Below are 56068 nucleotides of genomic sequence, written 5' to 3'. Positions count from 1 at the left end.
CCTGCCACTGCAGCCGCTGATCGATCAGCGCCTGTAGAGCTTGGCGCTGAATCAGCGGGATGGTTTCCTCGGTCGGCTGGGCCTGGCTTTCCGCGATCAGCGTAAGCATCCGCTGGCGCAAGTCGAAACTGGTGATCGGGTCGTCGTTGACGAGGGCGACGATCCCCTCGGCCAGCTGGAACTCGGGCTCGACCGGCTGGGCCACGCGTGGCGCCTGCTCGGCGGCGGGGTCGACCGGAGCCCCTGCCGGGGGTTGCTCGGCGGGCGTGGGCTGGGCGGTGATCTGGGACACGGCGGGCGAGGCGGCGATCAGGGCCGCCATGGCCACACCCACGGTCGCGATACTCAGTCTGATCAAAGGTCGTCTTCCCTAAGGCCGCGGCGGCGGCGTGAGCGACGAAGCCGGACCTCGCGCACGGGGTCGCGCCCGGCCATCACCGCATGTCGCTAGGCTGATAGCCTGAACCGCCAAAAGTGGCGAGGGTTAGGCGGACGAATATGCCGGTGCGCGGTCCATCGAGATCCAGACGCGTATTGTCCCGCCGATAGCCAATTTCGAACCTAAGGCATTCGTCTTCATAAAGAAGCCCGGCCTCGGCGCGCGTCAGGGTGTCGGTCTCCAGATCGCCGACGGCCCGTCCGACGACGCCCCAGTCGCGCCAGAGAAACTGCTGCCCCGCGACCTGCACGAATTCGTAATTGCGGTTCAGCGGCCCTGGCACAGGATTGGTGCGGTCCAGGATGTAGCTGAGGGAAGCCATGTTGCGGCGCGACCAGGTGGCGTCCACCGTGGCTTCCGCCCTGCGCATCGTACCGCTGTCGTCGATCTGGGCGTGGGCCCAGCCCCGAACCCGCTCGGTAGGGGAAAAGGTGGTCGACACGACCCAGTCCGACGCCGAATCGCGAAGCCCGGTGGGGTCGTACAGCTGGCGCGGCCGGTCCGGCACGACCGCCAGGAAGTCGTCCTCAGGCTCGTCTCGGAAGCTGCGGCCGAGAAAGACCGACAGGTTCCGCCCATTGTCCCAGCGCAGTGTGGCGCGCGTTCCCAGCGTCAGCCTGAGACCACCCTCCATCAGATCCTGGCCGGCGAAGCGATCGACCCGGAACAGGGTCGACTCCTCCAGCTCGATGGCCTGTGCGTCCTCGTTGGGGATGCGTGGATCGTTGTCCGAACGGGTCGAGGCCAGCAGCTGGGCCATCGGCTCGATCACCAGATCGGCGTCGTCGAAACGACGCAGGAGCGGGTAGCTGACGTCCAGCCCGGCCGAGACGCGGCCGCGCGTGACCGTGGCGTCGCCCTCTCCGCCCAGGGTCACGGGCAGGTCGGAGATCGAATAGGCGTCGGCGCGGACATCGACGAACGGCTCGTAGCGCAGGCCGATGGGCGCGATCAGCACCCGGCGCCACTCCCCCTGGAGGGTCAGGCGACGGCTGTCGACGCCCGGCAGCCCCGGCTCACCGTTCAGCGCGCCCATCAGCTCCGTCCCGGGCCTCAGGATCGGCGCCCCGACATAGTCCTCGCGCGTCAGGGCCACGGAGCTGGCGCGCAGAGCCAGGCGGCCGCCCCAATACTCGCGTTCCGGCGACCAGCGGGCGTCGATCAGGGGCGCCACGATCGGCAGGGTGCCGTCGTCCTCGAACACCCCGCCCGAGAAGCCCGGTGGATTAAGCCTCAGGCTTTGGATGGCCAGGGCGGCGATCGAGACATAGCTGCGTTCGGTCTGACGCTCCGCATAGACCTGCGAGATCAGCCGGCGCGAGTCGCCGAAATACAGCCCGTTGTCCTGGTAGGGGTCGACGATATCGTAGCGGTCGAACAGAGTCTTGTCCGAGGTGCGCTCGGCCGTGAAGCCCCAGCGCCAGGCGCCCTCCGGATCGAACCGGCCCTCGGCCAGCAGATAGCCGCGGTGGTCGGCCCTGCGGTCGCCGTCGGCGATGATGTCGCCGAACGCCTCCTCATAGGTGTAGCCCGCCCGCGCCGTTACGATGCCGTCGCCGAAGTGACGTCTCCAACCCAGGTTCAGGAAAGGGGCGACCTTGGAATTGAATTGGGGACTGATCGTCCAGTCCTCGGACGGCGACACCACGATCAGATAGGGCTGCTCGTAGGAAATGCCGCGCTGATCGTTGAAGTCGATGGTCGGCGTCAAAAAGCCCGAAGCGCGCTCCACGGACGGATCCGGGTGCCAGAAGACCGGCAGATAGAAGACAGGAACGCCCGCGACGCGGAACAGGGCGTTGCGATACAGGATCGCTCGCAGCTCCTGGTCCTGCAACACCTGCTCGGCCTGCACCGAAATGGTCGGCTGTTTGAAATTCCCCTCGTCGTCGCAGATCGGGCAGGGGGTGAAAAGGGCGTAGTTCAGCTCGTTGACGGTTTCCGAGCGACGCACGGCGGTGGCGGCCATCAGCTTGTTGTGCCCACCCGGACGCGCCGCGAAATCAACGGCGACGCCCGCCACGAGATCGCTGTCCAACTCCAGCAGCGAGGCGTAAACCACCGTGCCGTCCGGATTGACCAGTTCGACCTCGCCCTCGCCCGAGGCGGCGCCCGTCTCCAGGTCATAGGCGATGCGTCGTCCGCGCAGCATTCGCCCCTGGAATCGGGCCAGCACGCGCTCGCGCAGGCCCTCGGCGACCAGGGTTTGATCGTCCTCGCCGGCGCGGGTCACGCTGTCTGCGTCCAGATAGACTCCGTCGTCCCCAAGACCGTCGTCGATCGGAGCGGCGTCCTCGGGGGCGGGCAGGGGCGGCGGCGCGGTCTGGATCACCTCGTCGGAGGCCCAGGCGGGAGACGCCACGATCGTCAGCGCGCACCCGGCCAGCAGCGCCGCGCGCGTGGCCAATCGCTGGCCCGATCCCGGGATGGCGCGCGCGCCTCTCAACATGCTCACTCCGCCAGCCATCGGCGCGACGATCCCCCGACGGCGGGGTTAGCCGTCTTCGGTATAGAAGAGCAAGGTGAAGGCGGACAGGCCCATCAGAATGGGCGGCAGCCAGGCGGCCACGATCGGCGGGATGACCTCGGCCGAGCCCATGGCGGCCGCGAACTGGTTGGCGAAGAAGAAGCCGAAGCCCAGCAACACCGCCGCGCCGATCATCTTGGCCATGTCGCCCAGCCGCATGAGGCGCAGCGAGAAGGCCGCCGCCAGGATCGACATGGCCGCCAGCATCAGCGGGGTAGCCAGTAGCTGCTGCAGCTTCAGCCGGTGGGCGGTCGCGGAAAAGCCCGCCTGCTCGATCCGGCCGATTTGGCCCGGCAGGGCCCAGAAGGGCGTCGAGTCCGGGTCGGCCAGGCGGTCGAAGGCTTCGTCGGGCGACAGGGTCGAGGGCAGGTCGAGGGTGGCGTAGGTCCGGCTCTGCTGCGCCGGGCCGCCGCCGACCGCCTCGGTCAGGCGCCAGCTGCCGGAGGCCAGGGTGGCCGTGGCCGCGTCGATGCGCTCGAAGAACTCCAGCGCACCGCCGGGCTGGACCACATAGACGAAGAAGCTGACGTCCTCGAGCCGCCCGGCGGCGCGGTTCTGCCGCGCGGCGCGGATCACGACCTGGCGGTCGTCGGTTCCCTCGCGAAGCCAGACAGCCTCCGCCTCGGCGCGGGTGACATCTCCGGAGATGCGCGCCCGCTGGCGCTCGTAGAGACCGTCGGCGGAGGACGCCAGGGGACTGAATACGGTCGTGGTCAGGGCCCCGATCAGCAGCGCCGCCGCCGCCGCCGGAAACACGAAACGCCAGGCCGAGACGCCCGCCGCCCGCATGGCCACCAGTTCGCTGCGCCGGTTCAGCCCGACAAAGGCCGCCAGCGTCCCGAACAGGAAGACGAACGGCAACAGCTCTACGATCACCGCCGGGCTCTTCAGCAGGGTAAGCCCCAGGATGCGGATGGCCGGCAGGTCGGCGTCCGATCCGACCGACCGCGACACCTCCACGAAGTCGATCAGCAGCACCAGCGACCCGATGATCGCCAGGGCGCCGCCCAACGACGCCAGGGTCTGGCTCAGGACATAGCGTTCGATGCGAAGCAGCCGCCAGCTCATGCCGTCGCCCTCGCCCGCCGCATCCGGCCCAGCTTGGCCGCGATCCGCGCCCGCTTGGAGCGCCTGAGACGACCGCGCAGCACCGGCCGCATGGCCCAGAAGGCCACCCCCAGCGGGATCGCATACTGAAACACCGCCAGCAGTGGGTTCCAGGCGCTGGCCGCGACCACGCCATAGCCGGCGACCCGCGCGATCAGGAAGGCCGTGGCCGCGAAGGCGATGCGCCGGCCATAGCCCGTCCGCTTGAACGGTCCGCCCAGAATGGCGAACAGGGCCAGGGCCACGGCGGTCAGGGCGTAGAGCGGCGAGGACAGCCGCGCATGCGCTTCGGCCAGCAGTTCGTTGCGCGTCCCGGCCCGCTCCAGCTGTTCGGCCGAAGGGTTCAACAATTCCGGAAGCCACAGGTCCGAATCCTTGAACCGCACCGTCTCGTCGGTTTCGGCGAAGGGCGTCAGGTCGAACGGATATTCCTGGAACGCAAAGTGGTTGAGCACGCCTCGGCTGGAATACTGCTGCATCGAGCCGTTCTGCAGGATCAGATAAGGCCGGTCATCGATCCGCGTAAACCGCGCGCGCCCGGCGTTCCAGGTCGCCACCTCGTCGCCGTCGCGCAGATAGACGAACAGGTTGTTGATCAGGCCGTTCTGCTCGATCTGCTGGGCATAGACGGTGATGCCGCCCGGGCCCTGAACGAACCGCCCCTCCTCGACGAGCAGGGCGGCCAGGTCGGTGCGGATTTCGAAGGCGGTGCGCCGCGCCTCGCGCTGGGCGCCGGGCTGGACGAACAGATTGACGAACAGGGCCAGCACCGCGGTGATCACCGCCAGGCGCACCGCCGGAGAGATCAGCGACCAGCGCGTCATGCCGGCGGCCGAGGCGGCGGTCAGCTCGTTCTCACGCTGCAGCCGCGATAGGGCGATCAGCGACCCGACCAACAGGCCGATCGGCAGAATCAGGCTGATCAGTTGCGGCGTCGCCAGCAGGGTCAGCTTGGCCATGGTGAAGGCGGACTGGCCACGCTCGACGATGATCTCGAGCTGATCCAGGCTCTGAGACAAAATGCCGATGCCGATCAAGGCGGCGCACGCCGCCGTCACCGACAGCGCCATTTGGCGGAACAGATATCTCTGGATCAGGCGCATGCGGGTCCATCGGCGCCGGTTGCGGCCCGACGGTTCAAGAGGCATGTAGTCCATCTCGACGGCGCTCCAAAGGCGCCCTGTCCAAAGCCCGAGCCTCAAGGAGGACCGGACCCAAGAAGTCCGGCCACGCATAGCTTCCATGAACATCGAATTCGTCGCCCAGCCGGGCGAGGCGCAGATCCTCGCCGTCCCCGTTCACGAGGGCGATCTTTCCGGCGTCGCCGCGGCCCTTGACCAGGCCGCCGAAGGCGCGGTCAAGCGCGCCATGGCTGCCAGCCGTTTCACCGGCAAGGGCAAGAGCCATCTGGCCATGGGGGCCCCGGGCGGCGTGAAAGCCGCGTCGGTCGTGCTGGTGGGCGCAGGTGAAAGCGGAAAGCTGGATGACCTCGGCGCCGAGGCGATCGGCGCCGTCGCCTATCAGGCTGTCAAGCTGTCGGGGCAGAAGACCATCACCCTGGACCTGACCGACCTGTCGCCGGATCAGGCCGCGCGGGCCGGCTTCGGCGCGCGGCTGGGGGCCTATCACTTCGACAAATACCTGACCAAGCGGAAGCCGGAGAAGGTCCCGTCGATCGAGACGGTGCGGATCGTCACCGCCGACGTGGAAGCGGCCAAGGCGGCCTTCGCGCCGATGTCGGCGGTGGCCGACGCGGTGATCTTCGCCCGCGACCTGGTGTCCGAGCCGGCCAACGTCCTGTATCCCGGCGAGTTCGCCAACCGGGTCAAGGCGCTGGAATCGCTGGGTCTCGAGGTTGAGATCCTGGGCGAGGCCGAACTCGAGAAACTGGGCATGCGCACCCTCCTGGCCGTAGGTATGGGCTCGGAGCGCGAAAGCCACGTCGCCATCATGAAGTGGAACGGCGGAGCCGAGGGCGACCAGCCGATCGCCTTCGTCGGCAAGGGCGTCTGTTTCGACACCGGCGGCATCTCCATCAAGCCCGCCGAGGGCATGGAGGACATGAAGTGGGACATGGGCGGCGCCGCCGCCGTGGCCGGAACCCTGATGGCGCTGGCCGGTCGCAAGGCCAAGGTCAACGCCATCGGCGTGCTGGGTCTGGTCGAGAACATGCCCGACGGCCGCGCCCAGCGCCCGGGCGACGTTGTGGTGTCGATGTCGGGCCAGACGGTTGAGGTGATCAACACCGACGCCGAGGGTCGCCTCGTCCTGGCCGACGCGCTCTGGTACACTCAGGAGCGGTTCAAGCCGAAATTCATGATCGACCTGGCCACGCTGACGGGCGCCATGATCGTCTCGCTGGGCCTGGAGTACGCCGGGATTTTCTCCAATTCCGATGAGGTCTCCGACGCCATTCTGGCGGCCGCGCCCAAGGTTGGCGAGAACTTCTGGCGCATGCCGCTGCCGGACATCTACGAGCGGCACATCGAAAGCCCGATCGCCGACATCAAGAACATGGGTAACGGCCGCGCCGGCGGCTCGATCACCGCGGCCCTATTCCTGAAGCGCTTCGTCAACGACACCCCGTGGGCGCACCTGGACATCGCCCCCACCGCCTGGGCCTCCAAGGCGCATGGCCCGACCGTGCCCGAAGGCGGCGTCGGTTTCGCGGTCCGCACCCTGGATCGCATGGTGGCGGACACGTACGAAAGCTAAGCCCTCATGAGCGACGCGGCGGCCGGCGGGACGGAGATCTGGTTCTACCATCTCGAGCGGTCGTCGCTGTCGGAAGTCCTTCCCGAGTTGCTGGACAAGACCCTGCAGCGCGGCTGGCGGGGGCTGGTGCGCGCCGCTGACGACGGCCTCCTGCGTGAGATGAGTGACCGGCTGTGGACCGCACGGCCGGACAGCTTCCTGGCCCACGGTCGGGACGGGGAGGGGGAGGAGGCGCGCCAACCGATCCTGCTGACCACGAACGCGGAGAACCGGAACGGCGCTCAGGCGCTGTTCATCCTGGACCAGGCCGAATTGGGCGCCACGGAGGACTTTGCGCGATGCTTCATTCTGTTCGACGGTCGGGACGACGCGGCGCTGACGGCGGCGCGCGAGCGATGGCGCGTCCTCAAACAGGCGGGCGCCAATCTGGCCTACTGGAAACAGTCACCAGAGGGACGCTGGGAAAAAGCGGGCTGATCGCGGGCCTGGCCCTGCTCGCCGCCTGTTCCTCGACGCCCGAAGCCGATCCGCCTCAGGCGGCCGCCGCGCCGACCAGCGCGCCCGAGGCCGTCGAGATCGCCGAGGTCACCCAGCCCGTTGGCACCCGCATGCCCTCGGCCCAGCAGGATGTCTGCAAAGCCGGCGAGCTTCAGTGGCTGGTTGGCCGCTCGCGCACCGAAATCCCCGTGCCTGTCGAGGTGGTGAACCGCCGCGTGGTCTGCACCGAATGCCCGATCACCGAGGACTTTTCGCCCTACCGGCTGAACATCTTCTACGACGCCGACACCGGCTTGGTGGAACAGGTTCGCTGTGGCTGAGCGTTTAGGAGCCGGGCTTAACCCAGGAGAGACCCGATGATCCGTCTGTTCGCCGCCGCGGGCGCCGCCGCCCTGATGCTGTCGGCCTGCGCCTCGACCGAGGACGATGCCGCCGCCCCGCCCGCCATGGGCGACGATGGCCCCGCCCAGTGCAAGGCCGACCAGCACCAGGACTGGATTGGCCGCAACCGCTCCGAACTGCCGCCCGCGCCGGCCGGCGAGACGTGGCGCGTCACCTGCACCGAATGCCCGGTGACCATGGACTACAACCCCAACCGCCTGAACGTGTTTTACGATCAGGATACGGGCGTGATCGAGCAAGTCCGCTGCGGCTGATCCTCATGGCGGCAGGCGGCGCCTTGATCGGCGCCGCCTGTTCCGGCGAGGCGCCGGACGGGCCGATTGCTGTTGCGGACGCCACGAAGATCGCCGGTGCTGAAACGGCGGCTCCCGGACCGGCGCCCGGCGTCACCATCGTGGCCGATCCGGCGCCGCCCTTCGCCTATTGGGCGCCCGAGGGCTCGGTGATCCGCAATCACCCGTCGTCACCCGGCATCTGGATCGCCGAGGGTGAGGGCGAGGCCGTCTATTACTTCGGGGACGCCTGCGGAGCCTCCCGCTACCAGATCGACACCGTGGGCACCGACCGGGCGACGATCGAGAACCTGGCGCCCGAGGTGGAGGTTCGTGACTCTGTCCAGGGTGATGTGCTGATCCAGAACCTCGTGCCCACACGGATGAATATCGAGCGCGATGGCCCGGGCGGTCGCATCCTGTCGATCAGCTGCGGCTGAGGCTTCGGGGATAGCCCCCAGGTGTCGAACGGGCCTAGGCTGCCGCCGGAATCACGGAGAGGCGGCCGATGCTGGTCCTGCTGGGTATCGCGGTGGTGGTGGTCGGGTTTCTGGCCCGGATCAATCCGCTGGTGGTCATTCTGACCGCCGCCATCGTGACCGGTCTAACCGGCGGCCTGGGCGCGGTCGAGACCATCTCGGCCTTCGGCGGCGCCTTCAACGACAATCGCTACATTTCCATCGTCTGGCTGGTGCTGCCGGTCATCGGCCTGCTGGAGCGGGCCGGGCTGCAGGAGCAGGCCCGCCGGCTGATCTCCAGCGTGCGCGGCGCCACCACCGGCCGTCTGCTGCTGGCCTATTTCTTCGCGCGCCAGGTCACCGCCGCGCTGGGCCAGACCAAGCTGGGCGGCCACCCCCAGATGGTGCGGCCGCTGATCGCCCCCATGGCCGAGGCGGCGGCAGAGACGCGCCACGGTCCCATCCCCGACGCCACCCGCTTTCGCATCCGCAGCCACGCCGCAGCCGCCGACAACATCGGGCTGTTCTTCGGCGAGGACATCTTCATCGCCATCGCCTCGATCCTGCTGATCAAGGGCTTCCTCGAACAGAACGGCATCATCGTGCAGCCCTTGGAGCTGTCGGTCTGGGCCATTCCGACCGCGATCGTGGCGCTGCTGGTCCATGGGACCCGGCTGGTCCTGTTCGACCGCCGCATCGCCCGCGAGGTTGCGGCGGGGGAGGGCGACGCCAGCGCCCGGTCCACGACCTCGTCGGGGGCCGGCGAATGATCACTCTGGATTTCGTCTATCTGCTGGCTGGTCTGGTGTTCGCCGCCTGGGCGGTGCTGAGCGCCATGGACGCCGCCAATCCCCGGCGCTGGATCAACGCGGGTTTCTGGGGGCTGCTGGCCTTTTCCTTCACTTTCGGCGACCGGCTGACCGACTTCGCCAACGGTCTGCTGGTCATCGCCCTGGTGATCCTCGGTGGCATCGGCCTGGGTCAGGGCCAACCGAAGACGACCACCCCGACCGAGCGCGCCGCCTCGGCCGAGAGGCTCGGCGCCAAGCTGTTCATCCCGGCCCTGATCATTCCGGTCACCGCTCTCCTGGGCACCCTGGTATTGGCCAAGATCGAGATCGGAGGCACGCCTCTGTTCGATCCCGACGATCCGACCTTGATCGCGCTCGGGTTGGGCGTGCTGCTGGCCGTCGGCGTCGGCATGGCGTTGATCCGGCCGCCGCTGATGGCGCCGGTGCAAGAGGGGCGGCGCTTGATGGACGCCGTCGGCTGGGCCGCCATCCTGCCGCAGATGCTGGCGGCGCTCGGCGCCGTCTTCGCCCTGGCCGGAGTGGGCGAGGTGGTCGGCGGCCTGGTGGCCGACACCATCCCGATGAACGGGCCGCTGATCGGGGTGGTGACCTATTGCCTCGGCATGGCGCTGTTCACCATCATCATGGGCAACGCCTTCGCCGCCTTTCCGGTGATGACGGCCGCCATCGCCCTGCCGTTCCTGATCGGTCAGTTCGAGGGCGATGTCGCCATCGTCTGCGCCATCGGCATGCTGGCCGGGTTCTGCGGCACGCTGATGACCCCCATGGCGGCCAACTTCAACGTGGTCCCGGCCAATCTGCTGGAGCTGCCCGACCGCAACCGCATGCTCAACGGCGTCATCCGGGCCCAGATTCCCACCGCCCTGATCATGCTCGTGGCCAATATGGCGCTGATGTATTTCCTGGCCTTCTAGATGACCGAAATGACGCCCGAGATCGCCGACCGCTTCGCCCGCGCCGCCCTCGGTCACGTGGCCCGCGAGTTTCCGCACAAGCTGGACCACGTGATTGCCGGCCCCGAGGACGTGCGGGGGCCCCGCGACCTGCACCCCATCTTCTTCGGAAGTTTCGACTGGCACAGCTGCGTGCACGGCTGGTGGACCCTCTTCAGCCTGGTCAGGCTGTATCCGCAGGCGCCCTTCGCCGCCGATATTCGCGCCCTGGCCGACGCCACCTTCACGCCGGCAAACGGCGAGGCGGAAGCGGCCTATGCGCGCCGCCCCACCAGCCGGGGCTTCGAGCGCCCTTACGGCTGGGGCTGGCTTTTGAAGCTGGCGGCGGAACTGGAGCGCCACGGCGACGAAGCGGCTGCATGGCGAGCATCGCTCGCGCCGCTGGTGGACGCCATCCACGAGCGGTTCGCCGCCTATCTGCCGCTGGCGACCTATCCGGTCAGGGTGGGAACCCACTACAACACCGCCTTCGCCTTCACCCTGGCGCTGGACTGGGCGGCCACGGCCCGGCCCGAATTCGCGGATGAGCTGAAGAGCAAGCTCCGCGACTGGCATGCGGACGACCGCGACTGCCCCGCCTGGGAGCCGTCTCAGGACGAGTTTCTGTCGCCGGCCTTGATGGAAGCGCTTGCCATGAGCCGGGTGCTGCCGAGGGCGGAGTTTGCGGCCTGGTTCGACGCCTTCCTGCCCCGCGCGGGAGAGGGTGTTCCCGCCACCGTGTTCCGGCCCGCCAGCGTCAGTGACCGCTCGGACGGCAAGATCGCCCATCTGGACGGACTGAATCTCAGTCGGGCCTGGTGCTGGCGCGGGATTGCGGCGGCCTTGCCTGCGGATCACCCGGCGGAATCAGCGGCCAAGGAGACCGCGAGCCGGCATCTGGAGGCGGCCTTGCCGCATGTCACCGGTGACTATATGGGCGAACATTGGCTGGCCAGCTTCGCCTTGCTGGCCCTTCAAGCCCCGGGTCAGGCCTGACGCCTCAGCGCCATTCGGCCAGGGCGGTCTCCGACGCCGGGTCTCGGAAGGCCAAACGGTCGAACGTCACCGCCACTAGGCAGCGTGGCCGCACGTCCGGGCTGGCCGCCGAGCAGCTGACCGCTCGGCCATTCGGGAAGCGGGCGATGCGACCCTCAAGAACCAGCCTGTAGCCCTGATTGGGAACCGCGAGCGGCGCGTCGCTCTCTGATCGGATGGTGTGAACGTGCGGCCGGCCCACGGTGCGGCCGGTGCGGGTCGACTGGTCGGTGTACAGTTGCACCAGGCCCAGGGTCTGCGGCGAGGGGGGCGGGGCCAGCGGCGCCACCGCGATGCTCGACGGGGCTGGTTCGTCGGTGGTCTCCCCGGCCTCCTCGGTCTCCGGCCGCTCCAAAGCCTCGCCTCCGCCGGGGGCTGCGGGCGGTCGCTCCAGTCGCAGGGCCGGGCAGGCCTCACGCGTCTGCCAGGGACGGGGGATCCAGAAGCCTGCGGTCGACTCCAATGTTTCGTCGTTCTCGGTCTGCGTCACCGCCGCCAGTTCGGGGGTGTCCGACCAGTCGGCCGCGTTGGCGGTCAGCCTCAGGCTGCGATTGTTGTCGGCCCAACGCCAGCTCGCCAGGCCAGTGGCGGCGTCCTCGCTGGCGGTGCTGGTCGCGGCGCTGGGCGAACCCGGGCAGCCGAAGGGCACGACGACCTGAAATCGCCGGCCGGCCAGACCCGCTTCATCATAGGGTTCGCCGGCCGCGTAGGCGTCGGCCGCGTCCTCGGCGATCTCGATCAGTTCCGCTCGGGCCATCGGGGCGAGCGGTGACGGCGCAGGCACGGGAGACGACGCCGGCTCGCTCGTCGGGGCGGGCTCGGATCTATCCCGATCACACTGGGCGAGCAGGGGAGAGAGAGCGGCGGCGAAGGCGACGACGCGCCACGATGAGTTCATGGAACCGAAACAGCACAGGTCGCGCTTGCGTTCCAGTGCTCCGATGTCCCATGGGGCGCGGACGGGGGGAGAGCCTACACGCATGACATTCGACCAGATCGCCGCCCTGGCCGTGCTTATCGCCGTGGTCGCCGCGCTTATCGACGGTCGGATGCGCGCGGATGTCGTGGCGTTGGTGGGGGCGGCGGTGCTGCTGATGCTGGGCGTGGTCCGACCGGTGGAGGTCCAGGGCGCCTTCGCCAGCCCCGCCGTCATCGCGCTCGCCGGCCTGTTCGTGATCGCCTACGCCATCGAGCTATCGGGCCTGTTGGGCCTGATCATCCGCAAGGCCAAAGGTTTGACGAAGAGGTTTGGCAAGCAGGGCATCTGGATGGTCATCGGGCTGTGCGGGTCCGTCGGCGGCTTTCTGAACAACACTCCGGTGGTGGTTCTGGCCGCGCCGATCATCCGTGACATGGCCAGGTCGGTTGGCCTGTCGCCCAAGCGCTTTCTGATGCCGCTCAGCTACGTCGTCGTCATGGGCGGGCTGATCACCCTGATCGGCACCTCGACCAATCTCTTGGTCAACGACATGGCGTCCAACGCCGGCCAACCGGTGTTCGGCATGTTCGAAATGTTGCCGGCGGGCTTGGCGATCGCCCTGGCCGGCACCGCCTATCTCTACTTCGTCGGCGCCAGACAGCTTGATGGGATCGGTCGGGCCGAAGAGGCGGAGATGGCCGCCGCCGAGGCAGAGAAGCAGGCGAAGCGACAGGCCGCTCGGGCTCAATCGGGCGTCCAGGCCAAGCCGCGGCGCCGCATTTTGCCTTTCGCATTTCCGCGCATGGGTGAGAGCCGGAATCAGACCGACGGCTCGGGCGACGGGGTGCTGGGTGACGTAAAGCTCTTCGAGGAGGATGCCGACCAGCCCTTCCAGCCGCGACGAGCCCTGATCGCGCTCAGCATCTTCATTTTGGTGATCGTCGTCGCGGCGGTCGGCCTCGCGCCGATCGCGGCGAGCGCCTTCGCCGGCGCCGTGGCTTTGATCCTGCTCAAGGTGGTCACTGCGGAGGAGGCTTACGCCGGTCTGCGGCCCGAGATCCTGCTGCTGATCGCGGGTATGGTCGTGATTGGCATGGCGCTCGAGGTCACGGGGCTGGCCAGCACCGGCGCCGAGCAACTGATCATGCTCAGTCAGCCTCTGGGCCCGCTCGGCGCGCTGATCATCCTTTACGGGGTGACCCTGTTCGCCACCGAGCTCCTGTCGAACGCCACCGTGGCGGTGCTCGTCACACCCGTCGCCGTGGCCCTGGCCGAATCGCTCGGCGTCGACCCCCGCCCCTTCCTGATCTGCGTGATGATGGCGGCGTCGGCGGCTTTCGCCACGCCGTTCGGCTATCAGACCAATGTTCTGGTTTATCAGATGGCTGGGTACAGCTACCTCGACTTCGTGCGGGTGGGCATGGCGCTGAACATAATCACCTGGATCGTGGCGATGATCGCGATCCCGATCTTCTATCCCTTCTGACACCCGCCTGGTTCGTCACTCGGCCACATCCTCAAAAACCGCGGCGCAGCTCCTGACCCGACCGGCCGCGTGGCGGCGCATGAACGGTGCGTGGAAATGGTGCGCTGCACACATCTCTTGCCGTCTCGCCACGTTCAGGCCATAAACCTCTGGCTTAAGCCCCGGCTTCGATGGGTTCGCATAACGACGTATCGACTGCCCCGACGGTGTTTTCAGGCTCCCACAGAGGACCGGCCGACGGGTGAATAAGGGGGCGCGCTGGCCCCTGTCGCCGAGAGTTCTCCTGTTGTCCGCTTCCAACGATCCGCGCCCCTCGGCGCGCGTTGTCGGTCTTCCTGTTCGCTTGAAGGCCCCCACGCCCGCCCCCTGGATGTTCGCCGCCGCCTTCGGCGCCCTAATCGGGCTGACCGCTGGCTGCGCCTACCTCGGCGGATCAGTGGCCCGCAGCAGCGAAATTCGCGCCCAGGCCTCGCGGATTGACGGCGTCACCGCCGCCGGCTTCTCGGAAGAGGCTCTGGCCGCCGCGGCCGGCGGCCTGAACGAAAGCGCGCTGTCGATCGCGCGACGCCATGACCCCTATACGGTTGCCGGTGACGCCCAGCGCGATCGCCAGGCCGTCCTGATCGCCGCCCGTCTCGAATCGCTGCGTCGCGACGGCCAGTCCCGGGCTCTGGGTAACGTGGAGGGCGTCAGCCCGTTCCGCCTCGCCTCGGCTCTGGACTCGTCGCGCGATCTCGAATGCCTGACCCAGGCCGTCTATTACGAGGCGCGCGGAGAGGGATCGGACGGCATGAAGGCCGTGGCCCAGGTGGTCCTGAACCGCGCTCGCCACCCGGCCTTCCCCAAGAGCGTTTGCGCCGTGGTGTTCCAGGGCTCCAACCGCCGCACCGGCTGCCAGTTCAGCTTCACCTGCAGCGGCGTCATGAAGGGTCGCGTCAACCAGGCCGCCTGGAGCCGCGCCCGTCGCATCGCCTCCAGCGCCCTGGACGGTTCGGTCTTCAGCGGAGTCGGCGCCGCCACCCACTTCCACACCACCGCCGTGGCGCCCGGTTGGCGCAACAGCCTGGTGCGGGTCAATCAGGTCGGCTCGCATGTCTTCTACCGCTTCGGCGGACGGCGCGGCTCGGCGGCGACCTTCACCTATGCCGCCCAGCCCTCGAGCGCGCCGCGACAACCCGAGATGGTCATGGCCAGCCTCGATCCGACCGACGCCGTCCGACAGGCCGGGCAGGCCGTGGCCTATACGGCCGTGCTGGCCAGGGAAGGGCTGACGTCCGACGACGTCCGCACCCAGACCGAAGCCGCGCCGGCGCGCGCCGTGGCCGCCGCGCCCCTGGCCGAGCCCACGGCCAAGGCTCCGGCGTCGGGGGTCGAAGAGACCCGCTAATCGCAGGTCGGCAGCGCGACGCTCTCTGGCCAACCAGCGATTTTCCTTAAGCTTTCGCTAACCCAACGCCCGCGTCTCAGGCGCGGGCGTTGCACGTCCCGTGACGGCTGTCCCGATTCTGGGCGCCGTCGCCGGACATCTCCCCATGTCTCTGTCTTCCGCCGGGCCCCCGGGGTCTCCTGATCTCGTTGCCAGGGCGCGCGGCGGGGCGCTCGACGCCTTGCGCTTCGCGGCCGCCCTGTTCGTCGTCGTGTTCCACTTCGGCGACGAGGCGCCGGTGGCCCTGCGCGGGCTGCATGGCTTCATGGAGCGCGGCTATCTGGCCACCGACTTCTTCCTGATTCTGTCCGGCTTTGTCTTGGCCAAGGCCTATGGCGCGTCGGTCGCTTCGGGCCGACTGGGCCTCGGCCGATTCTGGTTCAAGCGGTTGGCGCGCTGCTATCCGACCCACCTGATCACGCTGGGGATTCTGGTCGTCATGGTGGTGCTGGGCGGCGCTCTCGGCTTCCATGCGGCCAATGAGGGGCGGTTCGACCTGGCCGATCTGCCAGCGCAGGTCTTTCTGCTGCACGCCTTCGGTCTCGGGGGCGGTGAGTGGAACATTCCCGCCTGGACCATCTCGGCCCTGCTGCTCTGCTACCTGACCTTCCCAACACTGTGGCGTCGGCTCTTTCTCAGAATCAGCTCGCCGTGGTTGGCGGCCCTGCTCGGGCTCGGCGTGCTGTTCGGCGCCGAGGTGCTGAGCCTGCTGTTGCTGGGCCAGGATCAGTTCAGCCTCGGCTTTCAGTGGTGCCTGTTCCGCGCCGCGCCGCTATTTCTGGTCGGGCTCAGCATCGCCCGTATCGTCCAGACCGCCCGTTTTGGGGGCGGCGTGGCGCGCGTGATCGGCCTCGGCTCGGCCGCCGTGCTGCTGGTTAACGCGGTCCTGCTGGGAACCGATCTGATCAATATCCTGGCGATCTGCGGCATCATCGTCGGATGCGGCGCGGCGCCGGTGACCCGATCCCTACCCGGCGCCGAATGGGCCGCCAGGATGAGCTTTTCGCTGTTCATGACCCACACCATCGCCGGGGCGCTGTGGTTCGACCTCATCGCCCGCCTCGCCGCGCCGGTGGCGCATTCGGATCTGGCGATGTGGGGTGTGTGGAGCGGAGCGGTGGTCTTCGCCGTGCTGCTGGCCGGCACCTATCATCAATGGATCGACGACCCGATCCAGCGGGCCATCCAGGCCCGCTTCTTCACCCGGCGGCCATCGCCCGGCGCCGTCATGACGCCGCGTCCAGTCCGACGTCCAGAGCCGGCGCCGAGTGCGTGAGGGCGCCGACCGAGATCACGTCGACACCCGTTTCGGCGATGGCCCTCACAGTCTGGAGGGTAACCCCGCCTGACGCCTCCAGCACGGCGCGCCCGGCCGCCTGATCGACCGCCCGCCGCAGATCCGCGAGACTGAAGTTGTCCAGCATGACCACGTCCGGCTCTTCGGCCAAAGCGTCCTCCAGCTGATCCAGCCGGTCGATCTCCACCTCGATCTTCATCAGGTGGCCCGCCTGCGCTCGGGCGCGGGCCACGGCATGGCGTACCCCGCCGCAGACGGCGATGTGGTTGTCCTTGATCAGGATGGCGTCATCCAGGCCGTACCGGTGGTTCACCCCGCCGCCCATGGCCACAGCGTGTTTCTCCAGCGCGCGCAGCCCCGGCGTGGTCTTCCTCGTGTCGGCGATCCGCGCGCCGGTCCCGGCCACGGCCTCGACATAGGCGCGGGTCAGGGTGGCCACGCCGGACAGGCGACCCAGCAGATTCAGCGCGGTGCGCTCGGCCGACAGCAGGGCGCGCGCGTTGGCGTTGATCCGGGCCAGCACGTCCCCGGCCTCGACAGCGTCACCATCGGCCGCCTCGAAGGTGATCTCGGCGCTTGGATCGAGGGCGCGCACGGCCAGCCGCACGCAGTCGAGGCCGGCGACGACGCCGTTCTTGCGAGCCGCCACCTGGGCCGACCAGCGGGCCTCGGCGGGGATAAGGGCGGCGGTGACGTCGCCGGCCCGGCCAAGGTCTTCGCCCAGCGCCATCCGCACCACCGGCTCGACGATCAGATCGGGCAGGCTCATGCGGCGGTCTTTTTGGGAATGGCGGGCAGGGAGGCGCCCGTTAGCCGGGTGTGGCGGGCCTCGCTGTTCGTGGCGGGGAAATCCGAGCGGGCGTGGCCGCCCCGGCTTTCGCGACGCTCCAGCGCGGCCTCGGCGACCATGCGGGCGGCGGCGAGCGCGGGGGCGCCCGGAGCGTCCGCGTCCAGTCGATCGATCAGGTCGATCAGCCGTCCCAAGCCCGAGGCGTCCCGCTCGACCCCGGCCCAGCGGCTCATCCCCTGGCGGAGTTGAGCCAGGGCCGCGGCCGTCAGCTCGGCTCCGATGTGGGGCGCCAGGCGCGGGCCATTGGCGGCCGCGACCTCGGTGGCGGCGGCGCGGCCGGCGCGACGACCGAAGGCGGCGGCTTCCAGCAAGGAGTTGGAGGCCAGGCGGTTCGCGCCGTGCACGCCGGTCGCGGCGCATTCGCCGACCGCGAACAGGCCGGCGACCGACGTGCGCCCGTCTGTGTCCGCGGCGATCCCGCCCATGTGATAGTGGGCGGCCGGCGCGACGGGCAGGGGCGAGACGCGCGGGTCGATGCCGGCCGACATGGCGGCGGCGAACAGGGCCGGAAAGTCGCGCGCCACCCGGTCGCCGATCGCCCGGCGGGTGTCGAGAAAGGCGCCGCGACCCTCCGTCACCGCCCGGTGCACGGCGCGCGCCACCTGATCGCGCGGGGCCAGATCGGCCTCAGCGTCTGCGCCGAGCAGAAAACCGCCGTCGCGATCGACCAGTCGGGCCCCCTCGCCGCGCAGGGCCTCGGTGGCCAGGGGCGCTGGATCGCGGCCGATATCGAGGGCGGTGGGATGGAATTGCACGAACTCGGGATCGAGAATGTCGGCGCCGGCGGCCTGGGCGATGGCCAGACCCTCGCCTTTCAGCGCCACCGGGGTGGTGGTCACGGCATAGAGCCCACCGATCCCCCCGGTCGCCAGGACAACGGCGGGGGCCAGGATTTCCACGCGCCGGCCGGCGCGCTCGACCACCGCCCCGACGACCCGGTCGCTGTCGGCGCGGATCAGCGCCAGCAGGCGGGCGTCCTCCCAGATGTCCAGGTGTTCGGCGGCCCGCGCGGCCACGACCAGGGCCGACAGGATGGCGCGGCCCGCCCCGTCGCCGCCGACCCGGGCGACCCGCGCCACGGCGTGGGCGGCCTCCCGACTGACGGCGAAACGCCCGTGGGCGTCGCGGTCGAAGGGCGCGCCGAGTCCGGCCAGCCACGCCACCGTCTCGGCCCCGCGATCGGTCAGGGCGCGCGCCGCCGCGCTGTCGACCAGGCCGCCGCCCGCCGCCACGGTGTCGGCGGCATGCAGGGCCGGGGAGTCCGCTTCGGCCAGCGCCGCCGCCATGCCGCCCTGGGCCCAGGCCGACGAACAGGCGTCCAGCAGCGGCGCGGGGGTGATCAGCAGGGCCTTGCGCGGCGCGCACTCCAGAGCCGCCGACAGTCCCGCCAGGCCGCCGCCGACGATCAGCGGGCCGTCCAGGATGAGGCGCTTCATTCGCCAATCCCCAGGAACCGCGCGCCTAACGCCAGCGCGCCGCCCACCGATCCCGTCACCGGCAGCATCACCCCGATCAGCACCGCGACACACAGCGCGGCTGTGCCGAAGAACAGGCCCAGGCTCACCAGGCTCTCGCGCCCGGTCAGCTTGCGCGCCGACGGCCGCCATCCGCGCTGACGCAGATATCCGATCAAAGACAGGCTCAGGAAGATGACCAGGATCAGCCGTCCCGTGGTCACGCCCCACCAGACCACGCCCGCGCCGATCAGCACCAGCCCAACCTTCTCCAGCATCGGATGGACGCGCGCCAGGATCGGGCCCAGGGCCTTGGAGCCGTCCAGTGGCGGCGCGGGCGCCAGGTTGACCAGATTGATCAGGGCGATCAGGGCGGCGGCCAGCACCCAGGTCTGGTCGCCCGTCGCATAGTAGCCGCCCACGAACGGGATGCAGGCCAGCAGACCGAAAGCAGGACCCGCCAGCGAGACCAGGACGCCTTCCCATTCGGTCTTCTCGGCGCGCGCGGGCCAGGCCAGGCCGCCCAGGAACGGGACGATGTGGATGCGCGCCGGCCCCATGCCGAAGCGGTTCATGGCCAGCACATGGCCGTACTCGTGCACCACCACCCCGACCACCGCCGCCAGGGCGAAGATCCATTCGCCGGACAGGAACCAGATCAACCCGGCCAGGGCCGCGCTGGACAGGATCGCCATTACGGGGCTTTGACGCGGGGCCTCACGGGCGGGCGCTTCAGCGGTCTCGGCGGAGGCCGTAGTCCGGTCAGGCTCGAGGTCCCAGGGGCCGCGCGCGCGGGTTTCGGTCATGCTCAGATCAGCTCCACCTGCACGCTGTGGCCGCGCGCTCGAACCAGATCATAGCGCGCGGGAACCGGCGGCGGGGGAAGATCGACCATGCGCTGGACGGCCTGGCGGGCGCGCTCGGCCATGTCCTCAGGAACGGTCACTTCAAATTGCATGTTCAGCAGACAGTCGCGGATGTTGGTCAGGGTGATCCGCTTCATGTGCGGGCACAGGTTGCACGGACCGATGAACTCGACGCCCTCGACATCTCCCGCCACATTCGCAGCCATGGAGCATTCGGTGATCAGTACCACCTGTTGCGGCCGCCGCGTCTCGACATAATCAGCCATGGCGGCGGTCGAACCGGCGAAGTCGGCGGCGTTCAGCACCTCTTCGGGACACTCGGGATGGGCCAGGATTTCCGCGCCCGGATAGGCCTGACGCATCTCGGCGATGTCGGCGGCGTCGAACCGCTCGTGGACCTCGCACCGGCCCTGCCAGGCGATGATCTTCACGTCGGTCTGGGCCGCGACATTGCGCGCGAGGTATTCGTCGGGGATCAGGATGACGCGATCGACACCCCATTCGCGGGCGGCCCATTCGACCACCTGCACGGCGTTGGCCGAGGTGCAGCAGATGTCGGTCTCGGCCTTCACGTCGGCGGTGGTGTTCACATAGGTAACCACCGGCAGGCCCGGATAGCGCTGTTTGATCAGGCGCACGTCCGCGCCCGTGATCGATGCGGCCAGCGAGCAGCCGGCCAGCGGATCGGGGATCAGCACCGTCTTGTCGGGCGACAGAATCTTGGACGTCTCGGCCATGAAGTGCACCCCGGCCTGAACGATGACCCTGGCTTCGGACCGCGCCGCCTCCTTGGCGAGGGCAAGGCTGTCGCCGACGAAGTCGCCCACGCCGTGAAAGATGTCCGGCGTCATGTAGTTGTGGGCCAGGATCACCGCGTCGCGCTGCTTCTTGAGCGCATTGATCTCGGCGATCAGCGGCGCGTGCAGGGCCCATTCCAGAGGCGTGACCCGGCCCTTCACCTTTTCCCAGGCGTCGGCCGTCGACCGGGCGATCGCGTCGTCCAGATCGGGAAATTCGCCATAGGCCATGATCGACCCTCCATCTGTCCTTGCGGCGCAGTTGCCGATTTATGCTAAGTATGAGCATAAGTCCGACCAAAGGTAGGTCTCGCTTCGGGGAATGCAAGCCGTTTCAGTCGGGAATTCGGACCTGAAGGATTCGCGCCAGTTCCGCCGCGGAGTAGGGCTTCTTCAGGAAAGGCCAGGGCGAGGCCGCCAGCGCGGAGTCGACATCATCTCCCGCATAGCCCGAAGCCAGGATGATGCGCATGGCGGGCCAGCGGTCGTGGGCTGCGGCGGCCAGTTCGATCCCCGTCATACCCCCCGGCATAACCACGTCGCTCAGCATGATGTCGAAGCTGTCCGCTTCCAGCCGCTGGATCGCCTGGGGGCCGCTGGCCGCCGTGGTGACGTCCATGCCCATCTCAAGCAACAGGCTTTCGGCCACCTCCGACACGGCCGGATCGTCTTCGACCAGCAACAGGCGGCCTCCATCGGCGGGCGCCGCGCCGCTCGCGTCGGCGGTTTCGACATCGCGCCGCGCGATCCGGCGCAACTGCGGCAGATACAGGGTGATGCGCGTGCCTTCGCCCGGCGCGCTTTCGACCTTGACGCCCCCACCCGTCTGTCGTGCGAAGCCGTACACCTGGCTCAGCCCCAAACCCGTGCCCTTGCCGACGCCCTTGGTGGTGAAGAAGGGCTCGAAAATGCGTTCGATGGTGCCGGCGTCCATGCCCATGCCGTCGTCGATGACGCGCACGCAGACATATCGGCCGGGCGCCACGCCGGCCAGTTCGCCGGCGGCGAGGATGCACCGCTGGGTCTCGATGGTGACGTGCCCGCCGTCCTTGATGGCGTCGCGGGCGTTGACCAGCAGGTTGATCAAGGCGGCCTCGAACTGGCCCGGATCGACCAGAGCCGGCGCGCCCCCCCGACGCAGCTTTAGTTTCAGGGCGATGGTCTCTCCCACCGCCTGGCGCAGCAACGGCTCGCCCTCGCGGATCAGGTGATTGAGGTCGGTTTCCTCGGGCCTGAGGGTCTGGCGGCGCGAGAACGCCAGCAGCTGGTGCGTCAGCCGCTCGCCGCGCCGCGCGGCCGACAGGGCGGCGTCGATCAGCTTGGCGCGCTTGGCCCCGTCCGGCGCACGTTGAACGATGTCGAGCGCGCCGATGACCACCGTCAGCAGATTGTTGAAGTCGTGGGCCACCCCGCCGGTCAGCCGCCCGACCGCCTCCAGCCGCTGGGCGTGCAGCAGGTCCGCCTCCGCCCGAGCCTTTTCCGTCAGGGCCAGGCCGACCCGCTCCTCCAGCAGTTCGTTGATGTTCTTGAGGTCGTCCTCGGCCTTCTTGGAGTCGCTGACATCGAAATTGGCCCCGACATAGCCTTGGAACCGGCCCTCGGCGTCGAAACGCGGCACGCCTTCGCACCGCAGCCAGCGCTCGCCCATCACCGGATGCTGCACACGGATGGTGGCCTCGAACCGGTCTCGAGCGGCAAAGGCGCGTTCGAACACGCGGGTGACGGAATCGCGATCGTTCGGCGCCATCATCGCCCCGCCGGCCCCGATCAGGCCGGTGTCCGAATTCACGCCGAAGAACGCCCGGTAGCGGCGGTTGCCGAAGGTGATCCGGCCGTCCTCGCCGCACATCCAGATGTGCACCGGCGCACTGTCGGCGACCATGCGGAAGCGGGTCTCGGTCTCGGCCAGCCGCGCCGCCGCCTCGCGCGGCTCCGTGACGTCGAAGGCCACGCCCACGAAGCCGGCCACCTCGCCCTCCGGCCCCAATCGCGGTCGCGAGAAAGAGCGAAGCCAGCGCCAGGCCCCGTCACGCCGTCGATAGCGCGCTTCCAGCGCGAACGGCCGGGCCGAGGTCTCGCCGGCGATCGACTCCTGAACGATGCGGTCGTGATCGTCGGGATGCAGGCGCTCGCGCCAGTCGGTGATGAGGGCGCTGTCGTAGTCGTCGGCGGTGAAGTCGACATAGGCCTGGTTGACGAATTCCCGCTGGCGGTCCCGGGCGGTGACCCAGATCATCACCGGGGCGGTGTCGGCGATGTCCCGGAACCGCGCCTCACTTTCCCGCAGCGCCGCCTCTGTCGATTTGGCCTCGGTAATGTCTACGATGACCGCCATCACCCACTCGGGTTTGCCCATCGCGTCCGTGGCGACCCGCGCCGTAGCCAGGCACCAGACCACCGAACCATCGGGTCGGACATAGCGCTTCTCGACCCGCGACTCGCCGGCGTCGGACTGCGCCGCGGCGATGGTTTCGGCCGAGGGCCCGACATCTTCGGGATGAGTGAAGGGGGCGGTCGTGGAGCCGACGACCTCGGCCTCGCTACGGCCGATGATCTCGCAAAACCGGCCATTGGCGCTGACAATTCGCCCATTCAGGTCGCATTTCGCGATTCCGGCGGCGGCCTGGTCGACCATGGCACGGAGTTCGATTTCAGTTTCCGACAGCCGGCCGCGGGCCTGCTCGGCCTCCTCGACCTTGTCGTGCAAGGCGCGAACGCTGGAGCCGAGTGACCCCGCGACCAGGGCCGTGAAGCCGCCCGCGAACAAAAAGGCGACCGTGGCCGGAGCCTGCTCAACCAGTCGGAATCCTTCGGGATCCGGCAACAGCGCGGTGATCCAGCCGGCGGGCACGCACAGCAGCAGCGCCAGTACGCCGGTGGAGCGTCCGCCCCACAGCGCCGCCACGATCACCGCCGGGACGAAGGTCATGAAGGCGGCCGAGTCCCCGAACAGCGGCGCCAGCAGCAGGCGAATGGCGATGGCGGCGGATACGCAGAGCAAGGCGATGACCAGCACGCCTCGCGCGCCGCGCGTCTCGGCAGCGGCGATCCGGCGGATCGTCCGATCGATATCGATCCCGCCCCCAGTCATTCCCGGCGTCTCTCTCCCCGATTAGCGCTCATGCCGTTGAATTCCCCCGAAATCACCAGGCGGTTCAAGGTCCCATGATGGATTGTTTTCGCGCGTCTGGAACTCCGCGTCGAGTTGCAACCTTGGCAATGGCGCCGCCGCATCCCATTTCAGCGGTCAGCGAATTCGAGACTGGAGACATCATCGTGAACGCCTCAACCAAGATCGACACCGGCCTGACCAAGACCGAGCGCAAGGACGTGACCGAGGCCCTGACCCGGGTGCTGTCCGACAGTTTCGCCGTCTATCTGAAGACCCACGGCTATCACTGGAACGTGCGCGGGCCGCAGTTCTTCGGCCTGCACAACCTGCTTGAGCAGCAGTATCGCGAGATCTGGGCCGCGCTGGACGAGATCGCCGAGCGCATCCGCAGCCTGGGCGAGTTGGCGCCGCAGGGCTATGCCGCCTTCGGCAATCTGACCGGCATCAAGGACGGGGACCCGACCAAGGACTCCAACGAAATGCTGCAGGAGTTGATGCGCGACCATGAAACCCTGATCGCCACCTGCCGCTCGGGCGTAGAGGCCGCGGACGAGGCGGGCGACGACGCCACCGCCGACCTGCTGACCCAGCGCCTGGCCGCCCACGAAAAGTTCGCCTGGATGCTGCGCTCGACGCTCGGCGGCCAGTGACCGCAATTACCGGACGGTAAGCACTGACCATCAAACCGCCGGAAACGCCGGCTAACACCGTTGCATGGAAGCTCTCCGTCGGAAGGGGGCGCTGTCTGAGGGATGCTCGTGACGCCTGACTGGGCACGACTGAAGCGACGGTTTCGGCTGGCGGGCGCCGCGGCGCCTGCGGCCCTGGCCGCTCTCGGAGTGGCCGTCGCGGCCGGCTCCACGCCCCGTCCCGAGATCGATCGCACCGCCGAAATCGTGGCCAAACGGACCCAGGGCGACCTTGGCGACGCGGGCTTCCGTCGACTGACGGCCGGGTATGACCCGGCGCTCCTGGCCATTGCCGCCCGTGTCGGCGACCAGCGCTCCATGCTGGCGCGCCTGGGCCTCGTGGAGGGCTGGGAGACGCTCAGCCTCGCCGGCAAGCCCGATCCGCTGGCCAGTCCGACGGCCGGTCTGGAGGCGCAGAAACTCAATGCCGCCCGCGCCTTCGCCGGCGGTCCTCGCGTCGCGGCCCAGCCTTTCTCCTTCGGCGCCGCCGACGCCCAGACCCGCCAGCGCGCCCTTCGCTGCCTGACCCAAGCCATCTACTATGAAGCGGCGCTGGAGCCGACCGGCGGCCAGGAGGCGGTGGCCCAGGTCATCCTCAATCGCGTGCGCGATCCCAACTACGCCAACAGCGTCTGCGGGGTGGTGTTTGAAGGCGCCGAGCGCACAACAGGCTGCCAGTTCTCCTTCACCTGCGACGGCTCCATGGCCAATGCGCCGGTGAAATGGGCGTGGGACCGCGCTCGCGTCGTGGCCGAGAGCGCCCTGGCCGGCCGCGTGGTCGAAAGCGTCGGCCTGGCGACCCACTATCACGCCGACTATGTGCATCCATGGTGGGCGCCGACCCTGGACAAGCTGACCCAAATCGGGGCGCACATCTTCTATCGCTGGAAGGGGTTTGCGGGTCAGCCGGCGGCCTTCGTCCAGCGTTACGCCGGCAAGGAGCCTTGGATCGACGAGGCGCGCTTCTCCAAGCCCCGCTTGGTCGTGGCCGCGACAGACGCTGACGAGGCGACCGACTCCGTCGCCGAGGTCGGTGGCGAACCGGTCAAGACGGTCACCATCAACGGCGCCACCCGCGTGGTCGGCACGCTGAGCCTCGGCGGGCGCCGTCAGCCCACACCCGACGACGTCGCCGCCATCAACGAGAGACTGGCCGCCTTCGAGCAGCAGCGCGCCGCGCCTGCGGCGGCGGCTCCGTCGGCCTCGCCGCCTCCCGGAGTCACACCCTTGGCTGTCGAGGAAGTGGGCCGTCCGGCGAACTGAACTTGCAACGCCGATCGTGTTTCGCGCATTGCTGACCATCGTCAGAGTGACAGGGGCCGGGCTTGAAAGACGACAACAGGGCGAAGAATGAGGCGGAGGCGGCCGCGGCGCGCCGCGTCGCCGCCCTGGCCCGCTACGATATTCTCGACACCGACCGCGAGCGCGCCTTTGATGACGTGGTCAGGCTGCTGGCCCAGACGTTCGATGCGCCGATGGCGGTGGTCAATCTGGTCGCTGATGACCGCCAGTTCTTCAAGGCCGAGACCGGGCTGGGGGTGCGCGAGACCCCGCTGGAAACCTCCTTCTGCGCCCACGCCATCCTCGAGCAGGACCGCATGGTGGTGCCCGACGCGCGAGACGACGCACGCTTCGCCTGCAATCCTCTGGTGACCGACGCGCCGGGCCTGCGCTTCTACGCCGGTCGGGTGCTGAAGTCGGCCGAGGGCGTGGCGATCGGCACCCTGTGCATACTGGACACTGAGCCCCGTCCGGAGGGCGCGACCGAACTCCAGATGCTGACCCTCGACGTCCTGGCCGACCAGGTCATGGCGCAGATGGAGCTGCGCCGGACCATCAAGGAACGCGCCGAGAGCGACGCGCGCGCTGCTCGGGCCCTTGAGGCCTCGACCTACGTCGGCGCTTGGGACTGGGACATCCTGGCCGACCGCGTGGTCGCCGACGACCAGTTCGCCCTTATGTACGGAGTGCCGGTCGAGGAGGCGCGGCGCGGCGCCCCGATCCGGCGCTTCCTCGACGCGTTTCATCACGACGATGTCGAGCGGGTCACCGGCGAGATCGATGAGGCGCTCAGGGGCCGCGGCCTGTTCGAAAGCGAGTACCGTCTTCATCGCGAAGGCGGCGCCATCGGCTGGGTGCTGGCCCGTGGCCAGGTCGTCGCCGACGCCGATGGCCGGCCCATCCGCTTTTCCGGCGTGGCGATCGATATCAGCCAGCGCAAGGAAGCCGAACTGGAGCTGGCCGAGACCCTGAAGGCCTTGGCCGAGAGCGAGAAGAAGTTCCGCGCAATCGCCGATTCCATGCCGCAGATGGTCTGGTCGACCCTGCCGGACGGGCTGCATGACTACTACAACGCCCGCTGGTACGAATTCACCGGCGTGCCGGAGGGCTCGACCGACGGCGAGGGCTGGAACGACGTCTTCCACCCCGAGGATCAGGAGCGCGCCTGGGCGACGTGGCGCCACAGCCTGGACACCGGCGACCCCTATGAGATCGAATATCGGCTGAAGCACCATTCCGGGGTCTATCGCTGGACCCTAGGGCGAGCCAATCCGATCCGGGACGAGCAGGGACGCATCACCCGCTGGTTCGGAACCTGCACCGATATCGATGAGCTCAAGCGCGCGGAGCAGGCGCGCGAGCTGCTCAGCCAGGAACTCAGTCACCGGATCAAGAACATCTTCGCCGTGGTGTCGGCGCTCATTGCGCTCTCGGCGCGTCATCACCCAGAGGCGCGGCCCTTCGCCCAGGCCCTGCGCACCCGCATCGCCGCCCTGGCCTCGGCGCACGAGTTCGTCCGGCCTCACACGGATCGGTCCCGTCCGACGCTGGGCTCCCTGACCCTGCACGGCTTCCTGGCTGATCTGTTCCGCCCCTATGCCGACGAGGATGGCGTCTCGCGTGTCATCGTGGCGGGCGAGGACGCCGATTTCGACGATCAGGCGGCGACCTCGGTCGCCCTGCTGTTCCATGAGCTGGCCACCAACGCCGCGAAATACGGGGCGCTTAGCGTCGATGAGGGGCGAGTGCGGCTGGATACGCAACGGCGTGGCGACCGCTTCATCCTGAGCTGGACGGAGGAGGGCGGCCCCCCGCCGCCGCTCGAGCCGCGTCGCAGAGGCTTCGGCTCCAGCCTGGCCGAAGCCTCTGTCGAAGGTCAGCTCGGCGGCACGCTGACGCGGGATTGGCGACCCGAGGGTCTGAGGGTTGTCGCGCACCTACCGGAGACGGCGCTGTCTCGAAGACGCGCGGCCGCGCGTCGCAAATGAAACCGTTTTCCCGCATCAGCGTTAAAAGCCGCGCAAGCCTCCCTTGTTATGTCCGGTTCTGAACCCAAACCAAGACCATGCCCGCCCGCATCCTGATCATTGAAGACGAGGCCCTCGTCGCGATGGAGCTGCGTTTCACCCTCGAGGACCTCGGTCACGAGGTGGCCGCCACCGTCGCAGACGCGAGAGCTGCGCGCGCTTTTGTGGCCGAACACGATGTCGATCTGGCGTTGGTGGACATCCACCTGCAGGACGGTCCGACCGGCGTGCAACTGGGCCGCGAACTGGCCGAGGATTACGGCGCGACGGTTCTCTACATGACCGCCAATCCGGGTATGCTGGGCGACGGCATCGCCGGCACCATCGGCGTGCTGGCCAAGCCCACCGACGAAAGCTGTGTCGAAAAGGCCGTCAACTACGCCCTGCGCCGTCGCGAGGGTCAGCCGGCCGAACCGCCGCGCGAGCTGCGTCTATTCGGCTGATCTTCTGACGCCTGCGTGAGTGCGGCTTGACGCCTCGCCCGCAGCCGCCATCTCCGGTCTCCCAAAGGAGACCTGCCATGCAGAAACGCCCCCTCGGCCGCAGCGGCCTTGAAACCGCGCCTCTTGTGTTCGGCGGCAATGTGTTTGGCTGGACCGCCGACCGAGACACCAGTTTCGCCCTGCTCGACGCCTTTGTCGACGCCGGCTTCAACGCGATCGACACGGCCGACGCCTATTCCCGCTGGGTTCCCGGCCACAATGGTGGGGAAAGCGAGACCATCATCGGCGAGTGGCTGAAGGCCAGAGGGCGCCGCGACGACGTGCTGATCATGACCAAGGTCGGATCTGACATGGGGCAGGGTCACAACGACCTGTCTCGCGGCTGGATCGAAAAGGCCGTCGAGGACAGCCTGCGCCGGCTCCAGATCGACTACATCGATCTGTATCAATCCCATTGGCCCGATCCGAACACCCCGCAGGAGCAGACGCTGGAGGCCTTCGACCGCCTGGTGAAGGCCGGAAAGGTGCGCGCGATCGGCACATCTAACCACGACGCCGGCCAGGTTCGCGAGGCGCTCGACATTTCCGCCGCCCGGGACTGGCCGCGCTACGAGACGCTGCAGCCGCACTACAACCTCTACAGCCGCAAGACCTTTGAGGGCGCGCTCCAGGACCTGGCGGTGGCCGAAGGCTTGGGTGTCATCACCTATTTCAGCCTTGAAGCCGGTTTTCTGACCGGCAAGTACGGCTCGGCCGCCGAGGTCGCGGGCACGGCGCGCGAAGGCATGCTCAAGGACAAGTTCGACGCGCGCGGCGTTCGCATCCTCAAAGCGCTGAAGACCGTGGGAGAGCGGCTCGGCGCCACGTCCGCCCAGGTCTCCCTGGCATGGCTGCTGTCACGCCCCGGCGTCACCGCTCCGATCGTCAGCGCCACCTCGACGAAACAGCTGCAGGATACGCTCCAGGCCGCGCGCCTTTCGCTTTCCGCCGACGATCTCGAGACCCTGACCCGCGCCAGCGATTGACGGTCTGGACGCGGTGACCGCGGCTGCGGCCGGAACCTTGGCCAGCGCGATCATCACGTTGATGTCCCCGTGCTTGGGCCAATCCTTCATGGCCCGATCATAAAGGGAATGCGTAAGCAGATCGCGGTGTGACGGCTGAGCCGGCATCGGCGCGGGTATCCGGCGCCCGCGCCGGGTCAGTCGAAATTCCGCGAAACCTGCCTTGCGCGCGACCATTTTGAGACTGGCCGGCGTGAAGTAAAACTGGTGGTCCAGCAAATAGAGGCCCCAGGTGTCGCCCTGGGCCAGTCGCTTCCAGTTCTCGTAGTTTCCGGTCTCCAGCACGATGACGCCGCCCGGCGCCATGCGGGAGCGCAGCCATTTCAGGAGAGCGACTGGATCGCGCAGATGCTCGATGACATCCCACAGAGTCACAACGTCGTAGTGGGTGTCCTCGGGCATGGCCTCCAACAGCTCCAGCCCGTAGGACGCGCGCGCGCGGGCCCGCGCTGCCTCGCTGCGCTCGACACCGACTGCGTCAAAACCCGCCTCACGTGCGGCCAAGACGAAGGCGCCCGATCCGGCTCCGAAGTCGAGGAGCGTTCGGGCCTCCGGAACGGCCTCGCGCACGATCTGAGCGTTCTTTCTCGCCTGGGTCAGCTTTGCCCCGGCGTCGGCAACATAGCTGTCCCCCGACGACCAGCGCATGTTCATATAGGCTTGGCTGGCCTCGTCTGACGGTCGAGGGGTCTGGTAGGCGAGGCGACAGGGCAGGCATTCGGCGACCGAAGCCAACATCCCATAGCGGGCCTTGATGACGCGTGGCTCGTTCCACTCGCCGCAGAGCGGGCAGGGGATGGCGGGCTCGCGTTCGAACCGCCGACCTGCGATGACATCGACAAGTTCGCTCACGGGGGCTTCGGGGCTCCTTGGTTCGGTCCGGGCTTGCCGCCGCGTCCACTGCTTCGCAAACTAGGGCGGTTCAGGGACATTCGGAAGCGGGGGACCGATGACGATCACGTTGATGTTGGCGCTGGCCATGGCGTCGCCGACCGAGTTCGCGATTCCATCAACCGACGGGCATACGGTGCGGGGCGTGGTCGATCGGGCCCCGACCCCGGCTCGGGGCGCGGTTATCATGGTGGCCGGCACCGGCGCGTTTGACCGCGATGTCCGGCTGGGGACCAGCGGCACTGAGCGCGACCTGATCTTCAAGGATCTGGCGGCCCGGTTCGCCGAACGCGGTCTGGATGCCGTGCGGTTCGACCGGCGTGGTGTCAGATATGGCGTCCCTCCCGCCGAGGCGATCGACCCGAACGTGACCGCCACGCTGGCGACCGAGGGTTTCAGCCGCGATGTCGAGGCGGTCGATGACTGGGTGCGCTCTCCGGCCGGGCTCAATGCCCGGTGTGTCGTCCTGTTCGCCCATTCCGAGGGCATGGTCCACGTCGCTGGGATGGCGGAACGCGGTGGCGCCGCGCCGGATCTCCTGATCGGCATGGGCGCGCCGCTGGAATCCAAGCTGGCGGCCGTGCGCTGGCAGGTGGCGGGTCGTGACGCCTATTCTCTCAGGATGATGGACGCCGACGGCGACGGGCAGGTGACCAATGAAGAGGTTGAGGCGAACTGGATGAAGACGCCCTCGGCGGTGTTCGGGCGGATGGAGCCCTTCATCCAGCCAGACGGCGTCTGGACGGCTGAGGAGATCGCCCAGGTCGAGACGGTGCAGGGCGGACTGTATGAGCAGGCCAAGGCCATGGCGCTGGCCCAGCCCGACGACGCCCCATACCCCAGCGCGGCGGCGCCGGCTTTTTCCTATTCGTGGTGGAAGACCTGGTTTACCGACGACCGACCGGTGGCAACGTTGCTGAGCGGCTGGTCTGCGCCGATGATCCTGCATTACGGCGCGCTGGATTCGCAGGTTCGCGAGGACCGTCAACGCGCGGCGGCCGACGGCGTGCTGCCGGATGATCAGATCAGGTGGGTGAGCCACGAGAGCCGGGGACACAGTCTGGGTGACCACGTCCTGATGGGCCCGATAGACGAGGCGCTGGCCAATCGTCTGGCCGACGAGGCCGCAGCGGCCTGCGGGGGCTGATCAGGAACCAAATCCGGCCGTTGGCCTTGGCTCAGACGAACCGGCGCCTATGTCCCGGGCATCCAAATCCCTGTCGAAAAGGAGCCAGCAATGGCCTTCACCCTGCCGCCTCTCCCCTATGCCTATGACGCTCTGGAGCCGGCCATCGACAAGGAGACGATGACCTTCCACCACGACAAGCACCACCAGGCCTACGTCGACAATCTGAATAAGGCGGTGGACGCCGATCAGAGTCTGCAAGGCAAGGAGCTGGAGGAGATCTTCAAGTCTATCTCCAAGGCCCCCAAGGCGGTACGCAACAACGGCGGCGGCCACTGGAACCACGCCCTGTTCTGGGAACTGCTGGCCCCGGTGGGCGAGGGCGGCGAGCCCTCGGGCGAGCTGAAGGCCGCCATCGACCGCGATCTGGGCGGGCTGGACAAGTTCAAGGAAGACTTCAACGCCGCCGGCGCCGGCCAGTTCGGCTCGGGCTGGGCCTGGCTGATCGTCCAGGACGGCAAGCTCAAGGTCACCTCCACCCCCAACCAGGACAATCCCCTGATGGATGTCGCCGACGAGCAGGGCGACGTGGTCCTGGGCGCCGACGTTTGGGAACACGCCTATTACCTGAAGTACCAGAATCGCCGGCCCGACTACCTCAAGGCCTTCTGGACGGTGGTGAACTGGAACAAAGCCAATGAGCTGTTCGCCGCCGCGACCAAGTAGGGCGCGAGGCCTGAGAGCATCGAGGGGCTGGGCGGCGACGCCCGGCCCCTTTCGCTTGCGCGGTTCACGTCTGATTAAGCGTAACCGTTGGGATCGTGGTTAAGGGTCGCGGGCTAGGACGGGCCGTCTTATTCTCGCGAGATCGTCCCGAATATGCGCGTCCTCGATTGCCTGACCCAGGAGCATAACCTCCTGCTGGTGGCCCTGGCGGCCCTGATCTGTGTGTGCGGATCGATCGTCACCGCCCGGATGTATCGCAAGACCCGAGAGAGCGCGGGGGCGGCGCGGCCGGTGTGGCTGTTCATGGGCGCGGTGGCCGGCGGGGCGACCATCTGGTGCACCCATTTCGTGGCCATGATGGCCTATAGTCCCGGGGTCGAAACCGCCTATGCGCCGATGCTGACGGCGGCGTCCCTGGCTGTCGCCGTGGCCGGATGCGCCGGCGCCCTTTGGCTGGGCTCGCGCCGCTGGCGTCACGCCCCGATCGCCGGCGGCGTCGCCTTCGGCGCGGCGGTCAGCGCCATGCACTATACAGGGATGGCCGCCTTCACCGCCGAGGCGGTGGTGATGTGGTCGATCCCCTATGTCGTGGCCTCGGTGCTGTTCGCGGTGATCGGCGGCGGCGCGGCCTTCGCCCTGGCGGCCAACGCGGCGCTGAAGCATCGCATCGCCCTGGCCAGCGGCCTGCTGGTCCTGACCATCGTGTCGCTGCACTTCACCGGCATGGGCGCGATGATCGTCATGCCGTTCGCCCCGCTGGACGGCTCTCTGACCGGTGACGACGCCTCCAGCCTGCTGGCGCTGGGCGTGGCGGCGGTCGGGCTGCTGATGCTGGGTACGGCCGCATCCAGCCATCTGCTGGAGGAGCAGAGCGAGCGACTGTCGCGCCGCCGCCTCAACGGCCTGATCGAGGGCAGCGTGGACGGCATGGTGGTCGAGGCCGGCGGCAAGGTCGTCATGGCCAACGCCGCCTTCCTGGAGTTCAGCGGCGCCGACGCCGACGTCGTGGTCGGCGCCCCCATCAGTCGCTGGGTCGAGGATGCGGACCGCATCGCCGCCGGCGTGCTGGTCCAGAGCCGGCTGACGCCCATGACCGGCGAACCCATTCCGGTCGAGATCGCCGTGCGCGAGGCGACCAGCGACACCGACGGCCGGGCCGTTCGCATCTTCGCCGTCCGCGACCTGCGCGCCCGCATCGCCCAGGAGCGGCGCATCAGCCATCTGGCTCGCAACGACAGCCTGACCGGCCTGCCAAACCGCTCGTCCTTCCTCGAAAAGCTGGAGCGAATGGCGGCGATCAGCGAGGGTGGCCAGGGCTTCGCCCTGCTGGCCATCGATCTGGACCGGTTCAAGGAGGTCAATGACCTCTACGGCCACGCCGTCGGCGACCATCTGCTTATCCACGTCTCGGACCAGATGAAGGCCGCTCTCAAGCCCGGCGAATTCATCGCGCGGCTCGGCGGCGACGAGTTCGTGGCCATCATCCCAGCGACGGACCGCGACGCCGCGGCCGAGGCGGCCCAGCGGCTGATCGCCGCCATCGTCACCCCGACGGTGTTCGAGCATGCCGACCTGCAGTGCGGCGCCTCGGTGGGCATCGCGCTGTGGCCCGAGGACGCGGCCGAGCCGTCGTCCCTGATCAACAACGCCGACCTGGCCATGTACCGGGCCAAGGCTTCGATCACGACCGACGTCTGCTTCTATGAGGAAGCCATGGACGAGGCGGTGCGCCAGCGCCGCCGCATCACCCAGGGCCTGCGCGAGGCGCTGGATCAGGAACGGTTCGAACTGCACTACCAGCGTCAGGTCTCGATCGAGACCGGCGGCGTCACCGGCTACGAGGCGCTGTTGCGCTGGCCGCAGCCCGACGGCTCCTACATCTCGCCGGTCGACTTCATTCCGGTGGCCGAGGACACCGGCCTGATCCTGCCGATCGGGGAGTGGGTGCTGCGCCGCGCCTGCGCCGAGGCCGCCCAGTGGGACGAGCCGCACCGCATCGCCGTCAATCTGTCGCCCATACAGCTGTCGCACGTCGACCTGCCGCGTCTGGTGCACCAGGTGCTGCTCGACACCGGCCTGTCGCCGCATCGGCTGGAGCTGGAGATCACCGAAAGCGCGATGATCGCTGATATGGAGCGGACCACCCATATCCTGCGTCAGCTCAAGGCGCTGGGCGTGTCGGTGGCCATGGACGATTTCGGCACCGGTTATTCGTCGCTCTCGACCCTGCGCGCCTTCCCCTTCGACAAGATCAAGCTGGACCGGTCGTTCATGGCCGAGCTGGACGGAGCGCCCCAGTCGCGCGCGATCATTCGCGCGGTGCTGGCGCTCGGCGAGAGCCTCAGCATTCCGATCCTCGCCGAGGGCGTCGAGACCGACGCCCAGCTGTCGTTCCTGCGCGAACAGGGCTGCGACGAGGTGCAGGGCTATCTGCTGGGCCGCCCCAGCCGCGAAGCCCCGCGCCAGGTCGAAACGGCGGTCAAGGCGGCCTGAGCCGCCGCGGCTCTGGCGCACATGAGCCAGCTGCCTATCTAGAGCCTCGACGCGGTGTCTGACCGCAGGGAGGCTGATCCATGACCTATCGCCCGATGTTCCCCGCCGTGGCCCTGGCCGCGCTGATCGCCGCCTGTTCCCAGGAGGCGGACACGGCGCCCGCCCCCGCGGCGCCCGCCGTCCAGACCGCCGCCACGGATAATATCCACGGCTTCCGCATCGGCGAATTCCAGGCTTGGGCTCTCCGTGACGGCAGCCTCAGCTTTCCTAACGACAATGAAACCGTGGCGATCGGCGAAAGCGCTGAGGACACCGACGCCGTGCTGACGGCCGCCGGCCTTCCCACCGACGAGGTGAGCCTCGGGCTTCAGCCGCTTCTGGTGCGCATGGGCGAGCGCACGGTGCTGTTCGACGCGGGCGCGGCGGGCCAGATGGGCACCCAGGGTCTGCTGCCCCAGTCTCTGACGTCAGCGGGCGTCGAGCCGGGCCAGGTCACGGACATCCTGATCTCTCATGGTCACGGCGACCACGTCGGCGGCCTTGTCGCGGGCGGAGCGCTCGCGTTCCCGAACGCTGTCATCCGCATGTCCCAGGAAGAGTGGGCCGCGCTGCAGGCGGACGAGGCGATGGCCAAGCTGGTGTCGATCATCACACCGCGGGTGGAGACTTTCGTGGCCGGCTCCGAAGTGATTCCCAGCGTCATCTCCGTCGATATCGACGGCCACACCCCCGGGCATTCGGGCTACGAAATCGCTTCCGGCGAAGACCGGCTGCTCTACATCGGCGACACCGCGCATCATCACGTGATCTCGGTTCAGCGTCCGGACTGGACCATCGCCTTCGACGGCAACGCCCCGACCGCCGAGGCGAGTCGCCGCGCGATCCTCGAGCGCGCCGCCGACGAGAACCTTCGCGTCTACGCCGTCCATTTCCCGTTCCCGGGGCTGGGTCGCGTCGAACGGGGCGATGACGGGTTTGTCTGGTCGCCGGAGGGCTGACCGACCCTACATTTCCGGCTTTTCCAGATATCACCGCTCGGGTAACGTAGGTTTACCGACCTTAGAGCCGTGCAGGGGGCGCGCGCCGGGTACGGGGGGGGCTTATTCCATGTCGATCATCACGCGTCGCGGCGCCCTGGCCGGACTGACGGCCGGTGCGCTCGTCACACTTGCCTCGCGGGCCGTCGCCCAGCCGCTCAAGATCGATAACGCTGCGGCGATGGGCGGCGTGACCAATGTGGTCGTCGGCAGCTTCGTTGTGGCCTTCCTGACGGACCGAACGGACCGTGCGCGTGCCGGGGGCGGTTTGCTGGGCGGAGGGTTCGGTGGCCGGTCCACCGCCCGCAGCGCCCTGGAGGGCGTGTCGGACGCGGAATTCCAGCGGGCGACCGACGCGGCCTACACCAGCCTGCTCGAGCAACTTGCCGCCGGCGGCTATCAGGTCGGCGATCGCGCGCCCGTCGAGGCCGCTTTCCGGCAAGCCAACGCCCAGCCACTGGAGAACGGCATGGAGCGTGACGTCATCCTGGCGCGCGACAGTCGCGCCAAGGCCAAGGTCTTCGCTCCCACGCAGATCGGCGGAGCAGTCTGGTTGGCGCGCGAAGTGTTGGGGCAGATCAGCGCGCCCGGCTTCAGCGGAAACCGCAGCGCCATCGGCATCAGCATGGGCGGAACCCAATTCGCCCGGGCGGCCGGGCAGGCCGTCGTCAACGCCTTCTACATCGTCGATTTCGCCAGCGCGGAGACCTATGGCGGCTGGTTCCGCAACAGCTCTGCGGTCAACGTCCAGGCCGGACTGGCGATCGTGCCGGAAGCGTCCAAGGTCTATGTCTATGCGCCAAACGGTCGGGTGCCCACCTACACGCCCCGCGAGCCGATCGCGGTGGGAGGCGACTTCGGGACCTTCGGCGACACCACGACTGGAGGACAGCGCGCGGCCGAGCTGGCCACCAACGTCATCGGCGCCCTGGGCGGTATCGGCACCAATCGCACCCGGCGATACGCCATGCAGGCCGATCCGGTCCGGTGGGAGGCGGGAGTGGCCGAGCTGACGACGGCGGCATCGGCGCGCATAGTCCAGGCCCTCCGTGAGGGACGCTGAGCTGACTTGACCTTCGCGGGCCGGGGCGGCATAAGCGCCGCCTTCACGCCCCGGGCTCACGTCCGGGGCGCGTCGCATGACGGACGATGCGTGGACCGCCGTTGAGATCGTGCTCCCAATAGCGGGGGCGCCGGGCCGCATCAGCATTGAGAGTGACACATGTCCAAGCGCCACAGCGCCAAGTACAAGCTCGACCGGGCCATGGGGGAAAACCTCTGGGGTCGCGCCAAGTCCCCGGTCAACAAGCGGTCCTATGGCCCCGGCCAGCACGGCCAGCGCCGCAAGTCCAAGGTCTCCGACTATGGCCTGCAGCTGAAGGCCAAGCAGAAGCTCAAGGGCTACTACGGCAACATCACCGAAAAGCAGTTCGCCAAGACCTACGACGAGGCCGCCCGCCGCAAGGGCAACACCTCCGAGAACCTGATCGGCCTGCTGGAATCGCGCCTGGACGCCATCGTCTATCGCGCCAAGTTCGTCCCGACCGTCTGGGCTGCTCGCCAGTTCGTCAGCCACGGCCACGTGACCGTCAACGGCAAGAAGGTGGACATCGCCTCGTACCGCGTGAAGACGGGCGACGTCGTCGAGGTCAAGGAAAAGTCCCGCAATATGGCGCTGGTGCTGGAAGCGCAGCAGTCGTCGGAACGTGACGTGCCCGACTATCTGGAAATGGGCGACCGCGGCTTCTCGATCCGCTACGTCCGCATTCCCGAGCTGGCCGATGTGCCGTTCCCGGTGAAGATGGAGCCGAATCTGGTGGTGGAATACTACGCGTCCTGATTTTCAGGGCGCTATCGCGAGCGACGCGGTCGTTCGCTGCTTGAGCGCAGCCCTCATTTAGCGAGGCGCCGCGCGCCGAGCGATCGGGCCAGAGATGGGACGGGCCCCGGAGCGATCTGGGGCCCTTCTCGTTTTCGACGCCACCAACGTGCATTTCGGGGGAAAGGCGCGCATGATGCGGAAGATTCTCACGGGCGAAGGGGGCCACAGCATGCGGGCGCTCGCCACGATTTCTGCACTGGCCGCGCTGAGCCTCGGCCTCGGGGCCTGCGGCTCGCTAAGGCAGAATGCGGACTTCTCGCCGCCGCCGCCGCCCATTTCGGCTGCCGTCTCCATGCCCGGCGCGCTGGAGCCGATTTACGCCGCGGCGGTCAGCTCTAACCAGGCCATCTTCCGCGTCACCTCCAACGGCTGCACCGGCAAGGACGACATTCAGCCCGTCGTCCGGCGCGTGGGTGACAGCGCCCTGATCACCCTCAGGCGTATGAAGGACGACCGCTGCTCGAACGTGCAGCTGGAAGGCATCGACGTGATCTATTCCCTCGAAGAGCTCGGGCTCAGCGCCGACGACCACATCGAGATCAATAACCCTTACCTGCTCGGCCCCGACGAGGACGCCGAAGGCTGATCGGCGTCAGCGCTGGAACGGTCCCAGCATCTCCGCCGGAATGCGCGTCGGCCGCATGGTGTCGGCCGCGACCAGGCACCATTCGGACAGGCCTTGGGCGCACAGGCGCCCCTGGCCGTCCTCGATCCTGACAAAGCGGTCGAAGCGGGGTCCGCGCGGCTGGCCGACCCAGGTGCGGGCGACCACACCTTGGGCATCCGGCGAGATCGGGCGCAGATAGTCGATCTCGTGCCTCAGGGCGACCCAGGACCAGCGGGCCTGATCTTCTGCGGAAAATCTGGCGCGCCAGTGGGCGGTCCCGGCCTCCTGAAGCCAGCCGACATAGACGACATTGTTGACGTGGCCGTTGTCGTCGATGTGCTCGGGCCGCACGGTCAGCGGCGCCTCGAACACCTCCCGGTCGTCCGGCGGGATCAGCGCCGGCCGGGCCATCAGACGGCGTCGCCCTCGGCCAGCACGCCCTTGTCGGCCATCAGCTGTTGCAACTCGCCGGCCTGGAACATCTCGCGCACGATGTCGGAGCCGCCGACGAACTCGCCCTTCACATACAGCTGGGGAATGGTCGGCCAGTCGGTGTAGGCCTTGATGCCGTCGCGCAGGGCCTCGGACTGCAGCACATCCACGCCGACGAAGGGCGCGCCGACGTGATCCAGGATCTGGACCGCCAGGGCCGAGAAGCCGCAGCGCGGCGCGTCCGGCGTCCCCTTCATGAACAGCACCACGCCGTTCTGGGCCACGGTGCTGGCGATGAAGTCGCGGGTGGGGTCGGCGTCGGTCACGGCGGGCCTCTGGGTCGAGCGGGGAGACCCGTCAGCTAGGCGCCGCAGTGGCCAGGGTCAAGGCGACCGGGCCGAGCGCGCGGTCAGGCGGCGGCCGCGCGCCCCACCCGGGCCATCTCGATCTGCGCCGGCGTGCCCGGCGGCAGGTCGCGTTCGGTCGTCGCTGACAGCGCCTCCACCCGTTGCCCCCGGTCGGCGTCGATGATCACCGAACAGATCGACGGATCGGTCAGGGCGTAGGCCAGGCAGATTTCCTCGGCCGCCCAGCCGGTGGTCTGGTGGAGGAAGGCGAAGGTGCCGGCCTCGCGGGCGATCGGCTTGCGGCCGCCCAGCAGGGCCTTCCAGCCGCTTTGCTTCTCGGCGTTGACGCCCGCCGCCTTGCGCGCCGTATCCAGGCTGTCGGGGAAGTACCCGTAAGCCATCACCGCCATGTCGCGTTCCAAAGCCGCGCGGATGCGGCTCTTGGTCTGCCAGGGCGAATTGACGTGATAGGGCATGGCGACCAGATCGAAGGCGCCGGTCGAAATATAGGCGTCCATGGCGTCGTCGCAGCCGGCCACGCCGAGCTGTTTCAGGCGCTGGGCCGAACGCATCTGCTTCAGCGTGGTCAGGGCGGCCTGGGGCAGCTCCTCCTCGCTGGGCGCGTCCAGCACGCCGACATCGATCCAGCCCAGGCCCGAGACGTGCAGCACCTCCTCGATCGAGCGGGTCAGACCTTCAGCCGAGAAGTCGCGCGGCGCGCCGCGGCCGCCGCCCAACAGCAGGGACACCGACACCAGCTTGCGGTCCACGCTGGCCAGGGCGTCGCCGGCCAGTTCGGCCAGAACCGGATCGGCCGTCTCCAGCCGGAAGCTGTTCACGCCGTTCTCGAGCGCGGAGAACACGGTCGTGCGCATGACGTCGGGGCCTTGCGACAGCAACTCGCGTGATAGGTTGAGCGTCAGGACCGAGATCGAGACGCCGGAGCGTCCAAAGGGGCGGTAGCGCATGGGATCAGTCTCCGGCGGGGGCGCTGGTTTCGAGGGCGAGGGCGTGCAGCTCGCCACCCATACGGCCGCCCAGGGCCGCATAGACCAGCTGGTGCTGGCGCACGCGCGGCAGGCCCGAAAAGGCGGAGGAGACGATGCGTGCGCGGTAGTGGTCGCCGTCTCCGGCGAGGTCCTGGATCACGATCTCGGCGTCTGGAAAGGCGTCGGCCAGACGCGTTCTCAGCTCATCCTCGGTCATGGGCATGCGCGGGCCGTCTCCTGGTTCGCCGCTCAGGGTGAACGACAAAGCTTAAGGACGGGCTTATGCGGTTGGATAGTCAGGCCCAGACAGCGAAAGGGGCCGCACCCGGGGGAAGTGCGGCCCCTGCATCCGGAAGCTCGGGGGAGGGGCTCCGGAGCCTTGTCGCTTCAGCTTCTCGCTTGCGCCTCAGAAGAATGCCGGCGCGAGAAAAGGGTTGCAGAGAAAAATTGCGGGGCCTCAGCCGGCGCCGAACACCCGTTGGAACACCGTATCGACGTGCTTGGTGTGATAGCCGATGTCGAACAGGGCCTCGAGCTCGGCGTCGGCCAAGGTGACGCGTTCGTCGGCCTTGAGGAAATCCAGGAAGGCCCCTTCGCCGCGCCAGACCTTCATGGCGTTCTCCTGAACCGCCGCATAGGCGTCCTCGCGCGAGACGCCCGCCTGGGTCAGGGCCAGCATGACCCGCTGCGAGTGGACCAGGCCGCCGAGGCGATCCAGGTTCTTCTGCATATTGTCGGGATAGACGTTCAGCCGCTCGATCACGCCGGCCAGGCGGTTGAGGGCGAAGTCCAGGTGGATGGTGGCGTCCGGCGCGATGCCGCGCTCGACCGAGGAATGACTGATGTCCCGTTCGTGCCAGAGAGCGACGTTCTCCATGGCCGGGGTCGCCGCCGAGCGGACCAGGCGGGCCAGGCCGGTCAGGTTCTCGGTCAGGATGGGGTTCCTCTTGTGCGGCATGGCGCTGGAGCCCTTCTGACCCTTGTCGAAGAACTCCTCGGCCTCCAGCACCTCGGTGCGTTGCAGATGACGAATCTCGACGGCCAGCCGTTCGACCGAAGAGGCGACGACGCCCAGCGCGGCGAAATAGGCGGCGTGACGGTCGCGCGGGATGACCTGGGTGGACACCGGCTCGACGGCCAGCCCCATCTTCTCGGCGACATAGGCTTCGACCGCCGGATCGACATTGGCGAAGGTGCCCACGGCCCCGGAGATGGCGCAGGTGGCGATCTCCTCGCGGGCGGTGACCAGGCGGCGGCGGGCGCGCTGGAACTCGGCGTGATAGCCGGCCAGCTTGAGGCCGAAGGTCACCGGCTCGGCGTGGATGCCGTGGCTGCGACCGACGCAGGGGGTCAGCTTGTGTTCTTTCGCCCGCTTTTCGAGGGCGGCCAGCACCCGATCGACATCGGCGATCAAGAGGTCGGTGGCGCGGGCCAGCTGCACCGCCAGGCAGGTGTCCAGCACGTCGGAGGACGTCATGCCCTGGTGCAGAAAGCGCGCCTCCTCGCCCACGATCTCCGACACATGGGTCAGAAAGGCGATGACGTCGTGTTTGGTGGTGCGCTCGATCTCGTCGATGCGGTCGGCGTCGAAGGTGGCGTCCTTGCCCTTGGCCCAGATGGCGTCGGCGGCCGAGGCCGGGATGACGCCCAGCTCGGCCATCTTGGCGGCGGCGTGGGCCTCGATCTCGAACCAAATCTTGTACTTGGTCTCTTGGGACCAGAGGTCGGCGGCTTCGGGGCGGGAATAGCGGACGATCATGGGCGCGGGGTGTCGGGCGCGAGGGGCGGGGAGTCAAGCCGCCGCGCCGGACGCCGCCGCATGGCGCCGGACCCGGCGCGGGCTATATCGAGGCCATGACCCTGATCGCTCGCCTCGACAGCCGCACCCTGGTGCGGGTCGCCGGCCCAGACGCCCGGCTGTTCTTGCACAATCTCCTGACCCAGGACGTTGAGGGGCTGGGGGAGGGCGAGTTGAGGTTCGGCGCTTTGCTGTCGCCGCCGGGGCGGCTGCTGTTTGACCTGTTCCTTTGGGGGGAAGGGGATGGAGTGACCCTGGATGTCGCCGCCGACCGCCGCGACGCCCTGGTTCAGCGGCTATCGATGTATCGCCTCCGGGCCAAGGTCGAGATCGCGGCCGACCCCCGGCGGGTATGCGCCGCCTGGGGCGACGGGCCGCCGCCGCGGGGCTTCGTCGCCGATCCCCGCCTGCCGGGCCTGGGATGGCGCGGGTTGAGCGCCGCCGATCCGACCGTCGACGAGCCTGCGTGGCGCGCCCATGAACTGGCCCACGGCGTCCCCGGCGCCGGCGACAGCCCACCAGACAAGGACTATCCGATCGAGGCCAATTTCGACCTGCTGAACGGCATCGACTTCGCCAAGGGGTGTTTCGTCGGTCAGGAGACGACTTCGCGCATGAAGCGGCGCGGCGCGATCAAGACCCGGATGCTGCCGATCAGCTTAGACGGCCCGCCTCCCGCGTTCGGCGCCGAGGTGCTGCTGAACGGCGACCGCCGGGCGGGTGAGGTGCGTGGCGGGATCGATGGCCGGGCGATGGCCCTGCTGCGACTGGATCGGATCGACGGCCCGCTGACCGTCGACGGTCGTCCGATCGCGGTCGAGCGGCCGGGTTGGTTGCTCGGCTAGTGAGGCCGGCGCTAGCCTGTCGGCAATGCCCGACTCATCCCTCCATCGCTGCGCCTGGTGCGGGACCGATCCGCTTTACGTCGCCTATCACGACACCGAATGGGGTGTGCCGGAGTATGATGCGCGGGCGCTGTGGGAGAAGCTGGTGCTGGATGGGTTCCAGGCCGGGCTGAGCTGGATCACCATCCTGAAGAAGCGCGAGGCGTTTCGGGCGGCCTTCGACGGCTTCGATCCCGAGATCGTGGCCGGCTATGGCGAGGCGGAGCGGGCTCGCCTGATGGCCGATGCGGGCATCGTGCGCTCGGGCGCCAAGATCGACGCGACCATCCGGGGCGCGCGGGTCTGGGTCGAGATGCGCGACGCTGGCGAGGACTTTTCCGTCTGGCTCTGGTCGTTCGTGGGCGGGGCGCCGATCCAGGCCCGGCCGCTCACCCTGGCCGAGGTGCCGACCCAGACGCCTGAGTCCGTGGCCATGGCCAAGGCGCTGAAGGCGAGGGGTTTCGGCTTCTGCGGACCGGTGATCGTCTATGCCTTCATGCAGGCCACGGGGATGGTCAACGACCACGTCCATGACTGTTTCCGCCAGGCCGAGGTTCGTGCGATGGGCGGGAGGTGACCAAGGCCCGCCTGATTCCCAGCCTCAGCCTCGAGGCCCTGTGCCCCGCGCCGGTGTGCGGCGTGGATGAGGCCGGGCGGGGGCCGTGGGCCGGGCCTGTGGCGGCCGGGGCGGTGATCCTGAACCCCGACGATCTGCCCGAGGGCATCGACGACTCCAAAGCCCTGACCGCCGCCGCGCGTGAGCGGCTGGAGGTCGAGATCAAGGCCCGCGCCCTCGCCTGGGGCGTCGGCTTCGCCTCGGCGCGCGAGATCGAGACGCTCAACATTCTCAAGGCAACCGGCTTGGCCATGTGCCGGGCCATCGAGGCGATGGCCGTGCGGCCGGTCTATGCGCTGGTGGACGGGAACTATCCCTTCGCCCTGCCGTGCGACGTGAAGACGGTCGTGGGCGGCGACGGGCTGAGCCTGTCGATCGCGGCGGCCTCGATCCTGGCCAAGACGGCGCGGGACCGGGTGATGGTCGAGCTGGACGCGGTCCACCCCGGCTATGGCTTCGCGCGGCACAAGGGCTATGCGGCGCCGGCCCATATCGCGGCGCTGGAGCGGCTGGGGCCGTGCGTGGAGCACCGCGCGACCTGGGGGCCGATCCGGGCGCTGTTGGAGCGCAACGCGGCCTGAAGAAAAAGGCCCCGGAGATCGCTCTCCGGGGCCAAAATCAGTGCGCCTCAAGTAGCGCGAAGCGCGGTAGGCGCTCTAGACGATCCGACCGCTCGCCAGAACCGCCAGCAGCAGCAGCGCCACGATGTTGGTGATCTTGATCATCGGGTTCACCGCCGGACCGGAGGTGTCCTTGTAGGGATCGCCCACTGTGTCGCCGGTGACCGCGGCCTTGTGAGCCTCCGAGCCCTTGCCGTGGACCACGCCGTTCTTGTCGGTGAAGCCTTCCTCGATCACCTTCTTGGCGTTGTCCCAGGCGCCGCCGCCCGAGGTCATCGACACGGCCACGAACAGGCCGGTCACGATCACCCCCATCAGCATGGCCCCCAGGGCGGCGAAGGCGTTGGCCTTGTCCGGCTGGATGAACAGCACGACGACGAACAGCACGATCGGCGACAGCACCGGCAACAGCGACGGCACGATCATCTCCTTGATCGCCGCCTTGGTCAGGATGTCGACCGCCCGGGCGTAGTCCGGCTTGGTCTGGTAGGTCATGATGCCCGGGTTCTCGCGGAACTGACGGCGCACCTCGGCCACCACGCTCTCGGCCGCGCGTCCGACCGCCATCATCGACATGCCGCCGAACAGGAAGGGCAACAGCCCCCCGAACAGCAGGCCGACGACGACGTAGGGATTGGTCAGATCGAAGGCGACCACGCCCATGTCGGCGAAGAACGGATAGTCCGCCGGATTGGCCGAGAAGTACCTGAGATCCTCGGTATAGGCCGCGAACAGCACCAGGGCGCCGAGACCGGCCGAACCGATCGCATAGCCCTTGGTCACCGCCTTGGTGGTGTTGCCGACGGCGTCTAGCGCGTCGGTCGAGTGGCGCACGTCGGCGGGTAGGCCGGCCATCTCGGCGATGCCGCCGGCGTTGTCGGTGACCGGTCCGAAGGCGTCCAGCGCCACGATCATCCCCGCCACGCCCAGCATGGTCGTGGTGGCGATGGCGATGCCGAACAGGCCCGCCAGCTGGAAGCTGACGATGATGCCGACGATGATGGTCAGGGCTGGAAGCGCGGTGGCCTCAAGCGAGACGGCCAGGCCCTGGATCACATTGGTGCCGTGACCCGAGACCGAGGCGTTGGCGACGGACTGCACCGGCCGGAAGTTCGAACCGGTGTAGTATTCGGTGATCACCACGATCGCGGCCGTGACGGCCAGGCCGACGACCCCCGACCAGAACAGGCTCATCGGTTCGATGACCAGTCCGCCGGACGTGGTCACCGGCCCCGTGACCAGGGCGTTGATCACGAACCAGACCGCCACGACCGACAGCACGCCGGTGACGATCAGGCCCTGGTACAGCGCCCCCATGATGTTCTGGCTCTTGCCCAGACGCACGAAGAAGGTGCCGATGATCGAGGTCACGATGCAGATGCCGCAGATGGCCAGCGGCAGCAGCATCATCGCCTCGGCCACGGCGGCGTCGCCGCGGAAGAAGATGGCGGCCAGCACCATGGTGGCGACCGTGGTCACCGCATAGGTCTCGAACAGGTCGGCGGCCATGCCGGCGCAGTCGCCGACGTTGTCGCCCACATTGTCGGCGATGGTGGCGGCGTTCCTGGGGTCGTCCTCCGGGATCCCGGCCTCGACCTTGCCCACCATGTCGCCGCCCACGTCGGCGCCCTTGGTGAAGATGCCGCCGCCCAGACGGGCGAAGATGGAGATCAGCGAGGCGCCGAAGCCCAGGGCCACCAGGCCGTCGATGACCTCGCGGCCGACGCGCTCCAGACCCATGACCTCGGTCAGCACGGCGTAATAGCCCGCCACTCCGACGAGGGCCCCGCCGGCCACGAACATGCCGGTGATGGCGCCCGAGCGGAACGCCAGGTCCAGGCCGCCGGCCAGACTCTTGGAGGCGGCCTGGGCGGTGCGGACATTGGCCCTGACCGAGATCAGCATGCCGGCGTAGCCCGCCGCGCCCGACAGCACCGAGCCGATCAGGAAACCGGCCGCCGCATAGGGGCCGATCAGCAGGAAGGCGGCGATCAGGATCACGACCCCGACCAAGCCAATGGTGATGTACTGCCGGCGGAGGTAGGCGCTGGCCCCCTCCTGGATCGCCGCGGCGATCTCGCGCATCTTGTCGTTGCCGGCGTCGGCCTTCATCAGCACCGCGGTCTGGATCGCCCCGTAGAGCACCCCCAGGCCGCCGGCCGCGATGACCAGCCACAGTAATGACGTCATAGCGTTTCCAACCCTATTTCAGCTAAGCGCGCGGACCCTTGGCGCGGCGGGCTTTTCGCCTCTGTCCGCCTTCCGGTCCCCCCGTGCGCACCGGGCGCCAAGCCGCGCCCCTCGGGAATTGCGGCGGAAACGTGCCCCATGCGTCCCGATGACGCAATCCGGTATTTGGAGGGTGGCTCAGCCCCCTCGGATGCCCGTCCGACGACGCGGCGCCTGGCTGGCGACCTCGACCCGCGCGATCAGGCCGCGTCCGACGACGGTCGGAGCCATTCGGGTGACCACGCCGGTCAGGCGCGCCGGATCAAAGCTGAGCCCGTCGGCGGCGGTGGGCAGGGGCGTGCGGTGGGCCGCGCGGACCAGACCGTCACGCAGGAACGGCTCCTTGGCCCGCACCGCCGCCATGTCGGCGCCGGGCGCCAGCACTAACCTGAGGGTCACGAAGATGTAGTTGCGCACCCGCCCGCCCGCGATCACCGGCAGACCGACCCCCAGCATGTTGGTCGAGGGCGGCGCCGCCGGCTCGGACGACGGCGCGGCGGCGGCCGTTCCGGCGGTTCCGGCCAGAATCAGGGAGGTGGCGAGGACGTCGCGACGGCGCATGGACGGACCGTGGCACACCGGCGGTTAAGCAATCGCGAGCGCTACCCTCGGCCGTGTCACCGACGAAGGCCGGGGCCCAGATTGTAGGACGCCGGGCGCCTCAGGTCAGGCTCGATCACGGCTCTGCCCCCCCTCCCGCGCTTGATCCCCTGGGCCCCGGCCTTCGCCCGGGACGCGGATGGGGTGCGCTCGCGATTCCCTCGACGGCCCGCACCGGCTAGAACCCCGCCATGTCGTTGCGCCCACTGTTCGTCACCCAGGTCTATGAAGCCAGCCTCGCCGAGGCCTCCGGCTTCATCGGTTTCAACGCCGCCCTGCTGGAGGCCTGCCACCATCTGGCCGAGGAGGATCAGGCGGGGCGGGCCTGGTGTAAGCGGCACGGCTATCGCGGCTATACCTCCTATGCGTCCCTGACCGACTTGCCGCAGCGGTTCCCGGAGTTCGGCGAGTTGAAGAAGCGGCTGGATCGGCACGCGGCCGTGTACGCCAAGGCGCTGAATTTCGATCTCAGCCGCAAGCCGCGGCTGGACAGCCTTTGGGTCAATGTCCTGAAGCCCGGCGGTGGGCACACGGGACATATCCACCCGCACTCGATCATTTCCGGCACCGTCTATGTCGAGGTTCCGGCGGGGGCGTCTTCGCTGAAGCTGGAGGATCCGCGCCTGCCCATGATGATGGCGCGGCCCAGCCTGACGCCCGAAGCCGGGGAGGCCGAACAACCCTTCGTCTATCTGGCGCCCCAGGCGGGGACGATCCTGATGTGGGAGAGCTGGTTGCGGCACGAGGTGCCGGTCAATGCGGCCCGTTCCGAGCGCATCTCGATCAGTTTCAACTACGCCTGAAACGCTGCTCCCGCCCGAGGCCGAACGCGCGTAGGGTGCGCGGGTGATGAGCGGGCGCTTTCCGATTCTGTATATCGCCGAGGCGGACCCGGAGACGGCGGTCCTGTCCTCGGGCGTGCTCGCCCATCTGGTCGAGGAGATCCCGCACGCCAGCTTCATTGTGGTCGGCTCGCGCGCCTCGGCGCCGCTGTTCGCCGACCTGCCCCGGCTCGACGCCCTGATCGTGCTGGAGCGGGAAGGGCGACTGGAGTGGGTCAATCTGTGGAAGCGGGTGCGATCGACCAAGTGGGGGCTGGTGGTCGACCAGCGCGGCACCGATTTCTCGGCCCGGCTGAAGCGGCAGCGGCGCGCGGTGAAGCCAGCGGCGGCGTCCAAGGACGACGGCCGGACGCTGCACGCCGTGGAGCAGGCGGCGCGGGCCCTGCAGTTGGACACGCCGCCGTCCCCCCGACTGTTCTTCGGCCACGACACCCAGGCGATCGCCGATCAGGCCCTGGGCAGCTGGCAGGGCCCGCTGCTCGCGGTCGGACCGGGCGCGGACTGGGTCGGCAAGCGCTGGCCGGCCGAGCGGTTCGCCAAGGCGGCGGCGCCGCTGCTGGCCGAGGGCGGGCCGCTGGACGGAGCCAAGCTCCTGATTGTCGGCGGCGACGAGGACCGGGACGCCGCCCACACCATCCGCCTTGCGGCGCCGCGTTATCGGGTGATCGAAACGCAGGGCAGGCTGACGCCGCTCCAGGCCTGCGCGGCGCTTTCAAGGGCCAGCCTCTATCTGGGAAATGACTCGCTGTGGACCCAGCTGGCGGTGGCGGCGGGCGTTCCGTCGGTCGGCGTGTTCGGGCCTTCAGATGAGCGGCTGCGCGGGCCCTGGCGGGGCCGCTCGGTCCGGGGGCCGCGCATGATGGAGGACTTCCGCGCCATCGACCCAAAACTGAACCAGGCGATCCAGCACATGATGGACCTGCCGGTCGAACCGGTGTTGAACGCGGCCCGTTCCCTGTACGCTCAACGCGCGCGAGAAGCGGAGGCCGCCCATGTCCCACAGCCGCACTCTTCAGACCTATGACCTGATCGTCCGTGGCGGCGAGGTCGCCAACCATTCCGGACGCGGCCGGGCCGACGTCGGTGTGCGCGACGGCCGGATCGCCCGGATCGGCGACCTGAGCCAAGCCTCGGCGGGCGAGGAGGTGGACGCCACGGGACTGACCGTCCTGCCCGGCGTGATCGACACCCAGGTCCACTTCCGAGAGCCGGGGCTGGAGTGGAAGGAAGACCTGGAGACCGGCAGCCGCGCGGCGGCGCTGGGCGGGGTCACCACCGTGTTCGAGATGCCGAACACCGAGCCCAACACCACCGACCCCGACACCCTGGCCGACAAGCTGGCGCGGGCACGCGACCGGATGTGGACGGACCACGCCTTCTATGTTGGCGGCACGCACGAGAACGCCGCCCATCTGGCCGAGCTTGAGCGGCTGCCGGGCTGTTGCGGGGTGAAGGTTTTCATGGGGGCCTCGACCGGCTCGCTGCTGATCGCGGACGACGACGGCGTGCGGAAGGTGCTCAGCACCGTGCGCCGGCGCGCCACCTTCCACTCCGAGGACGAATACCGGCTGGCGGAGCGGCGGTCGCTGGCCCGGCCAGGCGACTGGACCAGCCACCCGGAGGTGCGCGACGCCCAGTCGGCGATCCAGTCGACCGAGCGGCTGGTGCGGCTGGCGCGCGAAACCGGGGCGCGCATCCACGTGCTGCACGTCTCGACCGCCGAGGAGATCGTCTTCCTGGCCGGGCATAAGGACGTGGCCACGGTGGAGGTGACGCCCCAACACCTGACCCTGGATGGCGACGACGCCTATCCGCGCCTGGGCGCCTACGCCCAGATGAACCCGCCGATCCGCAATGCGCCGCACATCGCGGGCTTGTGGGAGGGGATCACACAGGGCGTGGTGGACGTGTTGGGCTCGGATCACGCGCCCCACACCAAGGAGGAGAAGGCCAGGGCCTATCCGGCCTCGCCGAGCGGCATGCCGGGGGTGCAGACGCTGGTTCCGGTCATGCTGACGCATGTGGCCCAAGGCCGCATGACGCTGGAGCGGTTCATCGACCTGACCTCGGCGGGGGCCCAGCGGGTGTTCGGCATCGCCGGCAAGGGGCGGATGTCCGAGGGCTATGACGCCGACCTGACCCTGGTCGATCTCAAGGCCAGGCGGACCATTCGGCACGAGGACATGGCCAGCCGCTGCGGTTGGACGCCCTTCGACGGGTTCGAGGCGACGGGCTGGCCGATGGCGACGATCACGCGCGGGCGGGTGGTGATGAAAGACGATGAACTGATCGGCCAGGCGCACGGACGGCCGGTGCGCTTTCAGGAAACGCTGGCGGGGTAGAGGCTTCAGTGCAGCTTCAGCCGGCCGGCGACGCGGCGGTGGAGGAGGCGTGACAGGGCCAGGAGGGCGGTGCGGCGGACGCCCAGAATGGCGCGGTGGTGATCGAGATGCAGGGTCACGTAAGCCCAACGCGCCAATAGCCCCTCGATGCGGAAGCTGGGGCCGCCGAGGCCGCCCATCAGGGCGCCGACCGCCTGATCGTCGCCCAGCGACACCAGCGAGCCCTTGTCTCGGTAGGTGAAGGCCTCAGCGGGTTCGCGTCCGTCGTCCCAATCTCGAAAGGCGCGGGCCAGCCAGGCCGCCTGTTGGCTGGCCGCCTGGGCGCGGGCGGGCACGGGTTTGCCGTCCGGCCCGGGCGCGGCGGCGCAGTCGCCCAGGGCCCACACATCCGCCGCAGAGGTCCGCAGCCGGTCGTCGACGACGATCCGACCCTTGTCGTCGAGCGCGAGGCCGAGGTCGCCCTGGACGGCGACGGGCGCGACGCCGGCGGCCCAGACGATCAGCTCGGCCTCGAGCCGACCCTGGCTGGTGTCGAGCCCCGAACCATCGACCCGCTCGACCTTGGCGCCGGTCATGACGGCGACACCCAGCGTCTCGAGCGCTTGCCGCGCCTTGGCCGCCAGGGGTTCGGACAGGGGCGGCAGCAGGCGGGGCAGGGCCTCGACCACGGTGACGTCGAAGGGGAAGCGCTGTTCAGGCGGCAGACCGTCCATCAGGGCGTGGTGGCCCTCCATCAGTTCGGCGGCCAGCTCGACCCCTGTGGCCCCGCCGCCGACAATGGCCACGCTCAGGCGCTTCTTGCCGGAGCCGGCCGCCGCCAGGAAGGCGAGGGTCAGGCGGCGATGGAAGGCTTCGGCCTCAGCCACGTTCTCCAGCTGGTGGGCGTGGCGGTCGGCGCCGGGCGTGCCGAACAGATTGACGCCCGAGCCGAGGGCCAGGACCAGCCGGTCGTAGGGGATGGCGCGCTCGGCCAGCAGTTCGTCGCCGTCCTCGTCGACCACGGGGGCCAGACGCACGGTGCGGGCTTCGGCATCCAGCCCAGTCAGGTCGCCCAGCACGAACCGGAAGCGGTTGCGGCGGGCCAAGAGGGTGTAGGCCAGGCCTTCCTGATGGGAATCCAGCGATCCGGCCGCGACCTCGTGCAGGCTGGGTTTCCACAGATGGAAGGGCGAGCGGTCGATCAGGGTGACGCGTGGCGTCTTCAGGCCCCGCCGCCGGTCGGCCCGCCCCAACCGCGCCGCCAGCTCCAGCCCGCCCGCGCCGCCGCCAATGATGAGGATGTCGCGCGGGTTGCGCCGCCTGTGCTTCTCATCGACCATCCGAGGGAAACGACGTGGAGAGGCTTAGGATGCTGTCGCTTATCGCCGCCGCCTGGCTGGGTTTTCAGCCCGCCCATGCCATGTCGCCCGAGATCGCCGAGGTGATCGCGCCGGTCACCGAGGCCATCGCCGCTGAACGGGACCGTCAGGCCGCCCTGCCGCCGCCCGCCGACGACCGCGAGCAGCTGGAGCGCATGGGCGCGCTGGATCAGGCCCCGCGCATGCGCATCGGCGAGATCGATGTCTCCCGCCTTTCGCCAGAGCAGGCGGCGGAAGCCTGGGCCGCGGTCGGCGCCGCGATAAAGCCGATCGACGAAGCCAACCTGAGCGCCCTGCTGACCATGGTCCCGGACGAGGGCTGGTTCACCCGCAGCCGCTACGGCTCCGAAGCGGCCAGCGCGGCCTTCCATATCGTGCAGCATGGCGACGAGACGGTTTGGCGGCGCTTTCTGCCGGTGCTGGAACCGCTAGTGGCGACGGGAGAGGTCGAGGGTGAGGCCTACGCCAAGATGTTCGACCGCCTCGCCGTATCGGAGGAGCGGCCTCAGCGCTACGGGACCCAGTTTATCTGCGTGGACCGACGAATGACCCTGGCCCCGCTGGAGGACGAGGATCGCGTCGAGGCCTGGCGGGCGGAGATGAATATCTCGCTGCCGCTGTCGGCCTATGTCGATCACATGAAGGCGGCCCCGCCGTGCGGATGATCTAGGCCGGCTCGGCTTCCAGCCGCTTGTCCAGGTAGGCGGCGATGTGGCGTTCGACGTCGTCGAGGTGGTCCTGCCAGAAGTGGGTGGCGCCTTCGACTACCTCGTAGTCGATGACGATGCCCTTCTGGCTGCGCAGCTTGTTGACTACGCGCTCGACCTCGATCGGCGGCACCACGGTGTCGTTCGAGCCGTGCAGGAACAGGCCCGAGGCCGGGCAGGGGGCCAGGAAGCTGAAGTCATAGATGTTGGACGGCGGCGATACGGTGATGAAGCCGTCCGTCTCGGGTCGGCGCATCAACAGCTGCATGCCGATGTAGCTGCCGAACTGATAGCCCGCGACCCAGGTCTGGGTGGCGGCGGGGTTCTCGGCCTGGAGCCAGTCCAGGGCCGTGGCCGCGTCGGCCAGCTCGCCGATGCCGGAATCGAACTCGCCTTGGGACTTGCCGACGCCTCGGAAGTTGAAGCGCAGGGTGGCGAAGCCGCGCTCGACGAACAGGCGGTGCATGTGGATCGCCACCGGATTGTTCATCTGGCCGCCCGCCTTTGGGTGGGGGTGCAGCACGAGGGCGATCGGAGCGTTTTCGCGCTTGCCGGGAGAGTAGCGGCCTTCAAGGCGGCCGGCCGCGCCGGTCAGGATCACTTCAGGCATGAGGGGTCGAAAATCCCGTGTTCAACTGGCGTTTCGCAGCCGCGTAATACTTGACCGCGCTAGTCGGACTTTCTAAGTCCTCCTCGCGTGCAACGGTCGGCGTGAAGCCGGGGGTTCTAACACAAGAGCCTCGGAAAGCGCGCGAAATCTGACGCGAACGAGGGCCCGCGATGCGCCTGTCGACAAAGGGACGATACGCCGTGATGGCGATGGCCGATCTGGCCCGGCACGGTCGGGGCGAGGGCGGTGCCGCGCGCGCCGTATCGCTGGGCGCCATCTCGGAACGGCAAGAAATTTCCTTGAGTTATCTGGAACAGCTGTTCGCCCGGCTGAGGCGCGCGGGGCTGGTGTCCAGCGTGCGTGGTCCCGGCGGCGGCTATCGGCTGGCGCGCGGTCCCGAGGCCGTGATGGTGGCCGATATCGTGCTGGCGGTGGACGAGCCGATCCGCGCGACCCGCTGCGTCGACGCCACGCGCGGCTGCATGCTGCGCGGCGAGCGCTGCATCACCCACCACCTGTGGGAAGGGCTGGGCGACGAGATCCACCGCTATCTGGCCTCGGTCAGCCTGGAGGACGTGATCCTGAACCGCGCCGGCCGCCACCGGGCCCCGATCGATCCGCCCGGCGTGGCCCGAAGCGGCCTGACGGAGGCGGCGGCGTGAGCATCTATCTGGATTACAACGCCTCGGCCCTGGTTCGGCCCGAGGTCCGGGACATCATGGCCAAGGCCCTGGCCGACAACGGCAATCCGTCGGCAGTGCATGCCGCCGGACGACGGGCGCGGGCACGGGTCGAGACGGCGCGGGCCCAGGTAGCCGAGCTGGTCGGCGCCGATCCGACGGCGGTGGTGTTCTCCTCGGGCGGGACGGAATCCAATGCCCAGGCCATTGCGTCGGCTCTGGCGGCCGGCTGCGAGCGGCTGATCGTTGGGGCGACGGAGCATCCCTGCGTTGCCGAGGCGGCCTTCGCGTCGGGGGCGCTGGTCGAGGAGTTGCCGGTCGATCGGAACGGCGTGGTCGATCTGGCCTGGCTGGACGGGGCGCTGAAACGTCCGGGCCGCGCGGTGGTGGCCATCCATCATGCGAACAATGAGAGCGGGGTGATCCAGCCGATCGCCGAGGCGGCCGAGCTGGTGCGCTCAGCCGGGGGCTGGCTGCACGTCGACGCCATCCAGTCGGCGGGCAAGATCCCGGTGTCGATGGCGGCTCTGGGGGCCGACACCCTGACCCTGTCGGCGCACAAGCTGGGCGGGCCGCAGGGCGTGGGCGTCCTGATCAGCCGCGAGGGCGTTCCGGTGATCCGCACCCTGCATGGAGCGGGGCAGGAGCGTGGCCTGCGCGCCGGGACCGAGAATGTGCCGGGCATCACCGGCTTTGGCGCGGCCGCCGTCTGTGCGATGCGTGAACTGGCCCAAGGCGTCGACCATTCGGCGTGGCGCGACGCCGCAGCCGCGCGGGTGACGGCGGCCGGGGCCGTGGTCATCGGGGAGGCGTCGCCCCGCCTGCCCAACACCCTGTTCATGGCCGTATCTGACTGGGACAGCCCGCAGCAGCTGATCACCCTGGACCTCAGGGGCGTGATGGTCTCGGCCGGCAGCGCCTGTTCGTCGGGCAAGACCAAGCCGTCCAAGGCCATCTCCGCCATGGGGCTGGACCACCTGGCGACCGGCGGCGTGCGGGTCTCGGGCGGCTGGGGCACCACGGAAGGCGACTGGATCGCCTTCGCCGACGCCTGGGTCGACGCCCATGGCAAGCATCGCGCGCGGTTGACCGAGCGCATGAAGGAAGTCGCGTAATCATGGCCGCCGTCAAGGAAACTATCGACGCCGTCGCCGCGCTGGAGAAGTATGCGCACGGCTTTACCTCGGACATCGAGACCGAGTTCGCGCCGCGCGGCCTGAACGCCGACATCGTGCGCTTCATCTCCGAGAAGAAGGGCGAACCCCAGTGGATGCTGGAGTGGCGCCTGGCCGCCTATGAGCGCTGGCTGGCGATGGAGGAGCCGACCTGGGCGGCGGTGAAATACGAGCCGGTCGATTATCAGGAGCTGTTCTACTACGCCGCGCCGAAGCAGAAGGAGGGGCCGAAGTCTCTGGACGAGGTCGATCCGGAGTTGCTGGCTGTCTACGAAAAGCTAGGCATCCCGCTGAAGGAGCAGGAAGTTCTGGCCGGAGTGCAGGGCGCGCCGCGTGTGGCGGTGGACGCCGTGTTCGACAGCGTCTCGGTCGTCACCACCTTCAAGAAGGAGCTGGAGAAGGCCGGCGTGATCTTCATGCCGATCTCCGAGGCCCTGCGCGAACATCCGGAGCTGGTGCGCCAGTATCTGGGCTCGGTGGTGCCGGTGTCGGACAACTATTTCGCGGCCCTGAACAGCGCGGTCTTTTCGGACGGATCGTTCGTCTACATCCCGCCGGGCGTGCGGTGTCCGATGGAGCTGTCGACTTATTTCCGCATCAATGCCAGCCAGACGGGGCAGTTCGAACGCACCCTGATCATCGCCGACAAGGGGTCTTACGTTTCGTATCTGGAGGGCTGCACCGCCCCAATGCGCGACGAGAACCAGCTGCACGCGGCGGTGGTCGAGATCGTGGCGCTGGACGACGCCGAGGTGAAATATTCGACGGTCCAGAACTGGTATCCGGGCGATCCGGCGACCGGCAAGGGCGGCATCTACAACTTCGTCACCAAGCGCGCCGACTGCCGGGGCGATCGGTCGAAGGTCAGCTGGACCCAGGTCGAGACCGGATCGGCGGTGACGTGGAAATATCCGTCTTGCCTGCTGAAGGGCGAGGAGAGCTCGGGCGAGTTCTATTCGATCGCCATCACCAATGGGCGGCAACAGGCCGACACGGGCACCAAGATGGTGCACCTGGGCAAGAACTCGAAGTCGCGGATCATCGCCAAGGCGGTGTCGGCGGGGAAGTCGGACTCGACCTATCGCGGCCTGGTGTCGGTGCACCCCAAGGCGACGGGGGTGCGGAACTTCACCCAGTGCGACAGCCTGCTGATCGGCAAGGAGTGCGGGTCGCACACCATCCCCTATATCGAGGCGCGCAACGGCTCGGCCCATCTGGAGCACGAGGCGACGACGACCCGCCTGTCGGACGATCAGCTGTTCTACGCCCAGCAGCGCGGGTTGAATGAGGAGGAAGCGGTGGCCCTGTTGGTCAACGGCTTCGTGCGCGACGTGATGCAGACCCTGCCGATGGAGTTCGCCGTCGAGGCGCAGAAGCTGGTGGCGATCAGCCTTGAAGGCTCGGTCGGATAACAAGAAGAACCAATGCTGAAGATCAATAATCTCCACGTCTCCGTCGGCGACAAGCCGATCCTGAAGGGCCTGACGCTCGATGTTCCGGCGGGGGAGGTGCACGCCGTCATGGGGCCGAACGGGGCGGGGAAATCGACGCTGGGCTACGCCCTGACCGGGCGGCCGGGGTATGAGGCGACGCAAGGGGAGGCGGCTTGGAACGGCGCAGACCTGCTGGCGCTGGACCCGGCCGAGCGGGCGGCCAAGGGCGTCTTCCTGTCGTTCCAGTATCCGATCGAGATCCCGGGCGTGCCGGCCCTGACCTTCGTGCGCACGGCGCTGAACGCGCAGAAGCGGGCGCGGGGCGAGGAGGAGGTGTCGGCGCCGGCGTTTCTGAAGCTGGTCCGGGCGGCGTCGCAAAAGCTGCGCATGGACTTCGACATGCTGAAGCGGCCTCTGAACGTCGGCTTTTCGGGTGGCGAGAAGAAGCGGATGGAGATCCTGCAGATGGCGCTCTTGGAGCCGTCACTGCTGATCCTGGACGAGACGGATTCGGGGCTGGATATCGACGCGCTGAGGATCGTGGCGGACGGGGTGAACGCGCTCCGCTCGCCCGAGCGGGCCATGGTGGTGATCACCCACTATCAGCGGCTGCTGGATTATATCCGTCCGGACCGCGTGCATGTGCTGGCCGGCGGCCGGATCGTGGCGTCCGGCGGACCGGAGCTGGCGCATGAGTTGGAGGCGGAAGGGTACGACAAGTATCTTCCGCAGGCGG

53 protein-coding genes and 1 pseudogene (2 of these 54 running past the window's edge) are annotated in these 56068 nt (G+C 68.6%); 34 read left to right on the top strand and 20 right to left on the bottom strand.

The features are described from left to right. The 4 genes from EES48_RS07830 to EES48_RS07815 all read right to left on the bottom strand — a co-directional run. A protein-coding gene (locus tag EES48_RS07830; protein ID WP_240623271.1) for a peptidylprolyl isomerase crosses the window boundary here: on the bottom strand, positions 1-358 show its beginning. The gene continues 1010 nt to the left of window position 1, outside the view; 358 of the gene's 1368 nt are visible here — the first part of the coding sequence; the start codon lies at positions 356-358; its stop codon lies beyond the left edge, outside the window. A gap of 76 nt (positions 359-434) precedes the next feature. Then, positions 435-2888: an LPS-assembly protein LptD gene (locus EES48_RS07825; protein WP_122465848.1), complete on the bottom strand. Its 2454-nt coding sequence runs from the start codon at positions 2886-2888 to the stop codon at positions 435-437. Positions 2889-2933: 45 nt separating this feature from the next. Further along, positions 2934-4034 (bottom strand): LPS export ABC transporter permease LptG, encoded by a 1101-nt coding sequence (lptG, locus tag EES48_RS07820; protein ID WP_122465847.1) that lies wholly within the window; start codon positions 4032-4034, stop codon positions 2934-2936. Next, the gene (locus EES48_RS07815; RefSeq protein ID WP_122466199.1) at positions 4031-5176 is read right to left on the bottom strand and encodes an LptF/LptG family permease; all 1146 of its coding nucleotides are present in this window, start codon (positions 5174-5176) and stop codon (positions 4031-4033) included. Before EES48_RS07815 ends, lptG begins: the two co-directional genes overlap by 4 nt. A 139-nt stretch (positions 5177-5315) precedes the next feature. Between EES48_RS07815 and EES48_RS07810 the strand changes: the two genes are divergently transcribed. The 8 genes from EES48_RS07810 (at position 5316) to EES48_RS07775 (ending at position 11158) form a co-directional block, all read left to right on the top strand. Next, positions 5316-6788, top strand: a complete 1473-nt coding sequence (locus EES48_RS07810; protein WP_122465846.1) for a leucyl aminopeptidase — start codon at positions 5316-5318, stop codon at positions 6786-6788. Positions 6789-6794: 6 nt separating this feature from the next. Then, positions 6795-7265, top strand: a complete 471-nt coding sequence (locus tag EES48_RS07805; protein ID WP_122465845.1) for a DNA polymerase III subunit chi — start codon at positions 6795-6797, stop codon at positions 7263-7265. Further along, entirely contained in the window at positions 7184-7606 is a 423-nt protein-coding gene (locus EES48_RS15135) for a hypothetical protein (RefSeq protein WP_240623270.1), read from the top strand. Before EES48_RS07805 ends, EES48_RS15135 begins: the two co-directional genes overlap by 82 nt. A 36-nt stretch (positions 7607-7642) precedes the next feature. Beyond that, on the top strand, positions 7643-7942 hold the full coding sequence (locus tag EES48_RS07795; RefSeq protein ID WP_122465843.1) for an I78 family peptidase inhibitor: 300 nt from the start codon (positions 7643-7645) through the stop codon (positions 7940-7942). Positions 7943-7947: 5 nt separating this feature from the next. Further along, positions 7948-8400, top strand: coding sequence for a hypothetical protein (locus EES48_RS07790; protein WP_122465842.1), 453 nt, complete (start codon positions 7948-7950; stop codon positions 8398-8400). 68 nt (positions 8401-8468) lie between these two features. Continuing rightward, entirely contained in the window at positions 8469-9188 is a 720-nt protein-coding gene (locus EES48_RS07785) for a DUF969 domain-containing protein (protein ID WP_122465841.1), read from the top strand. Continuing rightward, the gene (locus EES48_RS07780; protein WP_122465840.1) at positions 9185-10144 is read left to right on the top strand and encodes a DUF979 domain-containing protein; all 960 of its coding nucleotides are present in this window, start codon (positions 9185-9187) and stop codon (positions 10142-10144) included. Before EES48_RS07785 ends, EES48_RS07780 begins: the two co-directional genes overlap by 4 nt. 9 nt (positions 10145-10153) lie before the next feature. After that, on the top strand, positions 10154-11158 hold the full coding sequence (locus EES48_RS07775) for a DUF2891 domain-containing protein (protein WP_205679402.1): 1005 nt from the start codon (positions 10154-10156) through the stop codon (positions 11156-11158). Positions 11159-11162: 4 nt separating this feature from the next. Here EES48_RS07775 and EES48_RS07770 read toward each other — a convergent pair whose 3' ends face one another. Beyond that, the gene (locus EES48_RS07770; protein WP_122465838.1) at positions 11163-11954 is read right to left on the bottom strand and encodes a hypothetical protein; all 792 of its coding nucleotides are present in this window, start codon (positions 11952-11954) and stop codon (positions 11163-11165) included. A 223-nt stretch (positions 11955-12177) separates the two neighbouring features. Between EES48_RS07770 and EES48_RS07765 the strand changes: the two genes are divergently transcribed. The 3 genes from EES48_RS07765 to EES48_RS07755 all read left to right on the top strand — a co-directional run bounded on the left by EES48_RS07765 (position 12178) and on the right by EES48_RS07755 (position 16304). Then, positions 12178-13602, top strand: coding sequence for an SLC13 family permease (locus tag EES48_RS07765; RefSeq protein ID WP_122465837.1), 1425 nt, complete (start codon positions 12178-12180; stop codon positions 13600-13602). A gap of 286 nt (positions 13603-13888) precedes the next feature. Further along, on the top strand, positions 13889-14989 hold the full coding sequence (locus tag EES48_RS07760; protein ID WP_240623269.1) for a cell wall hydrolase: 1101 nt from the start codon (positions 13889-13891) through the stop codon (positions 14987-14989). 145 nt (positions 14990-15134) lie between these two features. After that, positions 15135-16304 (top strand): acyltransferase family protein, encoded by a 1170-nt coding sequence (locus tag EES48_RS07755; protein WP_122465835.1) that lies wholly within the window; start codon positions 15135-15137, stop codon positions 16302-16304. Here EES48_RS07755 and nadC read toward each other — a convergent pair. The 5 genes from nadC to EES48_RS07730 all read right to left on the bottom strand — a co-directional run bounded on the left by nadC (position 16255) and on the right by EES48_RS07730 (position 23383). Continuing rightward, positions 16255-17094 carry a carboxylating nicotinate-nucleotide diphosphorylase gene (gene nadC / locus EES48_RS07750; RefSeq protein WP_122465834.1) on the bottom strand — a complete coding sequence of 280 codons (840 nt, stop codon included), beginning with the start codon at positions 17092-17094 and terminating at the stop codon, positions 16255-16257. The two genes, EES48_RS07755 and nadC, sit on opposite strands and share 50 nt — an antisense overlap. After that, positions 17091-18611, bottom strand: coding sequence for an L-aspartate oxidase (locus EES48_RS07745; protein WP_122465833.1), 1521 nt, complete (start codon positions 18609-18611; stop codon positions 17091-17093). Before EES48_RS07745 ends, nadC begins: the two co-directional genes overlap by 4 nt. After that, positions 18608-19435: a metalloprotease gene (locus tag EES48_RS07740; RefSeq protein WP_122465832.1), complete on the bottom strand. Its 828-nt coding sequence runs from the start codon at positions 19433-19435 to the stop codon at positions 18608-18610. The genes EES48_RS07745 and EES48_RS07740 overlap by 4 nt, the downstream gene beginning before the upstream one ends. Before the next feature lie 2 nt (positions 19436-19437). Beyond that, a complete protein-coding gene (gene nadA / locus EES48_RS07735; protein WP_122465831.1) occupies positions 19438-20523 on the bottom strand; it encodes a quinolinate synthase NadA in 1086 nt (361 codons plus the stop codon). A 103-nt stretch (positions 20524-20626) separates the two neighbouring features. Continuing rightward, complete coding sequence (locus tag EES48_RS07730) at positions 20627-23383, bottom strand: PAS domain S-box protein (protein ID WP_122465830.1); 2757 nt, start codon at positions 23381-23383, stop codon at positions 20627-20629. Between the two features lie 185 nt (positions 23384-23568). Here EES48_RS07730 and EES48_RS07725 point away from each other — a divergent pair, with 185 nt between their 5' ends. From EES48_RS07725 to EES48_RS07705, 5 genes are all read left to right on the top strand, one after another. Continuing rightward, the gene (locus EES48_RS07725; protein ID WP_240623268.1) at positions 23569-24054 is read left to right on the top strand and encodes a Dps family protein; all 486 of its coding nucleotides are present in this window, start codon (positions 23569-23571) and stop codon (positions 24052-24054) included. A 102-nt stretch (positions 24055-24156) separates the two neighbouring features. Continuing rightward, the gene (locus EES48_RS07720) at positions 24157-25356 is read left to right on the top strand and encodes a cell wall hydrolase (RefSeq protein WP_122465828.1); all 1200 of its coding nucleotides are present in this window, start codon (positions 24157-24159) and stop codon (positions 25354-25356) included. Between the two features lie 62 nt (positions 25357-25418). Continuing rightward, complete coding sequence (locus EES48_RS07715; protein ID WP_122465827.1) at positions 25419-27362, top strand: PAS domain-containing protein; 1944 nt, start codon at positions 25419-25421, stop codon at positions 27360-27362. A gap of 77 nt (positions 27363-27439) precedes the next feature. Next, the gene (locus EES48_RS07710; protein ID WP_122465826.1) at positions 27440-27844 is read left to right on the top strand and encodes a response regulator; all 405 of its coding nucleotides are present in this window, start codon (positions 27440-27442) and stop codon (positions 27842-27844) included. Between the two features lie 77 nt (positions 27845-27921). Then, positions 27922-28869: an aldo/keto reductase gene (locus tag EES48_RS07705; RefSeq protein WP_122465825.1), complete on the top strand. Its 948-nt coding sequence runs from the start codon at positions 27922-27924 to the stop codon at positions 28867-28869. A gap of 201 nt (positions 28870-29070) precedes the next feature. Here EES48_RS07705 and EES48_RS15130 read toward each other — a convergent pair. Continuing rightward, a pseudogene (locus EES48_RS15130) lies at positions 29071-29556 on the bottom strand (class I SAM-dependent methyltransferase); the annotation flags it as partial. 301 nt (positions 29557-29857) lie between these two features. Here EES48_RS15130 and EES48_RS07695 point away from each other — a divergent pair. From EES48_RS07695 to EES48_RS07665, 7 genes are all read left to right on the top strand, one after another. Continuing rightward, positions 29858-30946: an alpha/beta hydrolase gene (locus EES48_RS07695; protein WP_122465823.1), complete on the top strand. Its 1089-nt coding sequence runs from the start codon at positions 29858-29860 to the stop codon at positions 30944-30946. 90 nt (positions 30947-31036) lie between these two features. Continuing rightward, positions 31037-31651 (top strand): superoxide dismutase, encoded by a 615-nt coding sequence (locus EES48_RS07690; RefSeq protein ID WP_122465822.1) that lies wholly within the window; start codon positions 31037-31039, stop codon positions 31649-31651. A 153-nt stretch (positions 31652-31804) separates the two neighbouring features. Continuing rightward, a complete protein-coding gene (locus tag EES48_RS07685; protein ID WP_122465821.1) occupies positions 31805-34144 on the top strand; it encodes a bifunctional diguanylate cyclase/phosphodiesterase in 2340 nt (779 codons plus the stop codon). A gap of 80 nt (positions 34145-34224) precedes the next feature. Continuing rightward, a complete protein-coding gene (locus EES48_RS07680; RefSeq protein WP_122465820.1) occupies positions 34225-35142 on the top strand; it encodes an MBL fold metallo-hydrolase in 918 nt (305 codons plus the stop codon). 109 nt (positions 35143-35251) lie between these two features. Beyond that, positions 35252-36244 carry a hypothetical protein gene (locus EES48_RS07675; RefSeq protein WP_122465819.1) on the top strand — a complete coding sequence of 331 codons (993 nt, stop codon included), beginning with the start codon at positions 35252-35254 and terminating at the stop codon, positions 36242-36244. 159 nt (positions 36245-36403) lie between these two features. Then, a complete protein-coding gene (gene rpsD / locus EES48_RS07670; RefSeq protein WP_122465818.1) occupies positions 36404-37021 on the top strand; it encodes a 30S ribosomal protein S4 in 618 nt (205 codons plus the stop codon). 172 nt (positions 37022-37193) lie between these two features. Further along, positions 37194-37649 carry a hypothetical protein gene (locus EES48_RS07665; protein WP_205679400.1) on the top strand — a complete coding sequence of 152 codons (456 nt, stop codon included), beginning with the start codon at positions 37194-37196 and terminating at the stop codon, positions 37647-37649. A gap of 6 nt (positions 37650-37655) precedes the next feature. Here EES48_RS07665 and EES48_RS07660 read toward each other — a convergent pair whose 3' ends face one another. From EES48_RS07660 to purB, 5 genes are all read right to left on the bottom strand, one after another. Continuing rightward, on the bottom strand, positions 37656-38081 hold the full coding sequence (locus tag EES48_RS07660) for an acyl-CoA thioesterase (protein WP_122465816.1): 426 nt from the start codon (positions 38079-38081) through the stop codon (positions 37656-37658). Beyond that, a complete protein-coding gene (grxD, locus tag EES48_RS07655) occupies positions 38081-38428 on the bottom strand; it encodes a Grx4 family monothiol glutaredoxin (RefSeq protein ID WP_122465815.1) in 348 nt (115 codons plus the stop codon). Before grxD ends, EES48_RS07660 begins: the two co-directional genes overlap by 1 nt. Before the next feature lie 83 nt (positions 38429-38511). Further along, a complete protein-coding gene (locus tag EES48_RS07650; protein ID WP_122465814.1) occupies positions 38512-39417 on the bottom strand; it encodes an aldo/keto reductase in 906 nt (301 codons plus the stop codon). 4 nt (positions 39418-39421) lie between these two features. Next, on the bottom strand, positions 39422-39661 hold the full coding sequence (locus EES48_RS07645; RefSeq protein WP_122465813.1) for a BolA family protein: 240 nt from the start codon (positions 39659-39661) through the stop codon (positions 39422-39424). Between the two features lie 234 nt (positions 39662-39895). After that, entirely contained in the window at positions 39896-41197 is a 1302-nt protein-coding gene (purB, locus tag EES48_RS07640) for an adenylosuccinate lyase (RefSeq protein ID WP_122465812.1), read from the bottom strand. Between the two features lie 95 nt (positions 41198-41292). Here purB and ygfZ point away from each other — a divergent pair, with 95 nt between their 5' ends. From ygfZ to EES48_RS07625, 3 genes are read left to right on the top strand one after another with little or no spacing between them, the layout of a single operon-like run. After that, on the top strand, positions 41293-42081 hold the full coding sequence (ygfZ, locus tag EES48_RS07635) for a CAF17-like 4Fe-4S cluster assembly/insertion protein YgfZ (protein WP_122465811.1): 789 nt from the start codon (positions 41293-41295) through the stop codon (positions 42079-42081). 25 nt (positions 42082-42106) lie between these two features. Then, entirely contained in the window at positions 42107-42697 is a 591-nt protein-coding gene (locus tag EES48_RS07630) for a DNA-3-methyladenine glycosylase I (protein ID WP_122465810.1), read from the top strand. Further along, on the top strand, positions 42694-43317 hold the full coding sequence (locus EES48_RS07625) for a ribonuclease HII (protein ID WP_122465809.1): 624 nt from the start codon (positions 42694-42696) through the stop codon (positions 43315-43317). The genes EES48_RS07630 and EES48_RS07625 overlap by 4 nt, the downstream gene beginning before the upstream one ends. Before the next feature lie 75 nt (positions 43318-43392). Here the strand turns inward: EES48_RS07625 and EES48_RS07620 are convergent, their stop codons facing one another. Next, the gene (locus tag EES48_RS07620; protein ID WP_122465808.1) at positions 43393-45546 is read right to left on the bottom strand and encodes a sodium-translocating pyrophosphatase; all 2154 of its coding nucleotides are present in this window, start codon (positions 45544-45546) and stop codon (positions 43393-43395) included. Positions 45547-45723: 177 nt separating this feature from the next. Further along, complete coding sequence (locus tag EES48_RS07615) at positions 45724-46146, bottom strand: hypothetical protein (RefSeq protein WP_122465807.1); 423 nt, start codon at positions 46144-46146, stop codon at positions 45724-45726. Positions 46147-46376: 230 nt separating this feature from the next. Between EES48_RS07615 and EES48_RS07610 the strand changes: the two genes are divergently transcribed. The 3 genes from EES48_RS07610 to EES48_RS07600 are packed head-to-tail and all read left to right on the top strand — an operon-like array spanning position 46377 to position 49369. Further along, on the top strand, positions 46377-46988 hold the full coding sequence (locus EES48_RS07610; RefSeq protein WP_122465806.1) for a TIGR02466 family protein: 612 nt from the start codon (positions 46377-46379) through the stop codon (positions 46986-46988). A gap of 46 nt (positions 46989-47034) precedes the next feature. Then, on the top strand, positions 47035-48051 hold the full coding sequence (locus EES48_RS07605) for a glycosyltransferase family 9 protein (RefSeq protein WP_122465805.1): 1017 nt from the start codon (positions 47035-47037) through the stop codon (positions 48049-48051). Next, entirely contained in the window at positions 48020-49369 is a 1350-nt protein-coding gene (locus EES48_RS07600) for a dihydroorotase (RefSeq protein ID WP_122465804.1), read from the top strand. Before EES48_RS07605 ends, EES48_RS07600 begins: the two co-directional genes overlap by 32 nt. A 5-nt stretch (positions 49370-49374) precedes the next feature. Here EES48_RS07600 and EES48_RS07595 read toward each other — a convergent pair whose 3' ends face one another. Next, positions 49375-50688: an NAD(P)/FAD-dependent oxidoreductase gene (locus EES48_RS07595; protein ID WP_122465803.1), complete on the bottom strand. Its 1314-nt coding sequence runs from the start codon at positions 50686-50688 to the stop codon at positions 49375-49377. A 29-nt stretch (positions 50689-50717) separates the two neighbouring features. Between EES48_RS07595 and EES48_RS07590 the strand changes: the two genes are divergently transcribed. Then, positions 50718-51392, top strand: coding sequence for a DUF6624 domain-containing protein (locus tag EES48_RS07590; protein WP_122465802.1), 675 nt, complete (start codon positions 50718-50720; stop codon positions 51390-51392). A gap of 1 nt (position 51393) precedes the next feature. Here EES48_RS07590 and EES48_RS07585 read toward each other — a convergent pair whose 3' ends face one another. Then, positions 51394-52044, bottom strand: a complete 651-nt coding sequence (locus EES48_RS07585; RefSeq protein WP_122465801.1) for an alpha/beta hydrolase — start codon at positions 52042-52044, stop codon at positions 51394-51396. A 170-nt stretch (positions 52045-52214) separates the two neighbouring features. On the opposite strand from EES48_RS07585, the gene EES48_RS07580 reads away from it, so the two are divergent. The 4 genes in view from EES48_RS07580 to sufC are tightly spaced (at most 12 nt apart) and all read left to right on the top strand, a layout consistent with a single transcriptional unit that may run on beyond the window. Beyond that, on the top strand, positions 52215-52706 hold the full coding sequence (locus EES48_RS07580) for an Rrf2 family transcriptional regulator (RefSeq protein ID WP_122465800.1): 492 nt from the start codon (positions 52215-52217) through the stop codon (positions 52704-52706). Continuing rightward, positions 52703-53839 (top strand): cysteine desulfurase family protein, encoded by a 1137-nt coding sequence (locus EES48_RS07575; RefSeq protein WP_122465799.1) that lies wholly within the window; start codon positions 52703-52705, stop codon positions 53837-53839. The genes EES48_RS07580 and EES48_RS07575 overlap by 4 nt, the downstream gene beginning before the upstream one ends. Positions 53840-53841: 2 nt before the next feature. Further along, positions 53842-55311 carry a Fe-S cluster assembly protein SufB gene (gene sufB / locus EES48_RS07570; protein ID WP_122465798.1) on the top strand — a complete coding sequence of 490 codons (1470 nt, stop codon included), beginning with the start codon at positions 53842-53844 and terminating at the stop codon, positions 55309-55311. Between the two features lie 12 nt (positions 55312-55323). Next, positions 55324-56068 carry the 5' portion of a Fe-S cluster assembly ATPase SufC gene (gene sufC, locus EES48_RS07565; RefSeq protein WP_122465797.1) on the top strand. It continues 5 nt past the right edge of the window, so 745 of the gene's 750 nt are visible here — the first part of the coding sequence; the start codon lies at positions 55324-55326; its stop codon lies beyond the right edge, outside the window.

This window comes from Brevundimonas lutea, from assembly GCF_003704105.1.
Taxonomy (GTDB): Bacteria; Pseudomonadota; Alphaproteobacteria; order Caulobacterales; family Caulobacteraceae; genus Brevundimonas; species Brevundimonas lutea.
The sequence above is the reverse complement of the archived record's forward strand: the minus strand, read 5'-3'. Positions and strand labels throughout refer to the sequence as shown.

Bases quoted from the DNA above. Each gene is read 5' to 3' on its own strand.
- EES48_RS07825 (WP_122465848.1), bottom strand. From the start codon at position 2,888: ATGTTGAGAGGCGCGCGCGCCATCCCGGGATCGGGCCAGCGATTGGCC.
- lptG (WP_122465847.1), bottom strand. From the start codon at position 4,034: ATGAGCTGGCGGCTGCTTCGCATCGAACGCTATGTCCTGAGCCAGACC.
- EES48_RS07815 (WP_122466199.1), bottom strand. From the start codon at position 5,176: ATGCGCCTGATCCAGAGATATCTGTTCCGCCAAATGGCGCTGTCGGTG.
- EES48_RS07810 (WP_122465846.1), top strand. From the start codon at position 5,316: ATGAACATCGAATTCGTCGCCCAGCCGGGCGAGGCGCAGATCCTCGCC.
- EES48_RS07805 (WP_122465845.1), top strand. From the start codon at position 6,795: ATGAGCGACGCGGCGGCCGGCGGGACGGAGATCTGGTTCTACCATCTC.
- EES48_RS15135 (WP_240623270.1), top strand. From the start codon at position 7,184: ATGGCGCGTCCTCAAACAGGCGGGCGCCAATCTGGCCTACTGGAAACA.
- EES48_RS07795 (WP_122465843.1), top strand. From the start codon at position 7,643: ATGATCCGTCTGTTCGCCGCCGCGGGCGCCGCCGCCCTGATGCTGTCG.
- EES48_RS07790 (WP_122465842.1), top strand. From the start codon at position 7,948: ATGGCGGCAGGCGGCGCCTTGATCGGCGCCGCCTGTTCCGGCGAGGCG.
- EES48_RS07785 (WP_122465841.1), top strand. From the start codon at position 8,469: ATGCTGGTCCTGCTGGGTATCGCGGTGGTGGTGGTCGGGTTTCTGGCC.
- EES48_RS07780 (WP_122465840.1), top strand. From the start codon at position 9,185: ATGATCACTCTGGATTTCGTCTATCTGCTGGCTGGTCTGGTGTTCGCC.
- EES48_RS07775 (WP_205679402.1), top strand. From the start codon at position 10,154: ATGACGCCCGAGATCGCCGACCGCTTCGCCCGCGCCGCCCTCGGTCAC.
- EES48_RS07770 (WP_122465838.1), bottom strand. From the start codon at position 11,954: ATGGCCCGAGCGGAACTGATCGAGATCGCCGAGGACGCGGCCGACGCC.
- EES48_RS07765 (WP_122465837.1), top strand. From the start codon at position 12,178: ATGACATTCGACCAGATCGCCGCCCTGGCCGTGCTTATCGCCGTGGTC.
- EES48_RS07755 (WP_122465835.1), top strand. From the start codon at position 15,135: ATGTCTCTGTCTTCCGCCGGGCCCCCGGGGTCTCCTGATCTCGTTGCC.
- nadC (WP_122465834.1), bottom strand. From the start codon at position 17,094: ATGAGCCTGCCCGATCTGATCGTCGAGCCGGTGGTGCGGATGGCGCTG.
- EES48_RS07745 (WP_122465833.1), bottom strand. From the start codon at position 18,611: ATGAAGCGCCTCATCCTGGACGGCCCGCTGATCGTCGGCGGCGGCCTG.
- EES48_RS07740 (WP_122465832.1), bottom strand. From the start codon at position 19,435: ATGACCGAAACCCGCGCGCGCGGCCCCTGGGACCTCGAGCCTGACCGG.
- nadA (WP_122465831.1), bottom strand. From the start codon at position 20,523: ATGGCCTATGGCGAATTTCCCGATCTGGACGACGCGATCGCCCGGTCG.
- EES48_RS07730 (WP_122465830.1), bottom strand. From the start codon at position 23,383: ATGACTGGGGGCGGGATCGATATCGATCGGACGATCCGCCGGATCGCC.
- EES48_RS07720 (WP_122465828.1), top strand. From the start codon at position 24,157: ATGCTCGTGACGCCTGACTGGGCACGACTGAAGCGACGGTTTCGGCTG.
- EES48_RS07710 (WP_122465826.1), top strand. From the start codon at position 27,440: ATGCCCGCCCGCATCCTGATCATTGAAGACGAGGCCCTCGTCGCGATG.
- EES48_RS07705 (WP_122465825.1), top strand. From the start codon at position 27,922: ATGCAGAAACGCCCCCTCGGCCGCAGCGGCCTTGAAACCGCGCCTCTT.
- EES48_RS07695 (WP_122465823.1), top strand. From the start codon at position 29,858: ATGACGATCACGTTGATGTTGGCGCTGGCCATGGCGTCGCCGACCGAG.
- EES48_RS07690 (WP_122465822.1), top strand. From the start codon at position 31,037: ATGGCCTTCACCCTGCCGCCTCTCCCCTATGCCTATGACGCTCTGGAG.
- EES48_RS07685 (WP_122465821.1), top strand. From the start codon at position 31,805: ATGCGCGTCCTCGATTGCCTGACCCAGGAGCATAACCTCCTGCTGGTG.
- EES48_RS07680 (WP_122465820.1), top strand. From the start codon at position 34,225: ATGACCTATCGCCCGATGTTCCCCGCCGTGGCCCTGGCCGCGCTGATC.
- EES48_RS07675 (WP_122465819.1), top strand. From the start codon at position 35,252: ATGTCGATCATCACGCGTCGCGGCGCCCTGGCCGGACTGACGGCCGGT.
- rpsD (WP_122465818.1), top strand. From the start codon at position 36,404: ATGTCCAAGCGCCACAGCGCCAAGTACAAGCTCGACCGGGCCATGGGG.
- EES48_RS07665 (WP_205679400.1), top strand. From the start codon at position 37,194: ATGATGCGGAAGATTCTCACGGGCGAAGGGGGCCACAGCATGCGGGCG.
- EES48_RS07660 (WP_122465816.1), bottom strand. From the start codon at position 38,081: ATGGCCCGGCCGGCGCTGATCCCGCCGGACGACCGGGAGGTGTTCGAG.
- EES48_RS07650 (WP_122465814.1), bottom strand. From the start codon at position 39,417: ATGCGCTACCGCCCCTTTGGACGCTCCGGCGTCTCGATCTCGGTCCTG.
- EES48_RS07645 (WP_122465813.1), bottom strand. From the start codon at position 39,661: ATGCCCATGACCGAGGATGAGCTGAGAACGCGTCTGGCCGACGCCTTT.
- purB (WP_122465812.1), bottom strand. From the start codon at position 41,197: ATGATCGTCCGCTATTCCCGCCCCGAAGCCGCCGACCTCTGGTCCCAA.
- ygfZ (WP_122465811.1), top strand. From the start codon at position 41,293: ATGACCCTGATCGCTCGCCTCGACAGCCGCACCCTGGTGCGGGTCGCC.
- EES48_RS07630 (WP_122465810.1), top strand. From the start codon at position 42,107: ATGCCCGACTCATCCCTCCATCGCTGCGCCTGGTGCGGGACCGATCCG.
- EES48_RS07620 (WP_122465808.1), bottom strand. From the start codon at position 45,546: ATGACGTCATTACTGTGGCTGGTCATCGCGGCCGGCGGCCTGGGGGTG.
- EES48_RS07615 (WP_122465807.1), bottom strand. From the start codon at position 46,146: ATGCGCCGTCGCGACGTCCTCGCCACCTCCCTGATTCTGGCCGGAACC.
- EES48_RS07610 (WP_122465806.1), top strand. From the start codon at position 46,377: ATGTCGTTGCGCCCACTGTTCGTCACCCAGGTCTATGAAGCCAGCCTC.
- EES48_RS07605 (WP_122465805.1), top strand. From the start codon at position 47,035: ATGAGCGGGCGCTTTCCGATTCTGTATATCGCCGAGGCGGACCCGGAG.
- EES48_RS07600 (WP_122465804.1), top strand. From the start codon at position 48,020: ATGTCCCACAGCCGCACTCTTCAGACCTATGACCTGATCGTCCGTGGC.
- EES48_RS07595 (WP_122465803.1), bottom strand. From the start codon at position 50,688: ATGGTCGATGAGAAGCACAGGCGGCGCAACCCGCGCGACATCCTCATC.
- EES48_RS07590 (WP_122465802.1), top strand. From the start codon at position 50,718: ATGCTGTCGCTTATCGCCGCCGCCTGGCTGGGTTTTCAGCCCGCCCAT.
- EES48_RS07585 (WP_122465801.1), bottom strand. From the start codon at position 52,044: ATGCCTGAAGTGATCCTGACCGGCGCGGCCGGCCGCCTTGAAGGCCGC.
- EES48_RS07580 (WP_122465800.1), top strand. From the start codon at position 52,215: ATGCGCCTGTCGACAAAGGGACGATACGCCGTGATGGCGATGGCCGAT.
- sufB (WP_122465798.1), top strand. From the start codon at position 53,842: ATGGCCGCCGTCAAGGAAACTATCGACGCCGTCGCCGCGCTGGAGAAG.